The sequence below is a fragment of the Alicyclobacillus sp. SO9 genome (assembly GCF_016406125.1).
In the GTDB taxonomy this organism is placed as follows: Bacteria; Bacillota; Bacilli; order Alicyclobacillales; family Alicyclobacillaceae; genus SO9.
Genome location: NZ_CP066339.1, coordinates 1,903,156 through 1,960,826 on the forward strand (window position 1 = coordinate 1,903,156; position 57,671 = coordinate 1,960,826).

Sequence of the window (57,671 nt, forward strand, 5' to 3'; positions counted from 1 at the left end):
GGTCCTCGGGAAATGGAGTCAGCCACAAGCGTAGAGAAGTTGCTGGGCTGCCCTCTGAATTGGACGCTGTCCTATGCGGCAGGGGTCCGTGAAGGCGGTATGCTGTCGTTGCCCAATGAGTCCATTATGTTAGGCACATTGGCCCATGAAGTGCTGTGTCACCTTTTAAATGAGTCCTCACACTGGCGTAAGGAAGACGCGGAGAGACGTGCGGGTGATTTGTTCGATGATTTGGTGCCCCAGTACGCACGTCCGCTCTTGGAACCGCAAAACGGCGTACTCTTGACGGAAACTCGAATACTGTTACAAAAAGCCTTGGGCAGGTTCTGTCAGTTCCTGAATGAGACGGGCATTCAAATCGACGAGACAGAGTATCCGATAGAGAAGCAGTGGTCAGACAGCATAAAAATGGGAGGACGTCTTGACTTGGTTGGTAAGACAGAGTCGGGGAGCCGTCTTCTCTTCGACGCAAAGTGGTCAAGACGACCGAATAAGTACCGTGAAAAATTGGAGAAGCTGTCGCCTCAGTTGGCCCTGTATCACTGGCTCTTGACAGAGGATGAGGCAGAGGAGATTCCCGTAGCATACTTCATGCTCAGAAGTGGAGATCTATTTGCCCATCCCCACACCGATATCCCGGTGGAACATCACGTCAACGGTCCATCTCTCGTCGAATCTGTGGCACAGCTGCGAAACGGGATGGAGCAAGAGTGGCAGCGACTGAGTGGGGGGACCGTTGTTGCCAGCGCCATCACCATGGACGACAGCGAGACGGATGCGGCGGGTCATCAAGCGGCCGATGCATCAACCATTGTTGCTGTAGCGCCCGTTCCACCTGATGAAAGTGATGGCTTACTGGAGCCGCCCTGTCGCTTTTGTGAATATCAGAACCTGTGTGGTTTGGGAGGTGTGACGGCATGAGTGAAGGCGGAAAGTTGCAGATTATCAGTGCCGGTGCGGGGGCTGGCAAGACGACGGACTTGTCCAACAGAATCGTGGCGGCTGTACAAAGCGGTGTGCCTGCACAATCTATCATGGCCACAACCTTTACCATCAAGGCTGCGGATGAGTTGATTGAGAGAGTGCGCATCAAGTTACTGGAAGCGGGGAACGCAAACGCGGCGACACGAATCTTAGACGGCTATGTAGGGACTATGAACAGCGTGTTTGGCCGTTTGCTGCGGGAATTTGCATTGGAACTAGGTATGTCACCCGTACAAACGGTGCTGCCGGAGAGGGAAGCCACAGCACTGTTTCAATCGGTGGTGGGCACGGTGTTGAACCGCTATTACAGGGACTACCGCAAGGTGTTTCGGCGCTTGCAGATGCAGGACTCCTGGCGCGGCGTGGTTCTGTCCATCATCGAAAAGGCGCGCCAAAACAAGATGTCTGCTGAAGATGTCAGGGCCTGTGCGAATTACTCATGGACCACGTTGTCTGCTTGGCTGCCAGCGGCTGAAGGTGAAAGTAGTGTGTTGAATGACGCGCTGTATCAATCCATGCAAAACGTTCGCAGCATGCTGCCTGGCGGTGACACGACCAAAAGAACTGCGCAAGTCCTGGACACAATTAACGATGCCCTGCGCGAATGGGAGCAGTACGACGACATCACCTGGCAGCGTTGGGCCCAGTTGGCCAAACTCAAACCAGGCGCGCGCAGTCAAGATATTGTACAGGACTTGATACGGGCAGCCCAGGTTCATGATAAGCATCCGGGCCTTCACCAAGATATGCGTCAGGCCATCGAGGTGGTGTTCTACTGTGCAGCAGAAGCCATGCAGGCGTATGCGGAAGAAAAGAGTCAGCGCGGGTTAGTCGACTTTACCGATCAAGAATCGCTCGCACTGGAACTCCTCTTAAACGAGGATTACGGCGACGAACTGCGGCACAGGATTCGTCACGTGTTCGTGGATGAATTTCAGGATTCCAGTCCGCTGCAACTGGCTCTCAACACTCGTTTACGAGGGTTAGCGCAGAGCGCCACTTGGGTAGGGGATGTGAAGCAGGCTATTTTCGGTTTTCGCGGCACAGACCCTTCGTTGATGAATCTGGCTATGGATCAGCTTCAAGAAGTTGATGTGAGTGTTTTGGATACATCATATCGATCGCGTCAACGTCTGGTGGAGTTCGTCAACGCTGTGTTTGTTCCTGCCTTTGGGGTCAGCGGAATGGCCCCAGACCGAGTCGCCTTAAAACCGAATCGCAGCGATGATGGTGAGCAAGGGATGCCCCTTGAAACATGGTTGTTCCCATCCGCTCGAAACCAGACGCAAGACATGCAGTGCTTAGCAAAAGGTGTTGCTGACATGTTGCGTCAACCGGATCATTATCCAATAAAAGATAGAGTGAGTAAGCAACTTCGCAACATCCGGCCGGGTGATATCGCGGTTCTTTGTCGCAGCAACGCCGAGTGTGAAGTGGTGGCAGAAGCGCTGTCAGCGGTGGGTATTGTGGCGACAGTGGGCAAAAACGGGTTGTTTTCCACACCCGAGGCCATCCTGGCTATGGCAGCCTTGCGCTATCTTGTGGATGAGCGCGATACACTGGCCTTGGCAGAATTGTTGCACTTCGCTTCTTCGGACTGGTCGGAAGGGCGCTGGCTGTCAAAGTGGTTGGAATCTGACCAGCCGCGCTCGGCTTTTGAGCACGATGAATACATTGAGGCGTTAAATGAGACACGACAACGCATCGCACACATGAGTCCAGCGGAAGTCCTGGATGTGGCAATCACTGCAGCAAAGATTGATGAGCTCGTACTTCGGTGGGGGCAGGGGAATGACCGACTGGTCAACCTGGATAAACTCCGGTCCCTTGCAACACAGTACGAAGATGTTGCCGAAACCAACGACAGTGCAGCATCGGCCGGCGGGTTGGTCTTGTTCCTGCAGGAGGCCGGCCAACAAGGCAGTGAGATGAATCAAGTGGCGGACACAACCAATGACGCGGCTGTCAACGTAATGACCTATCACAGGGCTAAAGGATTAGAGTGGCCTGTGGTCATTTTGTCTTCTCTGTTTCGTGGATCCGAGCGAAAGATTGCTCCTGTGTTTGACGCCGCCACAGCCGTCAGCACCACAGGATTTGACGTAAACCAGCCTCTGTCTGGCAGGAGACTGTACTTCTGGCCCTGGCCTTACGGGCAGCAGTCGACGAACGTTGGCCTCGATGGACACGTGCAGTCTGCTCCGGAATATATGGAAGCCAAGCAGCGCCTTTTGGAAGAGAATCGTAGATTGCTGTATGTGGGCATGACGAGAGCCAGAGACTACCTCATCCTGGCCACCCGTACAGCAGACAAAGGCTTATGGTTGAAAGAACTGAAAGACGAGAACGATAGGCAGATACTAGAACTTCCGGAAGACCCGGTGAATCAGGTCATAGCAGTCAAAGGCCAGCCTTTTGATTGCAGAGTTCGTGTTCTGTCACCAGCAGATGAAGACATCGCTGTACAAAAGCAGTCCGAGAGCCAAGTATTTGTTGCAGAGCCGAGTCCAGTGACTGCCCCCTTTGTGCCAGCAACTTTCCGGGCCAGTGGACTGACGGATGAAGACGAGGTGGATTCTGTACAGTCTGGTTCGCCTCATGGGCACGATGGAAAGGCGGGTGAGGGTGCCTCTGAGTTGGTGACAATCGGGAATAGATTTCCGCTCACGGGCGATGTGGATATGGCACAATTGGGTGACATGGTCCACGCTTTTCTTGCCGCGGACGATAGGGACGCCGCAGTTTCGAATCGCCTATCGATGGCTTCGGCACTGCAGCAACGGTTTGGCATCCACGCGATACCTGCTGATGCCATGGTCGAGGCATCCGATAGACTGCACCGGTTTATCAAAGACCACTACGGAGATGTCATCAGTAAACACCACGAGTGGCCCATTCACCTGCGGCGTGGTTTGCAGACGGCATCAGGCTGGATTGACTTACTGATTGAGACTCAGAAGGGCTGGGTCATCGTCGACCATAAAAGTTTTCCCGGTAAGATTTCGGCCTGGGTAGCAAAGGCAGAGAGCTACCTGCCGCAACTTCGCGTGTACCGCGATGCAGTCGTTAAGGCCACCGGCAAACCGGTGATTGGAGCCTGGATTCACATGCCGGTGGTCGGCGCGATGGTCGGGTTCAAAATGGATGACGTGTCTGGTGAGGAATCTGCTGGGTAAGATAAGTCCGTGGAACAGCCTAAGCGGTGGAACGAGCGCAACAACCACATACACGAAGCTATGGTTCACAAAAGGATTTTGAGAGGGGTATCTAGTTGAGTCAGAAGAATGATATGTTATGAGACTATATGTGATGATAATTATTGGGATATAGAGCGCGCTTTGATCCGGAGCGCGACACCCGTCTTTGTACTCAATGCTAGAAATGTGCCGCAGTATTTTCACAAAGGGGATAAGACATGGGCCCTCATTACAATCGGGAAGCAGAGTTGAGAGAGCGTTTCAATCGATTCGTTTCTGACAAAATAACTGGAATCGTTGACGATTACTATGCCAGACTGAAAGTTGAGGACTTCGAGGATATTAAGACCACTCTAAGAGACATAAACAATATTATTACATATAAGGCCACAGTCCGCTTGCTAGAGTGGGTGAGAGACCGATTTCCGTACGTTAGGGATAATTACGAATTTCATTTGGATCAGGTTCTAAAGACGAAGCCGAATGATAACGGATACGACCTTACAGTTGTGGGAGATGTCAACATCATAGCCGAAGTAAAATGTAACAGACCGATAAACGATGGTTACAAGTTTGGTTCGCAACAGAAAGCAGGAATTGTAAAGGATATACAGGGGTTACTGAACGGTAAATCTAAAGCAACGTCTGTGGACCCGACCCAAGCGTTTAAATTTGCAGCCATTTATGACTTCGGGGACCGTACTATATCTGCTGTGAACCACCTCATTAGAAATTTGTCCACGGATCTCAAGGAACGGGTAACGATTTACAAGGAGGGTCAATTGTTAACCAAGGACAAAGTTCATATTGTATTTATTAAATAAGTCGGAACCAAGAGGTCATTTCTCCGTGTGTCACATCGGGTACAAGCTGGTTCGATACGCCTCGAATCCTTAGTATTAAAGGAAAGTCGCCTCCACCATACTTGACCAAAACCACGACCTGCAATCGCTTTCGATAGGGTAAACATGACGACATGAATTGGAGGGCACACGGGCACCCTTGAGGGACGAATGAAGGTGTGGAAATGAAGGAGCCAGCGCAGCCGACGAAGCAAGCAGCGAAGGTTCTCCATTCTCTGTTTCCGGACCTGGAGATGCGCCATATCTCAATACTCGGCGAGGGCTGGGACAGCGTTGCATATCTGGTCAACGATAGCATTGTCGTTCGGGTTCCCAAGCGCCCAGCAGTCAGACGACAGATGGCAAGAGAGGTACGCATACTGGAAGCGATTCGACCCTATGTGAACGCCCGAATCCCGCTTGTTGAATGGTTCGGCCAGTGGCAGGAGGATTGGTCAGTTTCTCAGAGACCTCCGTGCTATCCCGACGAGTGTGCTGACCAAATCTGATGCGCCGTGGTTTCGATGGACGGGGGACAGCAGTCCAGAGGGACCACACGGTTGGAAGAGCGGCTTGCAAGCGTTCACACTTCGTATCATGGAAGACGTTGTACCGCTGCTGAACGCCTCGACTGCTGAGAGCGTGAGACAGGAAATTGCGCTATCCCTGGACGAACAGCAACATCCTGTTCTCATTCACGGTGACCTGTCTCCAGAACACATCCTTGTCAACACCGAAACGGGTGAAATCAGCGTAATCGACTTTGGGGACAGCGGTATGGGCGATCCCGCTTACGACGTGATGGATGAGCTTCTGCCTTGGTATGATAATCCAAATCGCAATTCAGCAGTTCAACTAAAGGTCATTGCCTTAAGGCTTACTCCCTTTGTTATGAGGCAGCCATGATGGTGGCATCGAACAACGGGGCCAGCATTCCAATCAACAAAATCGCCACCATTTTCATCACAGCGGGGTCTATCTTGGTCTCGGACGACTTCCCAATTGATTTGTTCATGTGTGTGCACAGTCCTTTCTGGCGTGTAAGATACTAAACGTTTCTTATTTGAGGATATGATACAATAAGACAATAAGAAATGCAACGTATTCTAAAGAAGGGTGATCACATGCGCATGAATAAGGCAGACGAAGGACAGGTCCCGACGCGAAGAAGAGGAGAAGAATTAGAAGCCGCCATTATTCGAGCAGCGTGGGATGAACTGATGGAGGTCGGCTTTCAGAGCCTTACCATAGAAAGGATTGCCGATAGAGCCCGCACCAGTAAGCCGGTGATTTACCGGCGCTGGCCGAATCGTGAAGAGCTGGTCCTGGCGGCCATTCAGAAGAATCTACCGCCGCCGGACGAGCTCCCCAATACCGGTAATCTGCGAGACGATGTCATCAGCCTACTGAGTCGAGCCAATGAAATGCTTCGTCAGATCGGGCCGGAAACAATTCACGGATTAATGTCCGTTTTACCGGGGACTCCATTTTCTGAATTGCTGAATTTTCGAAGAACCAATGCCATGCCAACGGTTCTCAACCGAGCCATCGAGAGAGGAGAAATTCAACGCGGAAAAATTACGCCACGGATTTCACGGTTGCCGGTCGATCTCATTCGGCATGAGATGTTAATTACCTACGAACCGGTGTCACTGGCGACGATTGAGGAGATTGTCGATGAGATTTTCCTTCCTCTGGTAAGGTGATGGCTTTGCGAAATCAGAAGGCTCTCTGGGCCAAGGGAGATTAAAGCCAGATGTGAAGCACCGAAGCATGTAAATCTGAATTTATAGATGATTCGTAGGGGATAAATGTATACTTAATATATAAACTATAACGGGTGGGTTGGTATGATCCCTATTAGTGAGTTTCTCAACAGACTAGAGTGTTCCGCTGAGCAACTTGCGGGGCAGAACCGGATGGACAGTCTAGCAAGAGACGTGGTACTACTCAACCACCAAGACCAAATTTGGCTTACTCGCCAAAAGACGGACGAGTTTGAGAGCGCATTGGTGTTTGTTCAGTCGCGTATGTTTCCGGGCTATCTGTCTGCATTTGATTTGCTCTTGCGTTTTCTCAAACAAGCCGGGGCAGTGGGGGTCCTTTTCCAAGGCGGTAACCGATCCGACTTTTCCAAGGCAACCGTTATGCTTGCAGAAAATTTGGAACTTCCGTTAATTTGGGTTCCAAATCCTGTGAAATACTCTACCATGGCCCGACACTTTTACAGTTCGTTAATTGCTCAACAACGGCGGCAGCAGGCTAAAGTCGCCGGAGTACGAAGGGACATGGAGTCTCGCTTGTTTGAGTCGTTTACACTTCATGCTTGGTTGAAAGACCTAGCGGAGACCCTTGATTCGACGACAAGATTACGCCTATCCAAGTTAGACGCTTCGAAACCGGTGTGGCAGAACTATCGCTCTTCAAGTGACACTGGGCGTGATACACTCGTTGTGCCTATTAAGATCCTAGAGAAGCGTTATGAGCTTTGCGTCTCTCCTTCGGCCGCATGTCCTCTATACGATCCCGATATCCAGCAAGTGTGGATAGACGAGTTAGCCGGTCTCTTGGCTGCGCAAGTTTCCTATCTATTGTTGCTGGAAACACCAGGTATTCTCATGGAGCATAATTGGGTAACATCGTTTGAGAGTCTCGTATACTCAAGCATGAGAAGCATGCCAATGTTCACGATGCCAAACGCATCTAATCAAGGTGAAAACAGGCATTCTGATGTATTTGTGCCAGACGTGGTTGAGCCCGTATCTATGCTACGTCGCCTCGACCTGCTCTCTCTTTCTCCGGTCCCGTCTATTTCAGTGCTATGGATGACTTCTACAAGTGTAACGAGTCATCAGGGATCTAGCGATCACGCGGAAACCGGTGTTGATGAAGGTGCAACTTCTCTAACCAGACCCTATGCTTATCGGTTATTTCGGGATGACATGCTTGTCTTGCGCGGCCATGCTCTTAATCTTCTTCGCCACGCGCGCTTTTCTACTGGGATGCAGTATGACTTGCTCTCTTGTGTTCCGTGGCGAACTTGGAAGTCGAATGAAGGGATTGTAGTCATTTGGGTTCCGTTTGCAAAAACTGCTACCTATCCATCAGAGCGCATGATCCGCGACTTTGTCAGTCAGTTGTCGGCACGAGTTCAGGTTCCACTTCGCGCATTCTTTCATCGAGAGGACTTGCTTGAGGACGTTACAGAGGCTCAAGACCTGTTGACGCAGGTGGTTAATGTCTTGGAAACGTCCTATCCAGAGTTCTTAAGTCAGCCAAGCGGGTCACAGAGCCTGCAATTCTCCGAAACTGGCCGAGATATGGCAAATGTCATTCTTCAAGGGACGAGTCCAGAAACCTCATACCAACATGCGTTGGGACTGCTAAAACCAATCCTTGGCGATAAAAACCACTTGTCACTGATAGAAGCACTTGAGGGGTATTTGGAGTGTGGTGGTAAAATCCAACTTGCTGCAAACCGATTACATCTTCATCGCAACACCATGCGCTATCGGTTGAACCGTTTGGAAGAACTGCTGGGTGTTTCTCTCGCAGACGCGGAAGTGCGTTTTACTTATCAAGTCGCCGTACGCACATGGAGACTTAACAATGGTGATGCGGGGGGAGCCTTGTCTCCCTAAGTGTAACCACTGTAACTATTGGTAAGATCCGATTGTGCAAAGCGCACAAATAGGTTTTTTTTTCGTTCAAGATATCCATATATTTTGAATTGATTATAAATTAAGATAAGTGTACAGCTTATGCTGAAACCTTGGGGGGAGGAAACAAATGTGAGAAAGCCGGAGAACGAAGTTCACAAGCTCGACGACTACTCGCTGTCCAGGGTTCCTGAGCACGATAGGCGTCACTGGTTTGGGATTGCAACGATGCGCTTTGGCCAGATGTCCGCATTGTCACAGTTCCTGCTTGGTGCGACGTTAGGGTTCGGGATGCGTTTCTGGACGGCATTCTGGGCGCTGACCTTGGGTGCAGTGATTCTAGAAATCGTCTCAATCTTCGTTGGTATTGCTGGTATGAAAGAGGGCCTCAGCACGACTATGTTGGTTCGCTGGGGTGGATTCGGTCGATTGGGATCAGTTCTCGTCAGTGTCGTCATCGCCATCTCCTTGATTGGTTGGTTTGGCGTACAGAACCAGGTATTTGCCGACGGGTTGAATCAACTGCTTGGCGGGCCGGTGTGGCTGTGGTCGATTGTTACTGGACTGTTAGTTACCGTTATCGTTGTATATGGTTTTCTCTCCATGGGGTACACCGCCTATATTGCTGTACCGCTGTTTATGGTTGTGGCGTTCATCTCTATTGGGAAGGCACTCAGCCATCAATCCTTGGGTCATTTGATTGCGATGGGGGCACCAGGTCATGTACTTTCGCTCGCAGCAGGGGCCAGTATAGTGGCAGGTGGATTCATCATTGGAGCGATTATCTCACCGGATATGACTCGGTATAACCGGTCGGTTACTGATGTAGTCAAACAGACGGTGCTCGGTATCACGTTGGGTGAATATCTAATTGGTCTGATTGGCGTGTTGTTGGCCCATGCTGTGAAATCGGGCAACGTTATAACGATAGTCATGTCTACAAGTGGCGTTATCGGTACCGTTGTTTTGGTCACAGCGACGATTAAGATCAATGACTGGAACCTGTACTCATCGTCACTCGGTATCGTGAATCTGTTTGATGTAGTATTCCACAAGAAAATCCATCGGGCAAGCGTCACTATCCTCTTTGGTGTACTTGGGACCTTATTGTCTGTCTTTGGAATTTTAAATCACTTCATCGGCTTTCTGACACTCTTGGGGGTTGCAGTACCTCCAATCGGTGGAATCCTGGTGGTCGAATACTTCTTCATCCGTCGGTACAAAAGCGATTTAGACAGTTCGCGCTTAAGCGGTGCGCTGCCCTCAGCCTATGAATCTTGGAATCCAGTCACCCTTATTGCTTGGGTCGCCGCATTCCTTATCGGTGAATTTGTACACTGGGGTATTCCATCACTCAACTCTTTAGTTGTTTCTGCAGTGGTGTATTTCATCGTAAGCAAAGCTGTAAACCGCAGGCAGATTGTCACATATGGGCAAGTCGAAACGCGAGAATGGCAAGCAGAGGTTCGCGAATCGCTATAGTACTTTTCGCTGCTCTCATCTGAGGTTCACTCTTACGTGAAGACGGGGTGACCCGTCTTCATCGCTTCAATATAAGATTTTACACTACAGGTGGTGGGAAAATGAAAAGACTGATTCATGCGGAAGACATCGAGTACCTCGCATTGGGTGCAACCGTACTGGGCACTGGCGGGGGTGGCGATCCATACATCGGTGCATTAATGGCTGTGCAGGCCATCGAAAATCATGGGCCAATAGAACTGGTGTCCATCGATGAATTAGACGACGACGCACTCGTGATTCCATCTGCGATGATGGGCGCTCCGACCGTCATGATTGAGAAGATGCCAAGCGGAGATGAACCCATTCAGGCTTTTCAGCAACTCGAAAAGTTCTTGGGTCGTAAAGCCGCAGCAACAGTAACGATTGAGGCCGGTGGACTGAATTCTACGATTCCCTTCGTCGTTGCTGCGGAACTTGGGATCCCAGTTGTCGACGCTGATGGAATGGGGAGAGCTTTTCCTGAGATCCCCATGACGACATTGCATGTCGGCGGTATTTTAGCCACTCCGATGATGGTCGTTGATGAGAAAGGGAACTCCGTCCTGCTGTCGACAAAAGACAATGCATGGACTGAGGCGCTGTCCCGAAATGCGACTATCACAATGGGCGGATCGTCTATGTTAGCTCTTTACTCGGCAGAGGCGAAACGCATGCGTAACAACTTAGTGCACGGTACTATCTCCAAGGCAATTCAAATTGGCAAGCTCCTTGCGAAGCATGAAGACACGTCGGTCCGGCTCGCAAACCTGCTGAAATTCGTAGGTGGAGAGGAACTTTTTAGAGGGAAGATAACAGATGTCATGCGTCGTACGGTGGGGGGCTTTGCGCGAGGAACTGTGAGCGCGGAAGGTCTAAGTAAGGACGAAGGAGCGGTCTGTCGGCTAGAGTTCCAAAACGAAAACCTGATTGCCATACGCAATGGGACACCAATTGCAACTGTGCCTGATCTCATAACAGTGCTAGATCAGGAAACTATCCGTCCAATTACCACGGAGGAGCTTCGATATGGGCAACGGGTCGTTGTCATTGGTATTCCTTGCGCAGATGTGTGGCGCCGTCCGGAGTGTTTGGAACTGGTGGGACCCCGGTATTTTGGATACGACATAAATTTCACACCACTCGACGTTCCTGTATCACTATGAATGGACGTGTGAGTTAATGGACCGCTTTGTCGTCTTTTATGGACTATCAGCAAAGGAGTAGATACAATGTCGCATCGCTTGGGAATCGATGTCGGGGGAACCAATACTGACGTAGTGTTGCTAAACAGTGACAACGAGGTCGTTGCCAAAACAAAGGTTGCTGTCACTACTGATATTGTTACCGGAATCCGGACTGCAGTGGCACAGGTTCTTGATTCAAGCGGGATCAATCCTGCTCAAATCACTCACGCCATGCTGGGCACCACGCAGGTTACAAATGCCATCATTGAACGCAGTGAGCTTAATGATGTCGCAATTATACGTTTGGGTGCGCCCGCGACGAGGGCAGTGAAACCCTTAGCAGGCTGGCCAGAAGACCTGCGCGAACGTTACGCAAAGTATTCGTGGATTGTTGGAGGCGGTCACGAGTTTGACGGGAGAGAGATTGCCCCCCTTGATGAAGAAGAGTTGCAGTCTATTGCACATTGTGTGAAGGGCAATGTTGGTGCAGTTGCAGTGACTGGTGTCTTCTCACCTGTAAATACGTCCCATGAAGAACGTGCGGCACGAATCTTTCGCGAAGTGCTTGGCGAGGATATCCCTATTTCGTTATCCTATCAACTCGGCAGCGTAGGGTTGCTGGAACGCGAAAACGCGACGGTCTTGAATGCGGCGGTCTCAAATGTTGCCAAGCGGGCAACGCTGTCATTCCAGCAAGCACTAGTCGATCTCGATGTCTACGCAGACTTGTACTTGGCGCAAAACGACGGAACCTTGATGTCGGTGGACTACGCGTTGCTATATCCTATTCTGACGATCGCCTGTGGCCCAACCAACAGTATGCGCGGTGCGGCACATTTGACAGGCATGGCAAATGCCGTTGTCGTAGACGTCGGCGGCACCTCAACGGATGTTGGTGTGCTGGTCAATGGGTTTCCACGGGAGTCGTTTGTTGCCGTTGACGTTGGTGGCGTTCGAACAAACTTTCGCATGCCCGATTTGTACTCGCTTGGTCTTGGGGGAGGCAGCCTCGTGATAGAGAAAGGTGACGATGTTACCGTCGGGCCCAAGAGTGTCGGATACCGGATCGTCCAAGAAGGACGTGCATTCGGTGGAAGTACAACGACATTTACAGATGTTGTCGTTGCTTTAAACAAAGCCAAAGTTGGAACACATGAAGTTGATGTGCCGCACGAACTAGCAGACACGGCGTACAAAATGGCAATACAGAAAGTGGCTGAAGCAGTCGATCGCATGAAAACCAGCGCCAAACCTGTCCCACTAGTGCTTGTTGGTGGTGGAAGCGTACTGTTGCCAAACGAGTTTGAGGGTGTTTCTGAGGTCCATCGCCCAGAGAACTTTGATGTTGCCAATGCGATTGGTGCTGCGATTGCGCAGGTTAGTGGACGAGTCGATCGGATTTTTGCCATGGATAAAAAATCACGCGATGAGGTCCTGGAAGAGGCAAAGTCGATTGCCTTTGCCGAAGCGATTCGAGCTGGTGCAGACGCTTCCACGATGGAAGTCGTGGAAGTGGAAGAGGTTCCAATTGCGTACTTACCGGGGAATGCCGTGCGCATCAAGGTAACCGTCGCCGGAACACTCGCTTCATACCATGCAGAGAGCAGGGTCAATTCACCAGATGTGAGAGCAGACGCCAATGCGGATTACTGAACAAGACTTAGAGGAATTGTCTATTGGAGCAGCTATTCTTGGCACAGGCGGTGGTGGCGATCCGCTGATTGGGAAACTGATGGCCCAGCAAGCGATTGCTGAGTACGGCCCGGTCGAACTGATATCAGTGGACGATTTGAAAGAAGATGACGTTGTGTTTCCAGTGGCCATGATGGGCGCGCCGACGGTGTTCTTGGAGAAGGTCCCAGCTGGTCAGGAAGGGTATGCAGCGGTGAAGAGGATGGAACGCCACCTTGGTAAAAAGGTGACAGCGTTGTGTCCCATTGAGTGTGGTGGGATGAATAGCATGATCCCGTTTGTTGTTGCGGCCCGCATGGGCGTGCCCGTGGTGGACGCTGATGGTATGGGGCGCGCGTTCCCGGAACTGCAAATGGAGACTTTCGGTGTGCTTGGTGTACCTGGGACACCGGCATGCATCGCGGATGAGTGGGGCGATGTGGTGCTGTTTGAGACAATCGATAATATGCGGCTTGAATCATACGCAAGGGCAGTCACGATTCAGATGGGGGGTTACTCACATCTTGTTGACTACCCGATGAATGGGAAGCAGGTGCGGGACACCTCGGTACGCGGAACAATCTCGATGGGCATCGAGATTGGCAGGGCTGTGCTAGCGGCACAGCGTGATCTTCGCGATCCCGTTCAAGCCGTCCTCGAAGCTACTCGACATAGCATCTATGGCCACGGAATTCAGGTGTTCGCAGGTAAGGTGATTGACGTCTCCCGCCGAACCACTGATGGATTTGCCGTAGGACGGGCGCAACTACAGGGGCTCGACGAATATAGTGGGCAAACCATGGTCATCGACTTCCAAAACGAGAACCTTATCGCTGTGGTGGATGGGCACGTAGTGGCTAGTGTACCAGACCTCATCACGCTGATGGACCCTGAAACGGGCATTGCGGTAACGAACGAGCGTGTACGTTATGGGCAGCGTATGGTGGTGATTGGAATTCCAACGCCGGAAATTATGCGTAGTAAGGCGATGCTGAATGTGTGGGGGCCACAGCAGTTCAACCTCGACATTCCGTTTATCCCGCTTGAGGAGGCGTACCCGGCCTTTTACCAGCACGTGGGTGTACCGCCGGAAAAGGAGTTTCGGCTATCTGCAGCTCGTGCCAGGTAAAGGAGGGAGAGGTCCGCTGTGACACTGAGGCAGACCTTGGATATTTATGATCTGCTCGACGACCCACAGGTAACTGGCCTACGTGTGATGGGGTCCCCTGTCGACATGTTGACGAAAAATGAGCACGAGGTATCTCCAAAGAGGGATGCTATCTTGTCTATCGATACAACAAAAGGTAACCGTGTCTTTAATCACCACGGTATTGCTGACTTTTGCTGTCAGAAGGAACAAGGCATCACCGATTTTTCCGAGGTGGCGCCAGGACGACAACCGTTTCACGCACTATAATGCAGATTGCGATATGTTTCAAGGTTAGTTTTTAATCAGGACCGGTCCTGAAAGAAAGGATTGACTTTACATTCGACGGGTTTTCAAGGAGGAGTAGCATTTGAATCTGAGACTTGGAATTGACGTTGGTGGCACCAATACAGATGCGGTAATCCTCAATCCTTCCGGCGAACTCCTCGCTAAAGCAAAGCGCCCCACAACCAGTGATGTAACAAACGGCATTCGTAATGTACTGCGGGCTGTGCTCGAAAGTGAAGCAGGGAAACGCATAGAGAGGAAAGCTATTGTACAGGCGATGTTGGGAACTACACACTGCACCAATGCCATCGTAGAACGAAAGGGACTCTCCAGGGTGGCTGTTCTTCGCATTGCCGCTCCAGCTTCCTTGGCCATACCTCCGCTGTCCGATTGGCCGGAAGATTTCGTTGAAAAGCTAAACGCTCAAGTGGAGATTGTCGAAGGGGGACACGAGTATAACGGACAAGAAATTGTCCCGCTCAACGAGGGGGCTATTCAGCATTTCGCACACCGGGTGCGCGGCGTCCGAGCCGTGGCCGTGACAGGTATCTTTGCACCTGTGTCGGATGCACATGAGCGGCGTGCCGAGCGAATATTGCGAGAGATTCTTGGAGATGAGGTATCTATCACTCTCTCGTCGCAAATAGGAAGTGTGGGACTTCTCGAGCGGGAGAATGCGACCATCTTGAATGCTGCACTAACGGATGTAGCCATTCAGGCCACGTCTGCGTTTAACGAAGCCTTGTCAGCAGAATGTATTGAAGCTGACAAGTACTTCTCCCAAAACGACGGCACCTTGATGCGCTTCGAGTATGCACTCAGGCATCCGATTTTGACTGTCGCCTCTGGGCCAACCAACAGTCTGCGTGGCGCCGCCTATCTGACTGGTCGAACTGATGCGGTCGTTATCGATGTTGGTGGTACTACTTCCGACATTGGGGTACTCGCGAACGGTTTTCCACGTGAATCCGCAGTCGCCGTTGAAATTGGTGGCGTGCGCACGAACTTCCGAATGCCAGACCTCATCTCAAAAGGCTTAGGTGGTGGTACGAAAGTCATTATCGGAGGAAACACGAACCATTCCTGGTATCCCGGCACGACCGTACAGACGGGTGCCACTGGGCACGCGCACAAGAGCGAGACTGTGGCAGAGTACGCGAGACAGAACGGATATGAGGGTCAAGCACCCGTACAAGTTGGACCCGAAAGCGTTGGCTACAGATTGGCACAGGAGGCCCAAGTCTTCGGTGGTGGCACGCTGACCATGACTGACATTGCTACGCGCACTGGAGCGGTTCAAATTGGTGATCCGGAGCTTGTCTCAGAAGTCCCTCTAGGCGCCGTACGTGATTCCCTCATCATAGCACGGGAAATGCTTGCAGACGGTCTTGATCGAATGAAGACCTCCGCGGCAGCGGTACCTCTGATTGCAGTTGGGGGTGGCAGTTTCTTGGTTCCCAATGACCTTGAAGGCGCAAGTGAAGTCCTCCGACCCGAGAACAGTGACGTCGCCAATGCCATAGGTGCGGCTATTGCACAGGTCAGCGGTGAGGTTGACCAAATCTTTATGTTGGGTGAAGCGGGTCGCAGCGCAGCACTCGCGGGAGCGAAGGCGAAAGCCATTGAACTCGCGATTAAAGCAGGTGCTGACAAAGACCAAGTTCAAGTGATTGAAGTGGAAGAGGTTCCACTAGGGTACATTCCGGGAAACGCCTCCCGAATCCGTGTGAAGGCTGCAGGCCCGCTCGTCAGGCTTGCAACAATTGGTACAAAGGAGGATCGTGGATGAGAGAATTGACGGAAGAGAATCTACGGAATATCGCTATGGGTGCAGCTGTGCTCGGAACGGGCGGTGGTGGCAACGCACATATGGGACTGCTTACTGCCTTACAAGTGATGAAGCAGGGATACAAGTTTGAGCTCACCGAACCCGAAGAGCTGGAGGAGGACTTGGTGGCGGTCGCGATGTTTGGTATTGGTGCGCCAACCGTAGGGGTGGAGAAAATCCGGAACGGATCGGAAAGTATACGTGCTATGAAGACGCTTGAACGTTACTTGGGCAAGAAGTTCCAGGCCATTGCACCGATTGAGGTCGGGGGTGTGAACTCGATGCTGCCGCTCGCACTCGGTGCCATGACAGGCCTTCCCGTGATGAATCTCGACGGGATGGGCCGCGCCTTCCCCGAAGTTCAAATGGTAACCTACTCTGTGTACGGAATTGAGGCATCGCCCATGGCTGTCGCAGATGAACGCGGAAACGTAAATTTGATTGACGCTTACAGTGATGTATGGACAGAACGGATCGCACGCGCAACTTGCGTCGTTGAGGGTGGACACGCTGACGCTCTCGGCTACGTCAGTACAGTTGGTGAATTCATCCGAACCAGTGTCCCCAGCACATACACGTTGGCTGAACGTATTGGTAACGTCATTCGGTACAGTCGCGACGTATGGAATGAAGTACTGGACACTGTTGATGGGCACATATTGTTTGAAGGAAAGTGTTCAGACATCGAACGGAAGATGGTCGCGGGGTTTGCACGTGGGTCGGCAAGCATTGAAGGAATGGGCCCCTACAAAGGCTCTGAGATGACCATTTCGTTCCAGAACGAGAATCTTGTTGCATTACTTGACGGGAAACCCGTTGCCACAGTCCCCGATTTGATTACGGTAATGGACTACGAGAACGCGAAACCGCTCACCACTGAGGTCCTGCGCTACGGGGTACGGGTCAAGGTACTAGCGATACCTTGCCATGAAAAGTGGCGGACGCCAGAGGCTCTGCGTGTAGCCGGACCCAAAGCCTTCGGCTATGACTTCGAGTATATCTCTTGTGAGCGAATCCGCGCGGAGAACGGAGCCCTTCTCTGATCCCAGTCGAAGACCTGTCTGGCTGGTATGGGTCGGCCAGACAGGTTACATTTCTCGAGTCGATATTCAAACAAACAGCACTATAGTAGAACTCGCCTATACTCTTCTGCTTCAATTCAACCAGGAGTCTAATTCTTCGCCGTATAACATTCATGACCTTTACTTAAGCAAATGCTTTAACCAACATTTTCCGCAATATCTCCGCATGTTCTTCCACCTTTTATCCATGTCGATAATTAACTAAAGTGAAAAGGAAGCTAATTAACTACACAATCAAGTGACCTATTTCGTAAGTAAGTTGGATTTTCCCTTGTAAATACAGTGAAAATGTCATAAGATTTAAACATAGTATCGTCATGATGTTTGTTGTGAGAGAGCTGAAATTTCTGAAATAATTGTTTTGGAGGTGAGTATTTGAGGCCTTGGATGGAGCGGTTCGAAAGATTGAAGAGTTCAAATCCAGACCTTTCTTTGCGGCATGTTCACGAATCCTCGTTCGCTACATATGGACGGGTTCTTAAGGACTATGATGTCTCTCAATTACGTGTGTTGATGGAGAGAACCACAATTCCCGAGTTTGGAAACCGTTATGAAGCGTCAATTCACGAATTAGAGGAGACGCACCTAAAAGGATTACTTGAATCCAGTGTGTATGGTGGGTTAGAAATTCAGATTGGATACTGCAATGGTATGAATTCTTTCCTGAATGGACTCGAGTATCATAAAGTTTCTGAAGTGAACGTTGCAATAACTGATTTCATTCTTTTGCTTGGAAAAGTCCAAGACATTAGATGTAACACGTATTCCGTGGAACAAGTAGAGGCATTTTATGTACCTCAAGACACTGCGTTGGAACTTTACGGTACCACATTGCACTATGCCCCATGCAAAGTGAGTTCGTCGGGGTTTAAGTGTGTTGTGGTACTTCCGAAAGGAGTGAATTTCCCCTTACAGTATGGTCCCCGAGAATTTACACTAGAAGACAAACTACTCTTTATGCGCAGTAAGTGGTTACTGGTTCACCCAAGTCGACAAAAGCTCATTCAGGAGGGTGCTTGTGCCGGTATCAAAGGAGAAAATTTAGAAGTCGTGGGCGTAGCAGATGATTAGTAAGGACGGGCATGAGAGATAACGGATGGCACGCTAAAGAGAGGAGTTATCCACTGATGGAACGCGGCAAAGAGATTCGTAGTAATTTTTTCATGGGGCATCATGTGACTCAATATTTAAGCGATTCTGATAAGTATTTGTATGCCCCCACTGAGCTTAGATACAAGTTCAATGTAATCGGTTTCGGAATGATGGGGTTAGAACACGCCCTTGTCACCATGCTTGAGGGTCAGGCGAAAATAAAAGGCGTATTTGATAGTAATCAAAGGAGCATCGAGGCTAACCTTAATATCTTCAAAAGTTACGTCCCCGACCAAGAATTGGTGGTATATGACACTTTGAAAGAAGCATGTAGCGATCCTGAAGTCGATGCGCTAATCATATGTTCGCCAAACTACACCCATCTTAGCATTGTTAGAGAAGCGGTAAAGTCAGGGAAGCACATCTTACTTGAAAAGCCGATGGCGACGACGGTAGATGACGCAGTTGCCATCACTAAACTAGCTGCAAACTATACCGGTGTATTTCAAATTGGCCTCCAATATCGTTTCAAGGCTATCTATAGTGAGGCAATCCATGAAACGTTATCACGCAAATCGATAGGAGATCTTAAACTTATTAACATTGTTGAACATCGGGTTCCTTTCCTTGACAAGGTGAACCAGTGGAACAAATTCTCACAGTATTCAGGCGGAACGTTGGTGGAAAAGTGTTGCCATTACTTTGATTTGATGAATCTATTTGCAGGTTCTAAGCCGGAGTCAGTATACGCTTCTGGGGATATGGCTGTAAATTTCAAATCATTTAAGTATAACGCGGAAACTTCCGATATCCTGGATAATGCTCTTGTAACTGTGATTTATGAGAATGGAGTCAAGGCCTCGTTTAACCTGTGTATGTTTGCTCCAATGTTCTATGAGGAGCTAGTACTTTGTGGCGATGAGGGTCGTCTTAAGGCCTATGAAAACCGTGACTTTTTGCCTGATGCCAGACCGGAAACACATTTAGAGGTATTGTCAGGTGAAAATCGTGCCTCCAAAATTTCAACGCCATGTTATCCAACTGCTATTCAACATAGTGGCCACAACGGAGCTACTTACTATGAGCATAAGCATTTTATTGACAACATAGACGGAAAAGAAACTAACACGGCTAGTGTTGATGACGGATTGTGGTCTATTATCGTTGCTGCAGCAGCAGACAAGTCCATTAGCACAGGTCGTGTAGTGTCGATCAAGGAGTTCTTAGATAACTTCTCATTTTAAGGCATGAGGTAGTTTAGGACAGCAACAAAGCAATGACGCGGTATCTTGTGTGTTGAGCCTAATGAACTTATTTTCTCCAATTTGCTTATTACATACTTGAAAACGCATACATCATGATGTTACTATGTTTTATATTAGTAGGCTAAATATTCAGATGCTTTAGATTGTAGGACGTATCCATATAAGAGAACAACACCATTTGGGGGTGGTGATAGCACTGGAATGTGATGTGGGGCTGCGCGGGTTTTCGAGACTTAATTAGGGGGGCGTGTTGTTATGAAAAAACTGTTAACTTGGTCTAGTGTAGCGGTGGCACTGTCGTTTGGCGTAGTCGGTTGCGGTAATAGTACGACTTCCGGTAGTGGTAATGGAGCAACTCAGTCCGGTGGAAATTCCTCAGCAAATGCTAAAACAGTTACGTTACAGTTTGAACATTGGCGCGGTGAAGACGTTCCAACTTTTAAGAAGATTATCAAACAGTTTGAAGCCAAATACCCTAACATAAAAGTGCAGATGACGGTCCTCCCGTCGAGCAAATACGCAGCTCAGATTCAAACTACACTTTCCGGAAGTCATGGGGCTGACATCTTTGCGACGTTCCCGGGCGCTGAATTTAACACCTTATATAAAATGGGTGTATATGAGGACCTTAGCGGTCAGTCTTGGTTGAGTCGGTTTTCACCAAGTCTCATCAAGGCCGGTCAAATGAATGGCAAGCAATATGCTGTACCTTGGCAGCTAGTGTATAACGATCCTTTGTATAATGTTAAAATGTTCAAAAAATATAATATTAAGGTTCCGAAGACTTGGAGTCAGTTCTTGAGTGCTTGTCAGACCTTAAAGTCACATGGCATTATCCCAATGGCTTGGGTGGGACAAATCAGTAATACTCAGTTCATCAACCCAATGCTAATGAACAATATGCCAAGCGTTAATATTTTTGACAAAGTGGACTCCGGTGCGGCTAAGCTGACTGGTTCTTGGTACACGAAGACCTTAACTCAGATAAAGCAATTGTATGACAAAGGATACTTCCAGAAGGATCCGACAGGAACTAGCAAGCAGGGTGCTATTGCTTTGTTTGCTTCTGGAAAGGCAGCTATGTTTGATATGGGTAGCTATGATATGGTCAACGCACAAAAATTGAATCCTAAATTACAGGTTGGAATGCTTGCCCCTAACACCACAACCAATAGCAGTCCCAAATATGGTGGCATTTATACGTCTACGTTCATGCTTGGGATAAACAAGAATAGCAAGCACATTAAGCAGGCTGAAGAGTTTTTGAACTTTCTAACGAAGCCGAAGATGGCTTCTCTGTATGCTAACGGAACGGGGCAATTTCTTACGGAAAAAGGAATATCGTACACATCAAAGGATCTGCAATATCTGTCCAAGACGTGGTTACCTAAGCAGAATCTCATGTTTCAACCACGTTATACAATTAAGAATCCTGGTGTGCAGAAGGCTGTTGAAACTTCCGTATCCAACATTATGAGCGGAATGTCTGTTACAAAGGCTGCGCAAACAGCTCAAAAGCAAGTTCAGCAAGCTATTAAGCAGGGCTCTTAATGTGTACTCCTATTGAGTTTTGGGGCGTACCGACGTTGGTACGCCCTGCCTACGGCAGGGTTAGTAAGGAGGCATGTATATCGCATGGGAAAGCGACTTTCAATTCTCACCTTTGTACTACCAGGCTTTCTTCTGTACGGCATTTTCTTTCTTGTCCCGACTGTTTCCTCACTGGCTCTTAGTATGACTAACTGGGGTGCTACTTCAAAACACATTGTGTTTGTAGGTCTAAAAAACTTCATTGAAATGATTGGGTCAGATACGATATTTCGAAGTGCTGTCGTGGATAGTCTAGAGTTCTCGATTACGGTTGTTGTGTTTCAAACCGCGCTGGCGCTGGCGTTTGCTTTACTATTAGTTCGCAATACCAGATTAAATATTATGTACCGATCAATCTATTTCTTCCCTACCATTATTGCATCTGTTTCCGTGGCATTTATTTGGCAATACATGTTTGACCCTACGGTGGGCTGGGTAAATCACTTTTTAAACATCATAGGCCTTTCAAACCTTACACAGAATTGGCTGGGTGGTCAGCATATCGCGATCTTCAGTTTGGCGTTCATTCAATTTTGGATGCATACTGGCCAAGTCATGCTATTGTATATTGTTGGTCTGCAAGCAATTCCGCGTGATTTATATGAGGTTGGTGAAATTGAGGGAGCCGGTCCTTGGCAGAGATTCAGACATATTACTTGGCCATTGTTGGCTCCGTCAGCCATTATTGCTGTCGTGTATACAACCATTCAGTCGTTTAAGGTTTTTGACCTGGTAATCGCAACAACAAATGGAGGACCAGGTGACGCGACTGAAGTATTTCCTGTGTATATTTATCAGGAAGCCTTTACAAATTATCAATATGGATATGCTGAAGCTGGCGCAGTTCTGTTTCTTATTATGATGATACTGGTTACTGTTATACAGTTCCTGATTATCGGACGAAGGGATGTGAGCGTATGAGGCGTCCATCTGGTATCGTGCAAATTTTGAGACAGTTCCCGTTACTGGCTTTTGCAGTGCTTATACTCTTTCCGTTTGTTATGATTTTCTTTGCTGCCTTTAAGACGGACGCGGCAGTCTATATGGCTCCGTATAACGCTCCGCATCCATGGAGTTTGGCGGCATTTAGAACTTTGTTTCATGGAGGACAGATGTTTCTCTACTTCAGAAACAGTACAATTGTGACGAGCAGTGCCATTGTTCTTTCCATTGTTCTGGGTTCGATGATGGCCTACGGATTATATCGTATGGGCCGTTTTTGGGGGAATCTGCTTTGGGCTGTTGTGTCATTCGGTATAATGGTTCCAACGCAGGTAAACATGGTTTCATTATACATTGAGTTTGATAAACTAAACTTATTAAATTCCTTGTTTGGCCTAGTCATTGTAGATTGCACATTTCTACTGCCCGTTACAGTTTTTATCGTCGGGGGATACCTAAAGACATTGCCCTATGGCCTGTTGGAGGCAGCTCAGATAGATGGCGCAAGTGAATGGATGTTGTTTTTACGTATTGTAACTCCGTTGAGCGGTGCTGCAATTGCGACAGTAGCTATCTTCTCTCTGGTAATGTCGTGGAACGACTTGCTCTATCCTCTGTTGTTTATTCAATCGAAGGGCTTACAAACGTTACCGCTAGCACTGTTGCATTTCCAAGGACAGTACTTAACCAATTACCCTGCACTGTTTGCTGGAGTTTTAATATCAGCAATTCCCATAGTTATTCTCTATGTGATATTTCAGAGGTTCTTTATGGAGGGGCTTACGGCAGGCTCAATTAAAGGCTAAGCAGTTTGGTACGTGGATCGTTCTATTTCATATTATCAGGGGGTGAACTCATTTGGCAGATTTCGTTGCGAGCATTAATCCCGACCTCCCACTGCCTTTGTACCATCAGCTGAAAAATCTTATTATGCAGCATATAGAGACTGGGGAGTGGCGTCCTAATCAAGCCATTCCTACGGAAATTGAGTTGATGAATCGATACGGTGTTAGCCGGACTACCGTTAGAGAAGCGGTTTCTAGTCTGGTGCAAGAAGGGTATCTTGTTAAAAAACAAGGAAAGGGAACGTTTGTCCGTGAGCCTCGCGTACAAGAGCGACTAGGCAAGCTAACCGGATTCGCAGAAGAAATGACGCAAAATGGATATGATCCTTCAGCAAGGCTAATCGGCGTATTTACAGACCTTTCCGAAGATGAAGACTTTGCAAATTTGGAATTGCCTGAAGGAGACGCGTGGGTCAAGATTGAACGGCTACGATTAGCTAGTGGAGAACCTATTGCGGTGGAACGCTCGTACTGGCCAAAGGGAATTGCAGACATACTTGTTCAGCAGGATCTAGAAACTGTTGCCTATTATAGCGTGCTAGAGGAGAAGGGTATATATCTCCGATATGCGGAAGAGGACATTTCAGCTGTAAACGCAGATACTACCGATGCCATGGCACTCAAAATTAAACTGGGCTCGTCCTTGATTGAAATGACTCGGTTTACCTATGATAATTCTGAAAGACTGATTGAATACACATGTACCCGTTATCGGGGCGATAGGTACAAGTACCATGTTCACCTTGAAAGATGAATGAGGGTACTTAGGAATCATCAAGGTTAAAATTCTATTCTTCCATATTCCTTGACGTTAGGACCACTGTGGTATGATAATTCATCATGATGTCATGATGAAGTGACGAGGAAAAATTCTGCCTGAGAGGAGTGGATATTTCATGACAGCGTTAAATGATTTAGATAGCCTTCGAGTGGGTTATGTCTCCTTTGGTCGGGCGACTTTTGACATGACCCAGGCAAAAGCCATGACTCATTCATCTATTGAAGCGTTAGAAAATGAAAATGGGGTATGGAGTTTTGTCGAAGAAACCATAACAACAGTCAGCGATGCGGAGGAAACTGCGAAGAGACTCAACGGAACCATTGACGTACTGTTAGCTCAGTTCACGACATTTGTAGATGCTAGGTTCATTGTGTCTATGGCTAAGGAACTCCAAGTACCGATAATTGTTTGGGCAATTCGTGAACCCAATCAAAAACCAGGACAGCGTTTATCCTTGAATTCACTTACAGGCGCTAATATGGCAGGGCGAGAACTTCATAGACTTGGTATGCCTTTTCAATTTCTCTACGGGAGTGTTGAAGACGACACCTTCTCGGGGCGACTGGAGGCTGCATTCAGATTCTGGTCAGCATGGCGCAAACTGCGACGTTTTAAGGTAATAACTCTTGGCGACGCGCCTGATGGATTTTTCTTTTCGACTCCAGGACAAAAGGCGATTGATCAATTAGGCCTAAGGATTGAAAGTCTTGATTTAAATGAGGCTTTTCAGCGTGCATCAGAGATGAACGATACCGACGTTGAGAAGGAGATCGAACGCGTTAAGACATCTGTTAAAGGCATTGACAAATTACCAAAGGACAATATCACCAAATTTGCAAAAATGATAACAGTGCTGAAAAAAGATTTGGCTGCATTGAACGCCGATGCAGTAGCCGTTCGGTGTTGGCCGGAGTTTTTTACCAATTTTGGCGCCGCTGCTTGCAGTACACTATCGGCACTCTCTGATTCTGGAATTATGGGCGCATGCGAAGCTGATGTGTTAGGTTCTCTCTCGATGGATATCGTACATCAGCTTACAGGTTCGGCTTCATACCTTGGTGATCTTGTTGAAGTTAATGAAGAAAAGCAGGCAATAACTTTCTGGCACTGTGGTGCGGGGGCATTTTCACTAGCAAATAAAGGTACTGGAGCGGTAGCGGGTCAGCACCCAAATCGGAACGTCGGCTTTACCCTAGAATTTGGGTTGAAACCAGGACTTGTAACGATTCTCCGAATTGGGGAGGATCTTGACGGTAATTTGAGAGCTCTCATAGGCAGGGGGGAGATGCTGGATGTACCGCAGCGATTTAAGGGAACTTCAGGAACCGTACGTCTGCTGGATGGTGAGAAAAATGATGACGCCATTAAGCGCGTGACAAGGGTTATTGAGGCGGGATTTGAACCCCATTACGCGTTAGCCTACGGTGATGTCGTGGATGAACTAGCTCGTCTATTTAAATATTCAGGGATCCCTGTTACTAGATTTTAAGGAGGTATGAGAATGAAAGTAGCCATTGGACAGTTTGGAGCTCCTACGACAGTTCTCAATGCCTCCCTCTATGGAGTTTTAGAAACTCTTAGAAACAGGTCTGCAGAGATCTTAGGAATCATTGGCGGAGTGGAGGGACTTCTTTCGGGGTCGTTTGTAGACCTCTCTGATTCATCATCTTTAAGTTGGTTGCAAAGTACTCCAGGAGCTGCCCTCCGTGCAGGCAGATACGCGGGTCAGAATGAAGTTGGTCGTCGTGCAGTGAGCATTCTGGCAGAGCGCAAGATTAACGGTCTCATCATGATGGGCGGTAACGGGACAATGGGATTGGCCGATGAAATTCAAAAGGCGGCAGAAATGCAGAGTTATGATCTCTCTATCATTGGGGTACCTAAGACAATAGATAATGACATTGTGGGTATCGATTTTTCCCCTGGATTCCCCAGCGCGGCGCACTTTGTGATTCGTGCAGTGCGTGATTTGCAGATCGATCTCGAAGCAATGGTTGGGTTTGAGCAAGTAAGGGTTGTCGAAGTGATGGGAAGGCGTTGCGGATGGCTTGCTGCTGCAACAGCTCTTTTACCACATTTAGAGGTGAGCAAGAAGGAACCTATGACCGAGAGTAGCAGTACGCAGACACCTATAATTTGTCTTCCGGAACAGGAATTTGATTTGAACTCTTTGCTTAAGAATATTGAACAACGTGTTAAAGACGACGGACAGGTACTAGTAGTTGTAAGTGAAGGGGTACGCGATGTTAGCGGGCAAATGGTTTTACAAGCGGGTGAAGGTAATAACTCAGCCAAATATATGTTGGGCGGTATCGGCGCTTTGATTGCAGAAAAGGTACGTGAGTCGTTCGGGTACGGAGTACGATATGAAAATCTCGGGCTTTTGCAACGATGCTGGAATGATTCCAGCTTAGAATCAGACAGACGTCACGCTGTGCAACTCGGCGAATTGGGAGCAAGAGCACTGCTTGAAGGACGGACCGGTCTTATGGCAGGTTTGTTGCGGGCTGACGATGGGTCAAACGGATTTGTTGAGACTCTTTTACCTCTTAAGGATGTGGCCGGTAAGGATCGGCTTATGACTAATGAAGAATTATCTCTGGAGGAGCAGTTTGTAGAGTGGCTTCTGCCCCTAGTTGAGATAGATAAGATTGAACAACACCCTCGTCTAAGGATGGGAAAATAAATCGGAGGTGATTTTGTATGACTCTTGCGACAGGATTTATTCTGCAGGATGCATACAAAGCAGGCTACGCTGTCCCTGCTTTTAGTGTGCATTCGACTGATATGGTTGACGCAGTACTTGATGAGGCCGAAGTTGAAAAGATGCCGGTTCTGCTGCAGATTGGGCAAAGAGCAATTAGAAATGGACAAATGGAAACACTTACGAATCATATTCGTTTGGTTGCATCTCAATACAAAATACCAATTGCAATCCATCTCGATCACTGCAGAGATACGTCGCAGGCTGTTAAGGCACTTCGCTCAGGAATGACCTCATTTATGATGGATGCGTCAGCGCAGACTTTCAGCGACAACGTACGTTTAACCGGGGAAGTCGTGCAGATGTGTCACGCCATTAATATGCCCGTGGAAGGTGAACTTGGAGCAATTGGTGGGGTAGAAGACGATATTAGCGTTGATGATAAAGATGTCGTTTACACCTCTGTCGAAGCTGCCGTCGAATTTATAGAGAGTACAGCGGTTGACTCGTTGGCTGTGGCGATTGGTTCCGCTCACGGGATGTATAAGCGAGAACCCAAACTAGATTTGGTCCGCCTCGAAGACATCTATCACAACACCAGTGTGCCATTGGTGTTGCATGGGGGTAGCGGAATATCCCAGACACAGATAAGGAAAGCTATAAAATTCGGAATCGCAAAGATTAACTTTGATACAGAATTGAGACTTGCTTACGTAAAAGGACTAGGAAGTGCAGTAGGAAAATTCCCGGACGACCCATTTAGTCTTGGGGAGCATGCCAAACAAGCTTTACGTACCGTTGTTAAAGAGAAGATTGACTACTGTAGGCCCTGACAGTTGGGTGGCTGGCTCAGTAGATAAGTCAGTCCATACTAAATTAATGGCCAATTCTCGATGGTTAGTGAAAGGGAGATTGTTATGCTGACAAAGAACTATCGGAATAGTTTACTCATAAACGGAGAATGGAGAAGCCCTGCGAGTAACAATGCAATTGAGGTAGTAAACCCTGCGACAGATGAAGTCATTGCGGAGCTGGGATACGGGAGTGAAGGCGAAGCCCTGGAGGCCGTAGATGCAGCCAAACATGCCTTTCAAAAATGGAGAAAAACAACACCTCGGGAAAGAGCCGATTTGCTGCTCAAGGCTGCGGAGCTACTTCGAGAAAGAGAAGAGAGCATAGGACTTCTTTTGGCCAACGAGTCAGGCAAGCGATTGGTGGAAGCGATTGGAGAGGTACGCTTTTCTGCAGAATACTTTCGGTGGTTTGCAGAGGAGGCTCGGAGACCGGAAGGACAGTGGATTCCTCAGGAAGCGAGTCACAAACGCCATTGGACGAGATCTCAGCCCGCTGGGGTTGCTCTGACACTGACACCATGGAACTTTCCAGTTTCGATTCAAGCACGTAAGTTGGCGCCCGCTCTGGCTGCAGGATGTACTGTCGTTGGTCGTGCTTCTCAGAAGACTCCGCTTTCTGTAATTGAATTATTTCAGTGTCTTCAGGATGCCGGCTTTCCGCCAGGAGTTGCCAATCTTATATACGGCCCAGCATCTGAAACGACACAAGCCATGATGAAACATCCAGCAACGAGGGTAGTGAGCTTCACGGGTTCTACACCTGTGGGCCAATCTCTCATGAGGACTGCGGCTGAAAGGGTTCAGCGACTGGCGCTTGAGCTTGGTGGAGATGCGCCATTCATAGTGTTTGACGATGCGGATGTGGAGAAAGCTGTAGGAGGTGCAATGATTGCTAAATTTAGAAATAATGGACAGTCTTGTATTGCAGCAAATCGATTCTATGTACATGCCAAAGTTTATGATGAATTTGTTAGCAAGTTTGTCGAGCGTATAAATAACATGAAAATTAGTGATCCTGTTTCAGACCAGTACAGCAGTCTTGGACCTGTTATAGACAATCGGGCTAAAGCGCAACTTGAGCTACTTGCTCAATCTGCTTTAGAGCGCGGTGCCCACCAACTAACCAAAGCCATAGAGGTTCCGGATGTAGGAAGCTATTTCTCACCTGTACTTTTGGAGAATGTTCCGTCGGATACCGCATTCTCATGCCAGGAGCTATTTGGTCCTGCTGCGCCTGTCTTTAAATTTACGGATGAAGATGAAGTTGTTCGACGGGCAAATAGTACAGATATGGGGTTGGCTGCCTATGTTTATACAACTCTCTTTGACCGCTCTACAAGAGTCACGGAAGGTTTGGAATACGGCATCGTGGGTCTGAACAGTGCACTGCCTTCGGTTGCTTACGCCCCGATGGGAGGTTGGAAACATAGCGGGCTGGGCAGGGAAGGTGCCCGTGTGGGAATGGAGGAGTTTATGGAGTTGAAGTACATCGCAGCAGAAATATAATGCAGGAATAGAAGGGGAGATAAGTGTATGTCTATTGTTATCTCTGAGGATCTGTGGCAGGCGATTCCATCTTGGTTTGGCGAAGGGGAATCCGTTGAATATGATCCATACCTGATTTTAGATAGAGCAGCACTGCTTCAGAAGGCTCAAAAAGCGGATGCTCTTATTGTTCGAAATAAAACAAAAGTTGACCTTGAATTACTAGATGCCGCACCGAATTTGAAAGTCGTTGGAAGACTTGGTGTAGGACTCGATAACATTGCTGTTTCTGCTTGCAAAAACCGAGGTATCCAAGTTGTTGCAGCGCGAGGATGTAATGCTTTGTCAGTAGCAGAGTATGTAATGGCGTGTTTGCTAGACCATAGTCGCTTTTTGGCAAAATGCAACTACAGCGTAAGAGAAGGGAATTGGAATCGGAGTTTTGGGACCGGTACAGAGTTATATAGCAAGACCATAGGACTTGTGGGCGTTGGCGATATTGGACAGCGTGTTGCCAGTCGAGCTAAGGCCTTTGGAATGAGAGTTGTGGCATTCGATCCGTTCGTTTTGCCGACAAGTTCTCTTGTCCAAGACTTGGGAGTTGAATTAGTGGACTTGGAGACTCTATTAAGTCTATCTCATTTTGTATCCGTACATGTTCCTCTAACTCCCCAAACTCAATACTTAATTGCTGAACAAGAGTTAAGCCTCATGCGGGATGATAGCGTTTTGATTAACACTGCGAGAGGAGGTGTAATTAAAGAGACAGCGTTATACGCGACATTACATGAAAAATCCGCTCGAGCCGCCTATCTTGATGTGCGAGAACAGGAACCGCCATCGCCAGATGACACTTTAGGTAAACTTGATAACATTCACTTCTCACCGCATATTGCAGGGATTACAGCGGAATCATCTGAAAGAGTAGCCAATTTTATATTGACTCAAGTGCAAAATGCTTTGTCTGGCCAGACTGTTCACGGTTTGGTTTGAATCTAGCTGAGACATAGTAGTATTAATTTTTCTAACTCTGTAATGTAGCTCGCGTGCGTAAAACTCATAAATGTAGATGAAATATGTCGGCAAAGAGTATTGATAAATATTCTGAACGTTAATATAATATGGTATGTGGTCATACCACATACCATATTAAAAATTCTGGGAAGGGAAGTAGACACATGCACAAGTTCCTTATCCACAAACATGGCGACTACGTGGGCGTAGCAACCCAGGCAATCGATGCAGGAGAAGAGGTAACCGGTATCTATATGGACGACAACTCGACGGTTAAGGTTATCTCTCGAGGAGAAGTTCCGTTGGGACACAAAATTGCACTGGTGGGTCTTAAACAGAACGAAGAGGTAATTGAGTACGGACAAGTGATTGGCCTTACAAAAGAGGCATGGACAACCGGAGACTATGTTCATACACATAACTTGAAAAGTAAGAGGTGGCAGTAATGACAACACAATTGATGGGTTATCGCCGTCCCGACGGAAGTGTAGGAATTCGTAACTACGTAGTAATCATTCCTGTTGATGACATCTCCAATGCTGCGTGTGAAGCTGTTGCAAGTAAAATTCAAGGGACTATAGCCCTACCACACCCGTATGGAAGACTACAATATGGTGAGGACCTAGAACTTCATTTTAGGACGCTCATTGGTACTGGTAGGAACGCAAATGTGGCAGCGGCGATTGTTATAGGAATCGAAAACAACTGGACCAAACGAATTGTTGACGGCATTGCGGAAACAGGTAAGCCTGTAGCTATGTTTAGTATTGAAGGACAAGGTGAAATAGAGACAATTCGACAAGCGACATGGAAGGCTCAAGAGTTCGTTCAATACGCCACAGAGATTCCCAGAGAGCCCGTTGAGCTTTCCGAAATGATTGTGAGTATCAAATGTGGTGAATCGGATACAACGACTGGCCTTGCCTCATGTCCAACAGTGGGTAGAGTGGTCGACAAGCTTATTGACGCCGGCGGTACGGTACTTTTCGGTGAGACGTCCGAGCTAACCGGTGGTGAACATTTGATTGCAGAAAGATGTGCGACTCCCGAGATCAGAGAACAATTTTTAAATACTTTTAACGAATATGTAAATTTCATAGAATCACAGGCTGCTGATTTGCTTGGCTCTCAGCCAACTGAAGGGAATATAGCAGGCGGCCTTAGCACCATTGAGGAAAAGGCTATGGGGAATATTGAAAAAACAGGGACCAAGCAGGTGGTGGGTGTGCTTAAGCCCGCAGAAGCCCCAACTGCAAAGGGATTAAATTTTATGGATACTTCGTCGGCGGCGGCAGAGTGCGTCACGCTCATGTGCGCAGGCGGGGCAGTCTTGCATTTCTTCCCCACTGGTCAAGGTAACATCGTGGGTAATCCCGTCGAACCGGTTGTGAAGCTTACGGGTAATCCTAATACAGCGGATGTTATGAAAGAGCACATCGACGTGGACGTAAGTGGACTGCTGTCCTACGATATTCAACTTACCGAGGCTGCAGACATGTTAGAGAACATGATGGTTAAAACCATGAACGGAAGGATGACAGCTGCAGAAACATTGGGTCATAAAGAGTTTGTTTTAACGAAGTTGTATCCCAGTGCCTAATTCTGGATAAGCGAGGTGCCATGTGGTGACTAAATTAAAATTTATGTTAGAGGAACTAAAGCGATTTGGAGAACAGTGTCTCGTGAGTACAGGAGTACCTAAGCAAGATGCGGTCTGGACCACAGAGGTCCTGATGAAAGCGGAGCTACAAGGTCGTTCATCGCATGGCATCTCACGTTTGTCTGCTTATGTTGAGGGGATTCAACGCGGGAAGATTAATCCTGTTCCTGATATCCAAGTGAGTCGCATTACGGACGCTTCAGTCAATGTCAATGGAGATGACGGATTAGGTCCTGTAATTGCAAAAATAGGGATAGATTCTGCTGTTGAAAGTGCCAGTAAAGTGGGCGTCGGAGCAGTATCTGTAAGTCATGGAAATCACGCAGGAGCGCTTGGCATCTATGCCTCTCGAGCTGCAGATCAGGGATTGATAGGTCTTGCCGTAACTAATGCTCAACCGGCAATTCCACCGTGGGGGGGCAGACAGGCTTTCTTTGGTACAAACCCCATTGCCATGTCGGCGGGTACAGGTGACAACCAAATTATCATCGACTTGGCTACAAGCATAGTTGCCCGCGGTAACATTATATTGGCCGCCAAGTCCGGGATGTCAATACCCGAGGGCTGGGCTTTGGATCGGGAAGGGAATCCTACAACCAATGCTCAGGAAGCTCTGCTGGGCTCTGTGTTACCAGTAGGCGGCGCCAAAGGGTACAGTCTGGCTCTTATGGTTGAAGTCTTATCTGGTGTACTATCTGGTGCGGCAATAGGAAATGAGGTCGGATCGATATATAATAGTGAACCAGGGGCACCTAATACGGGCATGTTTTTCTTGGCTATTAATCCTGAAATGTATATTGGGGAGAAGGCATTTGCCGAACGCCTAAAGTATATGGAGGACCTCATTCATTCTATTCCTACGGCGCCCGATACAGACGTCGTCTACCTACCTGGGGAACGAAGAAGATATTTGGAAAAGGTGAACAGAGAGTCTGGAGTTAGCTTATCCTCTCAAACGGGGGACGAGCTGATAACGTTAGCCGAGAACTTACATGTCGAACCTCCTCAAAGACTTAGAACAGAATAACTCCACTTTCAGTGGAGTGATGGTGAATTGGGAGGGAGTTTCCATGTTTGAACCCATTTCTGATAGAATGGCTTTCAGTCAAAAAATCATTGCTCAAATTACAGACAAAATTATCACAGGTGAACTTGAACCTGGTGACAGAATCCCTCCTGAACGTGAATTGGCGGAGATTTTCGGCGTTAGTCGTTCGGTAATTCGTGATGCCATCAAAGTCCTATCTGGCCGTGGTGTTTTGGATGTCAAACACGGGATTGGGATTTTTGTTGCTAAGTCAAGAGACGAAACCAGACAATTGGTTTTTACCGGGGAAAAGATAAGAGATTTGTTTGAAATACGTCAGACTTTGGAGACCCAAGCTTCAGCATGGGCTGCGGAGAGAGCGAACACAGAGTATGTTGAGCGCTTGAAGAAGACTGTAGATGAAGCATTAAAAGACACCTCCGATTTAAAACTTCTGGCACAAAAGGATGCTCAATTTCATGTGGCTATCGCTGAGTCATCACAAAATTTATTGCTGGTGAAAATCATGTGGATGTTACTCGACGCATTGGGCGAGAGTCGCCAAAAGGCGCTGGAAATATCTGGACGACCCATCGATTCTTTACAAGAACACGCTGCAATAATAGAAGCAATTGAACTGAAGGACAAAGAGCAAGCACGTCTTCTAATGCACAGACACTTAACTAGTGTGGAACGTTCTATTACATCAGCGGACAGTCAAGATATAAGGAAATAAGGTTGAAGAAGTGTCCTTGGCAGTGGTTATGCGCTCTTCTTTAGTGGAAGCCTTTACTGCAAATGTCGGGCTTCAAAAACCACAATCCGGCGGCTAATCTTGGGCTGTTTGTCCGCATTTGGGACATTTAATGTGGTACTTTCCTTTTCTACTCCACGTAACTGTGCGCACATTCCACGATAACAAAATCCCTTCCCAATCAGCCTGAAAGTCGGAAACATAGTGTTTATATGGGAGTACTCGATGCCTCCTGACAGAATTGAGTTCATTTGGTCACTACTTTACCATTTGTGGTCGTGTCTGGGGCAAAGCCAAATCCTGAGCTGATGCTTTGTTCGCCGGTTGAAATAGTTGGGGAGCATGTAGTTTTTAAGGCATGCCATCTTGTATTTCCACATTCATACATATTCAAATGTGGAATTGTCCTTTAGTGAAGTTTCTATAAATTTGTACCAACGACTCTCTGCGTTATCAAATATCTGAACATTAAAATTGTAATTGTAAATGATTCCTCAACTTCGTTACCCCGATGCCCTTCCAAAATAAGCCGATAGGTATTGTTATTGCCCTTACACCTGCTCTTTTTGAAACAATGTGGTTGTATACCTAGTCTGCAGAGCGCTAATCTTTTGCTAATCACCCCCTTAAAACTCTTAGTGACTACCTGGGATTAAAAGGCCTGAAAAGCTTGGAGTGACGGGATTTTTAATGTTTTTAGGTGCTATCAGTGACTCTTTAAAATACCGTTTTCGACTCTTGAAAACCGCCGAGTTCGCAGGGGCTCCGTGGGTTCGAATCCCACCCTCTCCGCCATACATAGCAAGGGATTTCGGCACCTTCAGGGCTGCCGATTTTTGGTGCTTTGGGGGCTGCTGCTCATCTACGTATTTTCACATCACTTTGCCACGTCACTAAAGAGCTCATGTTCTATGTCTTCAGCAACTTGTTCCTGGAGACCAGGCACAACATGTGAGTAAAGATCGAGGGTGATACTTACCTGTGAATGTCATAATCTCTCACTGACAATTTTAAGATGCATCCTAAATTCAGGAGAAATACTCGTGTGTGTGAGGAAGGTCGTGGAAGCAGCTCCTCGGGACGCCAGCGACGCCAGGGCAATTAAACCAATGCTGGCCTGCAAACCAGGATGCACGGCTCCTCCTTTGATCTCTGTAAACAGTAGCCCATGGTCTTTGTGAAGTCCCCCAGTCTGAACTTGTATTCGCTTTGGTGAGTCTTGAATCTGCGAAGAACAGGCATGACCGTCGGTGGCAGGATAACTGTTCGTCGGCTCTCTGTGGTCCTAGGCCCAGTGAAAAATACTTCTCCAACTGGTCTGCTCGTACCGTGCATCAGCCATTTTGAATATAGTCAGCCAGTTATTAAACTCCCTCCGGCAGAAGAACTGAGTCGTGACATTTGCAGTTTTTGAGTAGGGCTGTAGTATTGTTATTGGAAAGACGTTTCAAAAGGGGCGAATGTGAGATGAGTGGACCGTTACTGTCTCCATTGCATAGATATAGGTTTAACCGTTATACCAATACTAAGGACGACGCTTTTATCATATTGTTAAAAATCGGAGAGAGTGGGTGTGCTCATTATGAACGAAGTTTGGCTTCGCTGCATTGAAGAATCTGACCTCCCATATGTTCAAGAATACGTTTCAACAAGAGAAGTTTCTGCAACGACAAATATCCCTTACCCGTATCCCGAGGATGGTGCAAGCCAGTAGTATACACTCATCTCTCAAAAAAGAGAAAAAGGGGTTCTGTACGTTTTCGCTATTTTGTTTGGTGGTGAGTTTGCGGGGAGTATATCGGTCAGGCGAAGAGAAGAAGATGGCATGGGTGCCGTAGATTATTGGGTGGCACCACCATTCTGGAATAAGGGAATTGGAACAAAAGCGGTTAAGGCCGCCGTTGAATATGGATTCAATGACCTGAACATAAAGACGTTTGAGACCTTTTGCCTTGCTGATAATGTTGGGTCTTCAATGGTCTTGGAACATAATGGGTTTGAGTTAGTTAACAAATTTACAATTGGTTCAGGGTTTAAACATGAGGGTCAACTTGCAAAGTTATATCGATTGGACAGGCAATCAAGTGCTATAGCACAGGATAAATGAACGCTCTCAATTCGAGAGAAACTCAGTTTGCGAGTAACAAAGTGGGTTCAGGCACATAGCCTCTCCAAGATTTTGACAAAATATTTATTGACCTATAGGGGCATCTTAAGAACTGCATAAATACACAACTCAGCAAATCTGAACGCTGCGCTTTTCTGCATTTTTAAGTTGTGGAAAACACCAAAGTACCATCTGACAGGTCAATGGCTTTCAACCCGTCACATGCCCCCATTGTTACATTTTAGGTTTGGGGGGACTGAGTTCCGCTGCGAGGCGCTCCGTAGCAGAATCCAGGTCCATGGAGCACCACTCTATCTCCCCCATGTGTAATCGAACCGTTGGCAATAGGCCCTTTGTGGCAGGTAAGAAGTCACGTAAGGTATCGTACCAAGCTCGTTGTTCGTCTCGATACGCAGGGTCATTATCCTTTGCGGAAATCACACTGCATAGGCATTTCCATTTTTCTTGGTCAAAACCTAAGAGTAAGTCAGACGGGTAGTAGGTAAGCGTAAGTCGACGGGCGTCAGTAAAATGCTGCACCTCATCAAAATTCCAGCACGAATCCAGGGTTGGGTAGGTAAATGTCACAAGGGGAGAGATTGTCTTGCTTAACAAATACTTGGTGACCTCTAAATTGCTGCAACCCTTGATAGATTTTGGCTAGTTGAGGGTAGTACGGGCTGTCTTCATAGGCAGTCAACTTTGATGAAACGTTGGCATTATAAGTAGATATCACTTCTCCATACAGATGCTTTAGGGATTGGATGACCACATCCTTGCACTTGGCGCAATGAGAATTGTGGTGGGTCTTAGATGAGTGAACGTCATGCTTCTTTGGATTGCCAGTCGGAGAAGTCTGTGTACGTGTAACGATTTGAAAACCACGTGAGGCAAGGAATGTGTTGGTCTCTGTTCCGCCATTAAACGCTGACGAAGGGAGTTCCATGGCGTTTGCGAATTGATTGGCGACTGAAACAACATACTTTGGGGAGTAACCCTTTCCTTCATACCATAGATCATAAACGGCAGAAATACGACGCTTCGGTATCCCGTTAGCATCTATGTCAGCAAGAGCTTTCAGGACATGATTTCGGGAAATGTTTTCAGGTATCAATGAGCCTAGCCCCTCCAACTATGAAACTCGTTATATTAGCAAAACCCTCATTGGCTGCAGTGACTCTTTCCAACTCTTTCGGTTGTTCCAAATTCAATCGTGCATCTCGTCCAAACAGTCGAGTCTGTTCCTCTGCAGAAAGCATTTTGAAAACTTTCAATATAGGTACAACGGGTTCTCCTTGAACCTGCCAATCCGCATAGGGTGCGACCATCTCCGGCATATCTTCATCGAATTTGATTGTAAGAGGAGGGACCCGTGTTGCGGTCTGCCACTCAGGCTCCCGGTTAGACCCAAACACACGCCGGACCTTGTATTTCCACCACGGACATGTGGCGGCATGATAAAAGTAAATGTCCACGAGTTCTTTCCTAGAGAGCGCACTGGAATCTATCAGTTGAATAGTCTCGGGATGTCGTGATGAAGTAAGTTTTAGGAGTTCCAGGGCCTTATCAAATCCTTCATTCGCCGGATAAAGCGGTGAAAATGCGGTCGCGTCATACCAAAGGGTCACTCTGTTGACATGAAAGGTGTCAAGCGGTTTGTCCATAAGTTATCACCTTTGCAAATTATACCCCAGTCAGTGTCATTGGATGTCCAGATACCTCCGCATAAACCCCTGCTCATCCTCTTTGCTTACGGACAGAATCAGAACTATGACAAACAGATCTTAAGTATGAGGATGTTCGAGAGCCGTTAAGACACCTTCTGGTTGAGTTTGGACCACCTATAAAATTAATTTACCTGGAGCAACCGTTCGCAAGATTGGTTCGTGATGGCATATGGAGACTAAATGTGTCACTGGAATTCAAAAAAGGCTCTTTTCATATAGATTGTTGCTTTCGGAACAAATATGTATAATGTTGGGAAATAGACGGTCAGACGCGCCGGCAAATACCGTCCCCGCCAGAGATATTTTTGAAAAACTGTATAAAGACGTTCAAAGACCTCACAGGAAGCCCACTCACGGGTACTCGTTATTCAAATGGCTAAAATTCATGTGGAGTACGTTAGAGTGGCTTGAATGTTTATATTAAATTGTTTTGGACAAATTTGTTTACATTTATAAACTAGATAATAGGGGTGATAAGTATGTGGCGTGTACAAGTATGGAACGAAGAACACATTGTCGAAGCGTTTCTGCTCGATAAAGAGGAAGATGCAAGAATGAAGGAGGAGGAGTTGCGAGAAACCTATTTCCAACCCGAATACACAATTAAGTCGGAGCAAACGCCATCTTTAGACATGAAATTCACAAGGAAAGGAAAAATCGTCAAGGGTATGGGAGACCTACTACAAGCAATCGTCGATCTCATGCCACCAGGCGGTTTTTGAATAAGGGACTATAATTGTCCTATGGGATCTCTCGCAAAAAACTTTAGTACGACTCTGAAGTGTTAACCGGGTTTCAAGGTGAGGCGAAGCCTCATTCAGGGCGACCTTCTTGAGATTTTCACCGCATTTCAACTTCCTGTTCCTTGAGCAACAATGTCTGCGAAAACAGCCTTAAAGTTGTTTCATCGGGGTGTATTTACAATCTCACAAAACTTGGACATGCTTGTATGGGAAGAAACTCATGGGTCAATTGCCTTTAAGGACTGACTTATGCTTGAAACCTATATTCCAGATAATATAGAGAGACTAAAATGAAAAGTCATGTAGAGGAGGGTGTCACGAATGCGCCAAATCATCGCTATGGGTGGTGGTGGATTTTCGATGCAACCAGACAACCCGCTGCTTGACGAATACGTTTTGAGTCAGGTACCGAAGCATCGGCCAAAGGTCTGTTTTGTCCCGACGGCCAGCGGGGACTCTGAATCCTATGTTGAGCGATTCTATGCTGCGTTTCGGAATTTAGATTGTGAACCATCGCATCTCTCGTTGTTCCGCCTTCCAACGACTGACTTAGAGTCTTTCGTACTGGAAAAAGACATCCTATACGTGGGTGGCGGGAATACAAAGAACCTGCTTGCTTTGTGGCGAGACTGGGGACTCGATAGCATCATGAAGCTTGCGTGGGAGAACGGGATTGTGCTGGCCGGTGTAAGCGCTGGTTCTATCTGCTGGTTTGAGGAAGGACTTACGGATTCATTCGGTGTGACGCTCGATGGGCTGTCCTGCCTGGGATTCTTGCCTGGGTCCAATTGCCCCCATTATGACGGTGAATCAGAACGGCGTCCAACGTTTCATCGTTTGCTTCAACATCGGCGGATTGGACCTGGCCTGGCTGCGGAAGATGGTGTGGCATTCCATTTTATTGGTACTGAATTGAAGGCGACCGTCAGTTCTCGACCGAATGCTCGAGGATATCGATTGTCGATGGGGGAGAACGGGGTGCGGGAAGAGGAAATTGTGCCAGAGTACCTCGGAGAGATGCCATCAAGGAACCCCGACACATACGGAGGTTCGATATGACAGACATCCGTGTCTTGACAGTACTGGATGCTGCCGCATATCGGGATGTTCGAATTCAAGCCCTCAGAACGAATCCCGAGGCGTTTGCAACGACATACGAGGATTACCAATTGAGGTCCATCGAGCAGGTGGCCGCTCAGCTAGATCCGGATGCGGACCATTTCACACTCGGTGCATTCATGGAAGGCAGTGAAAAGCTTGTTGGGACCGCAGCCCTTGTGCGGGAGCACGCACCCAAGATGCGCCACATTGCCAACGTTTTCGCCATGTATGTGACGCCTGATGCCCGCCGGAAGGGTGTCGGTCGGAATTTGCTAACCGAGATTGTTCGTAGAGCCAGGCAGATTGACGGGGTCGAGCAACTGAGACTGAGTGTCATCCGAGACAATGACGCAGCGATTTCCCTGTATCAGTCGATGGGATTTCAGACCTTTGGAATCGAGCCGAATGCACGCAAAACAGCAGAGAGGTCATGGGATGAGGTGCATATGGTGTTGCCACTGAAAGCAGAGCGGTATTTGCCCGACGCGACGAGAGGCTTCAGCCACGTGACCATCAACGTGTCAAATTTGGAACAATCTCTTTCGTTTTATACCGGGACGCTTGGCATGAAGCTTGCTCATCAAGGTCGATGGGATGCCTACCTGGAGTGGGGCACGGCATGGGTCTGCCTGCAGGAGCAGTCGGGGCTTGCTCCACAGCAATCCCACATCGGCGTCGATCATGTGGCTCTCTACATTACTGAAGACAGGTTTCATGCGATGGTAGAAGTCCTTCGGGCAAGCAATACCCCGATTGTGCGAGGTCCCGTTGAACGGGGAGGTGGCTGGACCGTCAATTTTCTCGATGGCGATGGTACGCAGCTCGAGTTTCACACGGGCACCCTGGCGGGACGAATGAAGGTGTGGAAATGAAGGAGCGTAATCGACTTTGGGGACAGCGGTATAGGCGATCCCGCTTACGACGTGATGGATGAGCTTCTGCCTTGGTACGATAATCCAATGGACAGCTCATTCCGTGCTAGACAAAGATTCTACCGTCGGTTGGTGCCGTTCCACAGCGTGCTGTACGGACTGGAGACCGGGGATGAGGTGCTGGTTTCGCATGGACTGCGAGAGGTGGCAGCGAAATTTGGGGGTTGAGATGTCCCTCTGCTCATGGTTCGAGCGTCTACATGCCATCTTGTCTACATTCCGAAAAATTCGTGCTGAAGGTGGCCATGGGCCCTAATGAATAACAGATAGGTAATACCAGTGGCGGAATGGCATTACCGCAGCTAACAGTCAGCGAAGGCTTCTGACGTGAAGGGGATGGTTCTGTGAACCGAATCGCAATTATTGGCTCACCCGGAGCAGGTAAGTCTACCTTCGCTCGCCTCCTTGGTGACCTGACAGGTATTGAAGTCTTCCACTTAGACGGCCTCTTTTGGAACCCCGGTTGGGTCGAAACGCCGAGAGCAGCGTGGATACAGCTGCAAGAGAAACTTGTACAGCGTCCATCGTGGATTATCGACGGGAACTATGGATCTACCATGGACATTCGTATTCAAGCTGCAGACACGGTCATTTTTCTGGATTTTCCTCGTTACATCTGTCTGTGGAGAGCAATCAAGCGAGCTGTGCAGTTTCGAGGCAAAACTCGCCCCGACATGGGAGAGGGGTGTGCCGAGAAGATTGACCTGGAGTTTATCCAATACATATGGGGATTCAGAAGGCGAGAGGACGATAAGATCAATCGAAGACTCAATGATGCAATCGAAGAAGGCAAACAGGTCATCCGCTTGAGGACCAATGCTGAGGTGGATGCATATTTGACGTCCTTGCCACCTCATGGATGAGACGTTGAGGACGATGGCAGCCAGTAATTAGCCATCAGCCTAAGCGATACCTGATAATTCTGCAGCTTGTTGAGGGGTTTCACTGAAGAACGAAATGAGTGCAAGCGCTAAACTAACTATGATTCAATCACTTATCAAGTACCTCTCCAATCCACATACCAAACTTTTCATGTTCATGCCTCACTTCGCACGAGCGGTGGTGCTCCAATTAGACTATAAAACCGGATACTTATGGATGATACTCAATAGTGAATAATGGTCTTAAGAATAGAGAATTTTATCTCTACACTTGTTATAATTAGAATTTGGGTTTGAGGCCCCGGCGGAGTTCTATTGTTGGAAAGTTATGCCGGATAACCTGGAGGAATTCGAATGAAGGTTTTACTCGCACATGATGGCACGCATGCTTCTGTTGAAGCCTTAAAGTGGGTTGGGGATTTTGCTGAGCAAAACTTAGATGCTGAAATAGTTATCGTCCATGTTACGTCTGACAATGACCTCCCTTATGGCATGCTCGTTCCGGACGATCAGCTTACAAAGGTTTCATCACTGGCTCGGGAAGTGGAGGAATCAGCTAAAGATTTCTCAATGGAGCATTGGCACAACAAGGTGCGCTTTGAGCACTACATTGGCTCTCCAGTGAATGTGATTTTGGAAACAGCAAAGCTGGAAGATGTAGATTTAGTAGTAATGGGTTCGGGGCCACAAAGACGCTTCTTATGGTGGCTCTCTTCGAATGTAAGTCATCGTGTTTCCAAAAAAATAGAGGTACCAGTTGTGATTGTAAAAATCAACAAAGAAATACCAATCACATCACTGAAGCGCGTGACTGCTCCTTAAAGTTTTCTCAAGGGTTTTGTACAATTTGAAGTATATCTACGACCCAGCAGTTTTTTCAACGCAAGTTCCCCGGGCAATTATTTTCCGTCACTAACGAACAAATATTTTGACAAAACAGAATATATCAAATATACTTTGTCATAATATCAAATATCAAAAATCAAATTAGAGTGAAATGACTGTTGAACTGTAGGTTCGAAGGTTATTTCATGAAAATTTGCTCGGCTAGGAGTGGTGAGTAGAGTCATGGATCTCCAACGTCTGGGGATAAGTGCCATTACTACGAATCGCTGGACTCTGGAGGAAGATGTCTTGAGATACGCAAGACATGGAATTCCACACATAGGCATCTGGTCCCATAAATGTGAGGATAGTTTATACGGGGATGTTTATAAGTTAGTGACACAACACGGTATGCGTGTGTCGAATCTATGCTTCAGCGGGATGTTCACGGGAACGTCTAAGACAGAGCGCCAAGAGGCAGTAGCCAACGCAAAAAGATTTGTAGATTATACAAAAGAATTGCAGGCTGGTTGTCTGCTGATAGTCAGTGGTCCCATTCAATCTCATAGCTTACGGCAAGCCTTAGCCTATGTGAAGGACGGACTCTGTCAAGTAACCGAATACGCAGAGAAGCAAGGGGTTGATCTCGGCTTAGAAGCCCTTCATCCTTTGGAGTTAACGAGCTTTTCTGTTCTCAATAAATTATCTGCAGCCATTGAATTGGTTCACGATATTAACTCAGAGCGGCTTGGCTTCTTTCTAGATACATACAATAATGGTTGGGACCCTGATTTTCTAGAGGAAATCAACTATTGTAAAGGCAAAATTAAGGGTGTTCATCTAGCCGATTGGAGGAACCCAGCAAGAACCTTGATGGACCGTGTACTTCCGTCTCATGGTGTACTTCCCATTACAGATATTATGGCGGTGATTGAACACACTGGGTATACAGGTCCATACGAACTTGAGATTTTCTCCGAAGAATTGTGGGCGCTTGATTACGATAAGTTAATTGAAGATTTTAAAAAATGGTTTGTCCAGTTAGAAGTGGGGGGGTGTGAGAGGGGTGTTTGATACAGACATTATTGTCATAGGGTCTGGACATAATGGTCTGGCGGCAGCATTGATCCTTGCAAAAGCTGGGCTTAAGGTGACCGTCCTCGAGCAATCCAATGTTCCTGGGGGAGCCGCAAAAACTGCAGAACTAACGTTACCAGGGTTAAAGCACGATTTATATGCAACAAATATCGGGCTCTTCTTGGGCTCCCAAGTTTACAGTGAATTTGGTACAGAACTTCATCAACACGGGTTGGAAATTGCAGCTTCTGACAAACCGTTTGCGAGCGTATTTCCTGATAACGACGCGGTTCGAGTTTCGACCGATTCGGCACATACCCGAGCCGAATTTGCAAGACAGTCAGAAGGGGATGCAGAGTCCTGGGAGGAACTTTTAAATTACTTCAAGGATGTGTCCTCCTATTTACTTCCTATTTTACAGTTGCCGATGCCGTCTGTAGCTTTGGCAAGACACCTATATCGTACATACAGGTATCTCGGGCGTGAACGGGCACTGGACTTAATTCAACTCATTCTCAAATCACCTCGTCAATTCGCTGAACAGTGGTTTACTTCGGAAAAGATTCGTTCCCTATTTATTCCCTGGGGCTTCCATTTAGACTATGGACCGGATGTTGCAGGAGGAGCGCTCTTCCCATTTATTGAGGTTCCAATGGACTTTATGAATGGCATGGCGCTCGCAAAAGGTGGGGTAGGGAATCTTATCTCTGCAATGGTGCAACTTTTGGAATCAATGGGCGGACAACTCGTCCTAAACACAGAAGTAAAAGAGATTATCATTCGGCAAAATAAAGCTGTCGGTGTAAGGACAACCAACGGAAATAATATCGTGGCCAAACGTGGTGTGCTCGCCAATGTGACCCCAAGTCAATTGATTAAAAGACTGATTCCACCTGAGGCCTTGCCGTCTCAATATGTGAAAAAGATGCAGAAATTCAGATACGGTCCAGGAACAATGATGATCCATTTGGCAATGGACGGCCCCCTGCAATGGAACGCTGGTTCAGACCTGCAAGATTACTGTTACGTTCATATCGGCCCCTATATTGCCGACGTTGCTAGGACGTATACGGAGTGTCTAAATGGTACGCTGCCTGGAAGTCCAATGCTCGTTGTAGGACAGCAGTCTATGGTCGACGCCTCGAGAAGCGCGAACGGTAAGCATACCTTGTGGATACAAGTTCGTGCCGTACCTTCTTCTGTAAAAAATGATGCCTTTCAGGAGATTAAACCCAGCACATGGAGTGAAATGAAGGAACCGTTCGCCGACCGAGTGTTACAAAAGGTTACGCAGTATGCTCCCAACTTGAAAGACATTGTCCTTGATAAAAGAGTGTTGTCACCGTGGGATCTACAAGTGGATAACCCAAATTTGGAGGGAGGAGATAGCGTTTCTGGCAGTCATCATTTGGACCAGAACTATATTTTTCGCCCATTTCCGGGTTGGTCTAAGCATGTGACACCGATTCGCAGCCTTTATCTATGTGGCGCTTCCACGTGGCCGGGCGGTGGACTTAATGCCGCGTCGGGATACTTAGCTGCACAACAAATACTGAAGAGGAGGTGAGGCGCAGGTCGAATATATGTCAGTCTGGTTCATGATTTATCAAATATCAAATATTTTGTTTCAATGAACAACACACAACTCCTTAGAACTCGCTTGATAAAAGTTTACGAGTGGGGGGTATTAGCAGTGAATGAAGCCGTAGTTAGAGACAAATCAATGGCAGAGATGATTGAGGACCATGCACTCAATCGTGTGCCGTCCAATGAAAGAAAGTCTGGATGGTGGCTGTCATGGTTGACGATGGGAATTACCAGTACACTTGTGCAACTGTTGATTGGCAGTGTGGTTACTGCCATGGCCGGTGTAGGGTACGGAATTTTGGCTGGAATTTGTGTATGGCTGTTTGGCGGCACACTGGGGTGGTTGGTTGGACGTATTTCTTTTATGGAGGGCGTCTCCAGCACGGTTGCTTCGCGTTTTTACGGACTGGGGGCACGAGGCTCTATCATCGCGTCAGCAATATACGGGTTTATGATCCTCGGCTTTCTGGCCTTGGAAAATGCACTATTGTACTACGGGACACTGTTTGCCTTAGGTTGGAAAGATACAACGGCTCATAGACTTTTGCTGTATGGGATTCTGACGGTTTTATGGATTGTGCTGACCACCTTCGGAGTGAAGTTGGTTATGAGGGTGTCCTCCATTTTGACCATTATATTTCTTGCACTCCTGCTCTTTATGGTGTGGAAGGCGGGTTTCACCAGTGGAGTATCAATTGGCACAATTCTAAGCCATGGAGCACTGATTCCCAACATGGGTGGAACGGGATCGCGTTTTATGCAGGCACTGGTCACTTTAGCCGGCTCCGCCGGTGGATTAGCCATGGTAGACGCTGACTACGCGCGTTATGCTAAATCCAGCCGTGACGTTGCTGTCATGGCATTTGCAGGGCTGTTCATTATGGACATCCTCGTCGTCGTGTGCGGCACGATTATCATGGTAGGCGGCGCAGGACCGGCCGCTAAATATATTGTTGCTCACCACATGGCTGCCCCGGGCCAGGCGAAAACGACTGTAAGCCAACTTGCTCAGAACAACACAGGCGCATTCTTTATTATACTGTCTGCGGTCGTTGGTTTTATTCTGATGTATGCTGCTCAGATTAAAGCGCAGGTGTTAAATACGTATTCTGGCTCATTAGCGTTGACAAACTTCTTTGATGTGCTGTTCAAATGGCGACCAGGGCGGTTTTTAATGGTGATTTTAGGTAACTTAATCGGTATGGGTATGGTGTTTGCCGGCATTCTTGGAACTATCAATGCTTGGTTAGGGATGCTTGGTATTTTAACGATGTCTTTCAGCGGCGTAATGATTTCCGATTACTATTGGGTTCGGAAGCGTGAGTTAGCACACCACAGCGAAGTCGAGTCGGTCAACCTTGCGGGGGTTGTCAGTGTAATCGGTGCGAGTGTAATCAGTTATTGGCTTCAACAGTCACACATTTTCCCACTTGGGTTTCTGGCATCCCTGATATTAACAATGGTATTGTACTATGGATTGAGGGTGGCTGTTTTAAAGCCTGGGATGGGCACTTCATTAGTGCAGGTAGACATGTCAGTTCGCGAAGAAGCTACTGAATGATAGGTTGGGATTGACCTTTAACTGCTGAGATGCGGGGAGGATACGTTTTTCTGGGTTCCTCGGCCCTCTCATTCTTGGCAAGAAATCGACTAAAGGGGAAGTATGTTCGATGTCTTTGGAATCAATCTGGAATGAAAATCGAGGGGGCAGGGCTCCCACCTTGGCTCACGTAGCAGCCCTTGAACTCCGTGAGGAAATCTTGAGCGGGAAATTGGACCCTGGCCAACCGCTGCCACTAGTGGACACAGCTGAACGGCTTGGCATGAGTATCATGCCTGTCCGAGAAGCCGTGCGGCGGTTGGAATTTGAAGGACTTGTCGAGCAATTGCCGCAAAAAGGTGCGAGAGTCAGTCCTCTGAATATTGCCGATTTGGAAGACGTATACCATACTCGCATCTCTATGGAAAGCCGAGCCGTTTATAGAGCGGTTCCGAAGCTGACTCAAGAAACGTATCGGTCCTTGTCGAAGATATTGGACGATTACCGAGAAGCTTATCTTTCGGGTGACGAGGACGCAGGGCGGACTGCTCATGAAAAATTCCATTTTGGTCTGTACACGTTGTCAGGCTCCGTCTGGATGGTTAGAATGATCCGTTTACTCTGGGATACCTCCGAAAGGTTTCGCAGACTTTCTATCCATCATCGCGGGAGCATTGAAGACCGAATGCAGGAGCATATGGAAATTTTGGAGACTTGTAAGCGACAGGAAGCTGAAAGAGCATCAGACCTGATGGGAGAGCATCTACACCGAACGATGGAGATAGTCAAGGCGGATATGAAACAGAGACTAGGTTCTGACAATACCACTTGAGGGAGGAGACTCGACGTGCTGTTAAAGGAAGTAGAGTATGTTAAGCCCCAATCGATAGAAGAAGCTATCGCGTTTCTCTCGGAGAGTGCCAACGGGAGATGTTTAGCCGGTGGTCAGTCTTTGGTGAACGTGATGAAGCTCAGGATAGCCTCACCTAATCGGCTTGTGGACCTGAATGGCTTACATGAACTCAAGGGGATTTCCAAGGATGGCAACTATATTCGAATTGGTGCAATGACTGCGTATCGAACGATTGGGGAAAGTTCGCTGGTGCAGGAGTTGGTTCCAGAAATAGCTCATGTCGCAAACCACATTGGTGATCGGCAAGTGAGAAATAGAGGAACCATCGGCGGAAATTGCTGCTTTAACGACCCTACTTCAAACTTTCCTCCTCTCCTAAGTGTGTTAGAGGCTAAGTTTGAAGTCTTAGGCAGGAATGGAGCTAAACGAGTTGTGGAGGCTTCAAAATTCTTCGTGGGGCCCTACCAGACAGACGTTCAACGGGGAGAAATTTTAGGCGCAGTTCTTCTACCTCAGTGCAACGACAAATCCGGAGCTGCTTTTTTGTCACTGCGTGTTGGAAATGATGGTCCTGCCATTCTTCATGCCGCAGCTTATATCCAGCTTACCGAATCTGCAATTTCAACTTGCCGCATTGCTATAGGCTGTGTCTATAACGCTCCGTACAGGCTGAAGAATGCCGAGCAGGCCATTTTAAAATTGGGGCCGGATTCTCAACAAATCCGCCAAACGTTAAAAACAGTTTCGCTCGGAGTTGAAGGGATTTCTGATTCTCATGGGACTTCGTCCTACCGTGAAAAAATGGCAACGGTTTATGCAACTCGGGCTGTGGAAGCTGCCATAAAAAGAGCGAAAGGGGAGCGACCTGCGTGAGGACACCGGCTACGTCACAAACAGTAAAGGTATGTGTTAATGGTACGTGGTATGAACGTTTGATCGACGCACGGACCTTGCTTGTCAGGCTGATCCGTGAGGACTTGAACTTGACTGGCACTCACATAGGGTGTGATACCGGAAATTGCGGGGCATGTACGGTTCTATGTGATGGTCAATTAATTAAGTCATGTATGATGCTGGCTGTGCAGGCAAATGGAGCAGATATTCGTACTGTTGAAGGACTTGCAGAGGAGAGTGGGCCGCTGTCTCAATTGCAGCAGAGTTTCAAGGAGAAGCACGCAGTTCAATGCGGGTATTGTACGCCAGGAGTTTTGATGAACTCATATGACATGCTGCAAGAGTCGTTAGACTTAACGGATGCTGAAATTCGGCGAGGACTAAAAGGAAATGTCTGCAGATGCACGGGGTACATGAATATCATTTCTGCGATTCAGGATGCAGCTCGAAAAACAAAAGAAGAACAAACTCTTGTCGAAAAAATCTGAATATACAAATGACTAAATTTTCAATAAAAGGAGTTGAGTAGAGTTGGCTACGACGACTGATACCGCTGAGGCAAAACCGGTCGCCAAGCAGACTGCTGCACAGTGGCAAGGCAAGGATGTCCTGCGTAAAGAGGACGACCGATTGTTGCGTGGGTACGGAAGTTTTGCTGATGACGTAAAGCGTCATGGAACAGGGTACGTTCATCTCGTGCGCTCACCCTATGCGCACGCGTATATCAAGAGCATCAACCTTGAGACTGCCCAACAGATGCCGGGCGTATACGCGACGCTGACAGGGGCTGAAGTTGAAAAGCTGCAGCAGCCTTATATCCAACTGTCTCCGCCACCAGGCGGTCAGCTAAAAGACTACTGTATGGCAGTAAATAAGGTTACTTATGTCGGGGAACCAGTAGTGGCAATTGTTGCTGAGTCATCCGAGTTAGCACGTGATGCGGGGGATACGGTGATTGTGGACTACGAGGAGTTGCCAGCAGTCATTGACAGCGTTTATGCTGCGAGTCCTGAAAGTCCTACCCTTCATGAAGAGATGGAAGGAAATATCGCATGGCACGGTGTCTATGAATATGGAGAAATAGACAAAGCGTTGGAAGAGGCCGATTATGTTCTAGAAATAGATAAGCTTCATTTTCATCGTTTTACGAGTACACCTATTGAAGGCAACGCTGCCGTAGTTGAATACGACAGGGGCACCGGTGAATTTACATTCTATTGCAATAACCAGATGCCCCAGTTTGCAGCGATGTATATGTCTCCGGCATTGGGGGTGCCAATTGATAGACTGCACTTTGTCACCAAGGATATTGGTGGTGCATTTGGAAATAAGATAACCACGTATACCTATTTAACACTACTTGCATTGTTGGCGAAGCGAACGGGTCGTCCCGTAAAGTGGACCGAATGGCGCAGTGAGCACATTGCTGCTGGCGCTCATGGGAACGAACGGACATTTTTAGATGTTAAGGTTCCCGTAATGAAGGATGGACGTATTCTCGGATTCAAAGTGAAAGCGATTGACGATGCTGGCGCGTATACACGGTACGAACCGTTGGGTGCGGTTATTTGGTCTCAGGTGCTAACGGGTTGCTATGCGTTCAAACACGCATATGTGGATTTCATGCAGGTTGTGAGCAACAAATGTCCGCTTGGCCCTAACCGCGGTTATTCTCGCTTGCAACATCAGTGGTTAGTGGAACGGATTGTCGATATCACTGCTTCTCAACTTCAGTTAGACCCCGTTGAAGTTCGAAAAAAGAACTACATTAAGTCGGACCAGATGCCCTATGAAACACTGAACGGGTGTGTTTATGATTCTGGTGACTATGAACGTTGTCTTCAGTTAGCGTTGGACGGAATTCACTATGAAGAATGGTTGGCAAGAAAGAAGGAGTATGCACAAGACGGACAGCTCATTGGCGTCGGGATTGGTTCCACTCTGGATTCTGGCACCAACAATTTTGGTCAGGCGCGAATCATTAATCCCTATCTTCCTTTTTCAGGAAATGGGGAAACCTCAAACGTGAAACTTGATTTATATGGAGAGGTTGTTTGCGCGATTGGCTCTGTGCCGCAAGGTCAGGGGCATGAAACAACGGCCGCACAGGTTGTGGCGGATTTTCTTGGAATCAGTCCGGACGATGTATCAGTCAAGGTGGGTCATGACACCCGTCGAAATGTATATTCTGGATTTTCAGGCACTTACGCCAGTCAATACGCTGTCACTGGTCTCGGTGCCGTGCAAGGAGCGGCTGAGCGCTTGCGCGCTGAGATTTTGGAGTTAGCCGCACTGCGCTTGCATGTAACTGTGCATGACCTGGAGATTGCAGGTGGTAGTGTGTGGGTTGCTGCCAATCCAGAGCAAAAGCTTACATTTAACGATTTAGCGAATCTGGTCTATACCAATAATGGAGAACTCCCCAATGAAACCAATTTTACCTTGAACATTACGCACACCTACAAACCCGAATTCACACCTCCAGATACAGATAAGAAGTTTGGGAATCTGACCCTAACGTACGCGACGCAGATTCACGCCTGCGTTGTTTCCGTTGATATTGAAACAGGCCAGCCCACAATTTTAGACTATGTGGCCGTAGACGATTGCGGGAAGCGTATCAACCCCATGATTGTGGAGGGCCAGGTACACGGTGCTGCAGCACATGGAATTGGTGCCGTGTTGTATGAAAGCCTCACCTATGACAACGATGGACAGCTTCTGAATACAACATTCTACGACTACAACCCGATTACGGCGTTAGACTGTCCAGTCATTAAAACTGATTACATTGAATCCCCGTCCCCCTTTAGTCCCAACGGGGCAAAAGGTATGGGCGAGGGTGGCGGTGCACCCTTACATGCAGTCTGCAGTGCTTTACAAGACGCTCTCTCCGAAGTCAGTGACGGGATTGTCAGGGACTCTCATAATTCTCCTGAGGCCGTGTACGACTTACTAAACATGCACGACAAAAGTGCAAATGGGATTCGCGTGCTAAAGAACCACGAGAGCAGCAATGAATTGGGGGAGTAAAAATGGTAACGGGTCAATGGACACTCAGGGCGCCGAAACACAGTGTTTGGAAGCTGATAGTGAATCCGGAGCATCTCGTACAGAATATTCCAAATGTCGTTAGCAGCGACTTCGAATCTGACCGGATTTTTAGGTTTGTTGTGGACGTAGATACGGGACTTGGTTTTGCGCAGTATCGATTTAATACTGTTCTTGATGTCATTGAGCCTAGTGAGTCCCTTGTTGTGAGAGCCCGAGGATTTAGTTCACAAAATGTCGTGGAAATTGAAGCTAAGGTTACATTGACAGCCGTAGAAGAACAAGAAACCACAGTAGAATATGTGATTGCGACGAAAGCCCGAGGAGGATTGGCAAGCGTAGCACAGCGCACGGTGAGCGAGGTTGCCGTTCGACATGTGACTGCATGGTTGAAAGGTGCGCTAGAGGTCAGTTCTGGGTCACCCGTGTAGAGCTGGACACTGAAGTCCTGTCAATCAGTATAACGGAGGGATAAGGCATGACCGAAAAGCCGGACGTAGATTTAGATAACTTGGCACCAATAGGGTCAAAAATCTTGTTTGAAAATGATTTGGTTCGGATTTGGGAGGTTTATTTGGAACCTGGTGAACATCAGGGATTTCATCATCATACGAATCCGTATGTCGTAGTCGCTGTGGATGGCGGAGACAACAAGATTACATCTATCGATGGAACCGAGAGACTGACAGAGGAACCGCCGGGACACATAGTTTATCAGGATAGGGGACAGATTCACAACCTGCAGAACATCGGGGAAACACACTACCGTAACAGGCTTATCGAGATTAAAGTACCTACATCCAAAGGAGTTGAAGGTAATGGGAAAGGAGATTGATGAAGTACTAATCCACAGCGATGAAATGGGCTGGCGCGAAAAATCGATTCCAGGTCTATCCGAAAAAATGTTATGGAGGGATGAGGACACAGGAGCATCAATTGCCCTCATTAGATTTAAGAAGGGCGTTGGTATTCCTTCAAAACACGTTCACGCGTCAAACCAGTTTATGTATTTGTTATCGGGAGCCTACGCCTACACTGAAAGCGGAATTCTGTTGCAGCCAAACTCATTTTATTGGAATCCGAAGGGCAATGTGCATGGCCCCACTGAGGCTGTTGAAGACACGATATTCCTTGAAATATTTGACGGCCCGCATTATCCTCAGCGTCCCGATTTTTATACAGACGACAAGGACGCACGCTAAACGATAAATCTGAATCTGTAGGAGGATGAAGAATGGAAAAACGAGAGTTGGTAAGTGATCAACTAAATGCTCCACTAGGTGTGTTTTGTCAAGCCATTGAAGTTTCAAATGCACAAAAATTGGTCTTTGTTTCTGGATTAACGTCCAGAGCTCCTGATGGCTCCGTGATTGGTGAAGGTGATATCAAGTTACAGACTGAAACAATCCTGAAAAACATGCAAGCTGTGTTAGCTGAATCAGGAGGCACATTAAAGAACGTTGTGAAAGTAACTGCCTATATCCGAGATATGGAGATGTTTAAAGAAATTCATGAAGTTCGAGCACAGTATTTTGAGAAACCATATCCAGCTTCAACAATGGTGGAGGTGTCACGTCTAGTCGACCCCCGTCACGTCATTGAGATTGAAGCCATCGCCGTCATTGGTTGATATGAAAACAGCAACGGACAGGTTACAGTCTTCGTGGAACACATGGGATATGCATGCCCATGTGATTCCTGAAGAAGTTTTGGCCAGCACAGCCTTGCGCGAATTTAAGATGTCTATCGACGGCCAGGTTTTAAGCCTTCCGGGAGACCGGGTCATATATTCCAATCTATTGGATGGTAAATGGATAAGTTATCAGCGCGAGGGGCTAGCAGATAGACTTGTTGTATCCCTTCCCCCTGCGTTGCTGCGCTATGACCTACAGGGAGACATGGCGCGGCAGTGGACAGAACTTGTGAACGCTGGTGTTGAAAGAATTGCTCAGATATACAATGGATATTTAGCGCTCGCATATCTTCCAATGCATGAAGTTGAGTTAACGCTCTCGGAGATCGATAAACGCAGTCAGAGCCCTTGGGCAGGGTTCGTTATCGGAACTACAATCGGTGACAAGCACCTTGATGACTCAAAACTGGATGTTATTTTTGAAGCTTTGAACGAGAGACATTCTTTTCTATTTGTACATCCGTTGAAGAGCCAGGACAGGAGACTGGATAGATATTATCTACAAAATCTCTTGGGAAATCCCTATGAAACCGGGCTTTCTATGGCTTCTCTCATTTTATCCGGCAAGGTTAGCCGCTATCCGCAGATTCGATTTTGCTTTTCCCATGCCGGCGGCGTAACACCACAAATTTTGGGGCGTTGGCAGCAAGGATATGAAACCAGGAGACCGGGACTAGAGCGGTTGAGTGAGTCCCCGCAGCAAGCGGCAAAACGTCTGTACGTTGATACTGTGGCTCACAACGAACGCGCATTAGAGTTGGCTATTGAAGTCTTTGGTGAAGACCATATTCTCCCTGGGACAGACAGTCCATTTCCTATGGGGGAATCATTAGTGAAATCTTTACATGGACTCCCGGAACAGCAACGAGATACCATTCTGCTCAATAATTTCCCAAATTTATTGGTCTAGGTGCCAATGTGAACGATGGAGTGATGCGTTGTGAGATTCGTCTCTTATCAAAACGACTTAGGTGTACGTGTAGGCCTTGTAAGTAATGAGCAAGTACTTGATATAACTGATGATGTTGGCTCAATAATGGACCTTATCGAACAGCCGAAGTTGCTGCCCCAACTAAATGACCTTAAAGAGAACAGCTCTGATGCTGTTTGGGAATCGTTGAATGGATTAAAACTATTATGTCCAATTCATGAACCGCGGCGAAATATCTTTTGTGTCGGATGGAACTATATGGAGCATTACAACGAAGGTGTAGGCAAGAGGAAGGAGTTAGAAAGAGAACTCCCGACAGTTCCAACTTTTTTTACGAAAGCTACCTGTGCGGCGATAGGTCCTTATAGTGAAATTCCCTATGACCCTCGGATCAGCGATAACTATGATTACGAAGGTGAATTAGCAGTAGTGATAGGGAAAAGAGGAAGAAACATCGAGGAATCAGAGGCGATGACGTATGTATTTGGATACATGGTTGCGAATGACATATCTGCACGTGATCTGCAACGGTTGCATGGCGGACAGTGGTTTAAGGGAAAGGCTCTAGACTATACCGCACCTATGGGACCTGGGCTTATTACCGCTGACGAAATTCCAAACCCGCAACAGCTAGATATTCAACTGTATTTAAATGGGGAGTTAATGCAGTCTTCCAATACCCGGTACATGATTTTTTCAATACCTCGTCTGATTGCCGAGTTGTCCCGTGGGTTAACACTATTGCCGGGAGACATTCTTCTAACAGGTACCCCGGAAGGTGTGGGGTGGACGAGAACGCCACCAGTCTTCCTGAGAGACGGGGATGAAGTCAAGGTTACTGTTCAGAATGTTGGTACGATTATAAATAAAATGACCGTAGTCTCCGGTAGATAGGAGGTGACTCTTCGTGAATGTGAATTATGATTTATCAGATGAAGTATTGGTGATTACGGGAGGAGCAAGCGGTATAGGTGCAGGGCTCGCGCAGGCCTACGCCAAAGTCGGCGGAACTGCTGTGGTCTTGGATGTCAACAAGGACCTGCTTCGAGCCATTGGGCAGGTTGATACCGGTAGCGGAAGTATCCAGCCGATTTATTGCGACGTTGGGAATTCTGCGGAGGTCACCGATGTCTTTGCTTCTATCAAGACACAATATGGCCGCGTTGACGGTCTGGTGCTAAGTGCCGCGATTCAACCGCGATCAGAAGTGGAACATATGTCGGATGAGGAATGGCACCGTGTAATTGAAGTAAATCTAAATAGTGCTATGTATTGCAGCCGAGCAGTAGTCCCCGTAATGAAAGAACAAAGAAGCGGGTCCATCGTAACTTTCTCGTCAGGGTTAGCTTCACAAGGTTGGGCGACAGCCTCTGCATATGCCACTACGAAAGCTGGGCTCATTACATTTGCCCGCTCCTTGGCCCGTGAACTCCTGTCCCACAGGATTCGAGTAAATGCTTTAGCACCGGGGGTAACGGATAGTCCTCTGTTCACAGGCCCAAACACAGAGGAAGAACAAAGCTTTTTTCGTCAGAAAGTAGGTTCTGTAGGTACGGTAGAAGATGTAGTGAAGCTCCTTTTGTTTTTGGTGTCTGATGCATCTTCAAGTTTGACGGGTTCCTTAATTAATAGGGAATTCATATTTCCTGACAGTTAGGGAAAGGTGGAACAATGGCATGACAAACCGCAGACCGGTGATTATTGTTGGAGCTGGGCCAGTTGGCCTCACCACAGCCTTAGAATTTGCCAAGCTCAATATACCTTTTGTTGTGGTAGAAGAAGACGCAACGGTCTCGACGCTACCTAAGGCGGGAACGCTCATGCCGAGAACACTTGAGATATTCGACAATATTGGCGTGGTTACTCCTGTGTTGGAGGCGGGACTGCGTTTTGACGAAATTCATTTTGTTGAGAGAAGTTCAGATAAGGTACTGGTCCATGTAGATATGCATTTATTGCGAGACATTACCGCATTTCCGTTTGTTTTGAATCTACCGCAGCATGAGTTAGAGCCAATTCTTTTAGATGCGGTTTTAAAGTCTGGAATGGGTACGGTTTTATTCAATCATAAATTGGTTGATTTCTCACAAGATGCCTCAGGGTGTTACGTAACCGTTGAAACGGAGCACGGACAAAAAACGCTCGAAGGAGAGTATACAATTGGGTGCGATGGTAGTCACAGCGCCTTGAGAAAACTATTGGGTGTCAAAATGGAGGGGAAGACCTATCCTGAGCGTTTTATGGTCATAGACACTCAAGTTCCACTTGATCAAAGAGAAGGAAGGAAACTCACGTATTTATCGTATGTATTCGATCCGAACGAGTGGATCATCGCTGTTCGACAGCCAAAGTTTTGGAGATTTCTATTTCCGGTACAGGAGGGTGATCCAGACCCCAGCCAAGAAGAAATGGAACGAAAAATTAGAATTGCCGTCGGCAATTTACCAGTGGAATTAGTTGCATCTTCTGTCTATAAAGTGCACCATCGCTGTGCTAACCGTTTTCGGGTAGGAAGAGCGTTTTTAGTTGGGGATGCAGCCCATCTAATTACACCAGTTGGGGGTCTCGGATTAAATACCGGTATCTGTGATGCCGATAATCTCCCTTGGAAAATCAACATGGTCATGACAGGCTTGGCGTCATCAGACCTCTTAGATACGTATGAAGCTGAACGACAGCCCATAGCTCAGTTTAATGCCCAAAATTTAGCGGATCGGAATCGCCGCTATATCATGATGAAAAATCCTGTGAAGCGTTTGATTAGAAATGTCGCCCTACGCTATGTGGAGGGGTCGGAAAAACTGAAATGGCAGACCGCCGCCCAGGGCAGTCTTTTGGCTACAAGTTATAATCCTGTCAAACGAAAGCCAGGCGGTAAGATTTTGGAAGGCGACCGAATTCCTGACGGGCCTCTACTGGACCATAGCGGTGAGTACGTACGCTTATACAACTTAATTGAGAAGGATTTCATCGCATTGACTTTTGCTGATGCGCGTAACCGACCAGTACTGGACAATGACGTCGATGGATTTCGCGCATACCTCATCACTTCCCAAGATGCCACTCATGATACAGAACTGCGGAAAAGGTCTTTTCTGGACCTAGGGGGACGACTGAGGCAACGTCTCGGTGCCCAACCGGGAGAAGTGTATCTCGTTCGCCCGGACGGGTACGTTGCCAAAGTATTTGCGGGAAATCAAAAGACTGCGTTAGAGGTATTCTATGAAGTGCTAGGAGAGCCTGACGGCTGGCTAAAGCCAAACGTGAATTGGACGAAACCCGCCGATGAGAGGGACTTTGGTTAGATTATAGGTTGATGATAGGTGGTTTGATTAGGCATGAGCTGATTCCCTTAGCTTTCCAGTGAACAGCTCGAGACAAGGATTGACTTCCTTTCAGTAGTGAATATTGCGGCTTATAGTAAGGTATTTGGTGGCGACAGACACCAGCAGGGTGCCTGTCGCTCTAGACAAAGCCAGGGATGAAATTCTTTCTGTATATGGAGAAACAATGATCTGAAGGTAACCTGACGAAATGGTTGCCGGTTAAAGTTTTGTCCACTCCAAGACGGCGTCTAAGGCAGAATCGATGTCTGCTTCTTTTGAATAAAAGTGGGGTGCCAGTCGAATTACATCACCCCGAGCAGATGCAATAATGTTCTTGCGCATTAAAAACGTTTCCACATCATGTGAATCTGACACGCGAATAGCAGTACTTGCTCCTTTATGAGGAATCGTCTCAGGACTGGCCAGATTTAGTCCCCGCGCTTTTACACCGGCAACAGTGTGGGCGGATAATTCATCAATACGCTGTTCAATGCGCTTTAGACCGACTTCATAAATCAAGTCCATACCGCCGCGGGCGGCGAAGGCTGCTAGTACCGGTGGAGTACCTGTATTGAAGCGACGAGCACCTTCTCCATAGTCGAAATGGGTGCTGTCGAAGTAGAAGGGGTTCACCCGAGCAAACCAACCGGTCATCGTTGGTTCAAGCTGTTCTGCCACGCTTTTACGGACATAAATGAACGCTATGCCCGGAATTCCAAGCAAGTATTTTAGATTCCCTGTGACGAGAATATCAATATCTAGTTCCTTTACATTGATGTCACACGTGCCCATGGATTGGTACGCATCGACAAAAAGCAGCGAGTCATGGGCATGTGCAAACTTTGCAAGCTCCTTTAAGTTTTGTTTGGCGCCGTTGTAGTATGCTACATGATGTACCGATAGTAATGCAGTCGTGGGGCGCATTACAGATTCGAACAGAGCAGGAGTATAGAATCCATCATCACTGTTAACAAAGTCCAGGGCAATACGGTTTCGGTGTTGATG

54 protein-coding genes and 3 pseudogenes (2 of these 57 only partly in view) are annotated in these 57,671 nt (G+C 47.6%); 53 read left to right on the forward strand and 4 right to left on the reverse strand.

What is annotated here, in order from left to right; all coding sequences use genetic code 11:
• The 5 genes from GI364_RS08565 to GI364_RS08585 form a co-directional block, all read left to right on the forward strand.
• Window positions 1-921 carry the final stretch of a PD-(D/E)XK nuclease family protein gene (locus GI364_RS08565; RefSeq protein ID WP_198853198.1) on the forward strand. The gene continues 1,869 nt to the left of window position 1, outside the view, so the window shows 921 of its 2,790 coding nt (coding positions 1,870-2,790); its start codon lies off the left edge, out of view; the stop codon is at window positions 919-921.
• Window positions 918-4,160 (forward strand): UvrD-helicase domain-containing protein, encoded by a 3,243-nt coding sequence (locus tag GI364_RS08570; protein ID WP_198853199.1) that lies wholly within the window; start codon window positions 918-920, stop codon window positions 4,158-4,160. Before GI364_RS08565 ends, GI364_RS08570 begins: the two co-directional genes overlap by 4 nt.
• Before the next feature lie 239 nt (window positions 4,161-4,399).
• Complete coding sequence (locus GI364_RS08575; RefSeq protein WP_198853200.1) at window positions 4,400-5,005, forward strand: hypothetical protein; 606 nt, start codon at window positions 4,400-4,402, stop codon at window positions 5,003-5,005.
• A gap of 203 nt (window positions 5,006-5,208) precedes the next feature.
• Window positions 5,209-5,532, forward strand: coding sequence for a phosphotransferase family protein (locus GI364_RS08580; RefSeq protein WP_198853201.1), 324 nt, complete (start codon window positions 5,209-5,211; stop codon window positions 5,530-5,532).
• Window positions 5,516-5,929, forward strand: a complete 414-nt coding sequence (locus GI364_RS08585; protein WP_233096069.1) for an aminoglycoside phosphotransferase family protein — start codon at window positions 5,516-5,518, stop codon at window positions 5,927-5,929. The genes GI364_RS08580 and GI364_RS08585 overlap by 17 nt, the downstream gene beginning before the upstream one ends.
• Here GI364_RS08585 and GI364_RS25115 read toward each other — a convergent pair.
• On the reverse strand, window positions 5,913-6,038 hold the full coding sequence (locus GI364_RS25115) for a hypothetical protein (protein ID WP_255524618.1): 126 nt from the start codon (window positions 6,036-6,038) through the stop codon (window positions 5,913-5,915). The two genes, GI364_RS08585 and GI364_RS25115, sit on opposite strands and share 17 nt — an antisense overlap.
• Window positions 6,039-6,147: 109 nt before the next feature.
• On the opposite strand from GI364_RS25115, the gene GI364_RS08590 reads away from it, so the two are divergent.
• The 25 genes and pseudogenes from GI364_RS08590 (at window position 6,148) to GI364_RS08710 (ending at window position 35,505) form a co-directional block, all read left to right on the forward strand.
• On the forward strand, window positions 6,148-6,729 hold the full coding sequence (locus GI364_RS08590) for a TetR/AcrR family transcriptional regulator (protein ID WP_198853203.1): 582 nt from the start codon (window positions 6,148-6,150) through the stop codon (window positions 6,727-6,729).
• A 144-nt stretch (window positions 6,730-6,873) separates the two neighbouring features.
• A complete protein-coding gene (locus GI364_RS08595; protein WP_198853204.1) occupies window positions 6,874-8,664 on the forward strand; it encodes a PucR family transcriptional regulator in 1,791 nt (596 codons plus the stop codon).
• A gap of 150 nt (window positions 8,665-8,814) precedes the next feature.
• On the forward strand, window positions 8,815-10,164 hold the full coding sequence (locus tag GI364_RS08600; protein ID WP_233096070.1) for a purine-cytosine permease family protein: 1,350 nt from the start codon (window positions 8,815-8,817) through the stop codon (window positions 10,162-10,164).
• Window positions 10,165-10,265: 101 nt separating this feature from the next.
• Complete coding sequence (locus GI364_RS08605) at window positions 10,266-11,348, forward strand: S-methyl thiohydantoin desulfurase family protein (RefSeq protein ID WP_198853206.1); 1,083 nt, start codon at window positions 10,266-10,268, stop codon at window positions 11,346-11,348.
• Between the two features lie 66 nt (window positions 11,349-11,414).
• Window positions 11,415-13,022: a hydantoinase/oxoprolinase N-terminal domain-containing protein gene (locus tag GI364_RS08610; protein WP_198853207.1), complete on the forward strand. Its 1,608-nt coding sequence runs from the start codon at window positions 11,415-11,417 to the stop codon at window positions 13,020-13,022.
• Window positions 13,009-14,169, forward strand: a complete 1,161-nt coding sequence (locus GI364_RS08615) for an S-methyl thiohydantoin desulfurase family protein (RefSeq protein ID WP_198853208.1) — start codon at window positions 13,009-13,011, stop codon at window positions 14,167-14,169. Before GI364_RS08610 ends, GI364_RS08615 begins: the two co-directional genes overlap by 14 nt.
• 87 nt (window positions 14,170-14,256) lie before the next feature.
• A pseudogene (locus tag GI364_RS24905) lies at window positions 14,257-14,376 on the forward strand (DUF1177 family protein); the annotation flags it as partial.
• Window positions 14,377-14,557: 181 nt separating this feature from the next.
• Window positions 14,558-16,264, forward strand: a complete 1,707-nt coding sequence (locus tag GI364_RS08625; RefSeq protein WP_198853209.1) for a hydantoinase/oxoprolinase family protein — start codon at window positions 14,558-14,560, stop codon at window positions 16,262-16,264.
• Window positions 16,261-17,346: an S-methyl thiohydantoin desulfurase family protein gene (locus tag GI364_RS08630; RefSeq protein ID WP_198853210.1), complete on the forward strand. Its 1,086-nt coding sequence runs from the start codon at window positions 16,261-16,263 to the stop codon at window positions 17,344-17,346. The genes GI364_RS08625 and GI364_RS08630 overlap by 4 nt, the downstream gene beginning before the upstream one ends.
• Window positions 17,347-17,760: 414 nt before the next feature.
• Complete coding sequence (locus tag GI364_RS08635) at window positions 17,761-18,456, forward strand: DUF4867 family protein (protein ID WP_233096071.1); 696 nt, start codon at window positions 17,761-17,763, stop codon at window positions 18,454-18,456.
• 56 nt (window positions 18,457-18,512) lie between these two features.
• Complete coding sequence (locus GI364_RS08640; RefSeq protein WP_233096072.1) at window positions 18,513-19,721, forward strand: Gfo/Idh/MocA family protein; 1,209 nt, start codon at window positions 18,513-18,515, stop codon at window positions 19,719-19,721.
• Window positions 19,722-19,997: 276 nt separating this feature from the next.
• A complete protein-coding gene (locus GI364_RS08645; RefSeq protein WP_198853211.1) occupies window positions 19,998-21,293 on the forward strand; it encodes an ABC transporter substrate-binding protein in 1,296 nt (431 codons plus the stop codon).
• Window positions 21,294-21,377: 84 nt separating this feature from the next.
• Complete coding sequence (locus GI364_RS08650) at window positions 21,378-22,253, forward strand: carbohydrate ABC transporter permease (protein ID WP_198853212.1); 876 nt, start codon at window positions 21,378-21,380, stop codon at window positions 22,251-22,253.
• Window positions 22,250-23,080, forward strand: coding sequence for a carbohydrate ABC transporter permease (locus tag GI364_RS08655; RefSeq protein WP_198853213.1), 831 nt, complete (start codon window positions 22,250-22,252; stop codon window positions 23,078-23,080). Before GI364_RS08650 ends, GI364_RS08655 begins: the two co-directional genes overlap by 4 nt.
• Before the next feature lie 52 nt (window positions 23,081-23,132).
• Entirely contained in the window at window positions 23,133-23,873 is a 741-nt protein-coding gene (locus GI364_RS08660; RefSeq protein WP_198853214.1) for a GntR family transcriptional regulator, read from the forward strand.
• Between the two features lie 142 nt (window positions 23,874-24,015).
• On the forward strand, window positions 24,016-25,389 hold the full coding sequence (locus GI364_RS08665; RefSeq protein WP_198853215.1) for an L-fucose/L-arabinose isomerase family protein: 1,374 nt from the start codon (window positions 24,016-24,018) through the stop codon (window positions 25,387-25,389).
• Window positions 25,390-25,401: 12 nt separating this feature from the next.
• Window positions 25,402-26,586: a diphosphate--fructose-6-phosphate 1-phosphotransferase gene (locus tag GI364_RS08670; protein ID WP_198853216.1), complete on the forward strand. Its 1,185-nt coding sequence runs from the start codon at window positions 25,402-25,404 to the stop codon at window positions 26,584-26,586.
• A gap of 17 nt (window positions 26,587-26,603) precedes the next feature.
• Window positions 26,604-27,437, forward strand: coding sequence for a class II fructose-bisphosphate aldolase (locus tag GI364_RS08675; RefSeq protein WP_198853217.1), 834 nt, complete (start codon window positions 26,604-26,606; stop codon window positions 27,435-27,437).
• Window positions 27,438-27,521: 84 nt separating this feature from the next.
• Entirely contained in the window at window positions 27,522-28,964 is a 1,443-nt protein-coding gene (locus tag GI364_RS08680) for an NAD-dependent succinate-semialdehyde dehydrogenase (RefSeq protein WP_198853218.1), read from the forward strand.
• Between the two features lie 27 nt (window positions 28,965-28,991).
• Window positions 28,992-29,936, forward strand: coding sequence for a hydroxyacid dehydrogenase (locus tag GI364_RS08685; protein ID WP_198853219.1), 945 nt, complete (start codon window positions 28,992-28,994; stop codon window positions 29,934-29,936).
• Between the two features lie 185 nt (window positions 29,937-30,121).
• Entirely contained in the window at window positions 30,122-30,403 is a 282-nt protein-coding gene (locus GI364_RS08690) for a UxaA family hydrolase (protein ID WP_233096073.1), read from the forward strand.
• Window positions 30,403-31,557 (forward strand): UxaA family hydrolase, encoded by a 1,155-nt coding sequence (locus GI364_RS08695; protein WP_198853221.1) that lies wholly within the window; start codon window positions 30,403-30,405, stop codon window positions 31,555-31,557. Before GI364_RS08690 ends, GI364_RS08695 begins: the two co-directional genes overlap by 1 nt.
• Window positions 31,558-31,582: 25 nt before the next feature.
• Entirely contained in the window at window positions 31,583-32,644 is a 1,062-nt protein-coding gene (locus tag GI364_RS08700; RefSeq protein WP_198853222.1) for an Ldh family oxidoreductase, read from the forward strand.
• 43 nt (window positions 32,645-32,687) lie between these two features.
• Window positions 32,688-33,380, forward strand: coding sequence for a FadR/GntR family transcriptional regulator (locus GI364_RS08705; RefSeq protein WP_198853223.1), 693 nt, complete (start codon window positions 32,688-32,690; stop codon window positions 33,378-33,380).
• A gap of 1,741 nt (window positions 33,381-35,121) precedes the next feature.
• Entirely contained in the window at window positions 35,122-35,505 is a 384-nt protein-coding gene (locus GI364_RS08710; RefSeq protein WP_255524680.1) for a GNAT family N-acetyltransferase, read from the forward strand.
• Window positions 35,506-36,049: 544 nt separating this feature from the next.
• On the opposite strand, the gene GI364_RS08715 is transcribed toward GI364_RS08710, so the two are convergent.
• Window positions 36,050-36,619 (reverse strand): ScoMcrA-related endonuclease, encoded by a 570-nt coding sequence (locus tag GI364_RS08715; RefSeq protein ID WP_198853225.1) that lies wholly within the window; start codon window positions 36,617-36,619, stop codon window positions 36,050-36,052.
• A complete protein-coding gene (locus GI364_RS08720; protein ID WP_198853226.1) occupies window positions 36,609-37,169 on the reverse strand; it encodes a hypothetical protein in 561 nt (186 codons plus the stop codon). The genes GI364_RS08715 and GI364_RS08720 overlap by 11 nt, the downstream gene beginning before the upstream one ends.
• A 324-nt stretch (window positions 37,170-37,493) precedes the next feature.
• Here GI364_RS08720 and GI364_RS24910 point away from each other — a divergent pair.
• The 23 genes and pseudogenes from GI364_RS24910 to GI364_RS08825 form a co-directional block, all read left to right on the forward strand.
• A pseudogene (locus tag GI364_RS24910) lies at window positions 37,494-37,600 on the forward strand (IS1595 family transposase); the annotation flags it as partial.
• Between the two features lie 111 nt (window positions 37,601-37,711).
• On the forward strand, window positions 37,712-37,954 hold the full coding sequence (locus tag GI364_RS08725) for a hypothetical protein (protein ID WP_198853227.1): 243 nt from the start codon (window positions 37,712-37,714) through the stop codon (window positions 37,952-37,954).
• 342 nt (window positions 37,955-38,296) lie between these two features.
• Window positions 38,297-39,034, forward strand: coding sequence for a Type 1 glutamine amidotransferase-like domain-containing protein (locus tag GI364_RS08730; RefSeq protein ID WP_198853228.1), 738 nt, complete (start codon window positions 38,297-38,299; stop codon window positions 39,032-39,034).
• Window positions 39,031-39,507, forward strand: a pseudogene (locus GI364_RS08735) (N-acetyltransferase family protein); the annotation flags it as partial. The gene GI364_RS08730 and the pseudogene GI364_RS08735, both read left to right, overlap by 4 nt.
• 15 nt (window positions 39,508-39,522) lie before the next feature.
• On the forward strand, window positions 39,523-39,948 hold the full coding sequence (locus GI364_RS08740; RefSeq protein WP_198853918.1) for a VOC family protein: 426 nt from the start codon (window positions 39,523-39,525) through the stop codon (window positions 39,946-39,948).
• A 9-nt stretch (window positions 39,949-39,957) separates the two neighbouring features.
• Window positions 39,958-40,176, forward strand: coding sequence for a vWA domain-containing protein (locus GI364_RS25380; RefSeq protein ID WP_370541855.1), 219 nt, complete (start codon window positions 39,958-39,960; stop codon window positions 40,174-40,176).
• 176 nt (window positions 40,177-40,352) lie between these two features.
• A complete protein-coding gene (locus GI364_RS08745) occupies window positions 40,353-40,871 on the forward strand; it encodes a DNA topology modulation protein (protein ID WP_198853229.1) in 519 nt (172 codons plus the stop codon).
• Window positions 40,872-41,243: 372 nt separating this feature from the next.
• Window positions 41,244-41,711, forward strand: a complete 468-nt coding sequence (locus GI364_RS08750; protein WP_198853230.1) for a universal stress protein — start codon at window positions 41,244-41,246, stop codon at window positions 41,709-41,711.
• A gap of 246 nt (window positions 41,712-41,957) precedes the next feature.
• Window positions 41,958-42,788 carry a sugar phosphate isomerase/epimerase family protein gene (locus tag GI364_RS08755; RefSeq protein WP_198853231.1) on the forward strand — a complete coding sequence of 277 codons (831 nt, stop codon included), beginning with the start codon at window positions 41,958-41,960 and terminating at the stop codon, window positions 42,786-42,788.
• Window positions 42,781-44,358, forward strand: coding sequence for a phytoene desaturase family protein (locus tag GI364_RS08760; protein WP_198853232.1), 1,578 nt, complete (start codon window positions 42,781-42,783; stop codon window positions 44,356-44,358). The genes GI364_RS08755 and GI364_RS08760 overlap by 8 nt, the downstream gene beginning before the upstream one ends.
• Before the next feature lie 126 nt (window positions 44,359-44,484).
• Window positions 44,485-45,939: a purine-cytosine permease family protein gene (locus GI364_RS08765; RefSeq protein WP_233096074.1), complete on the forward strand. Its 1,455-nt coding sequence runs from the start codon at window positions 44,485-44,487 to the stop codon at window positions 45,937-45,939.
• Between the two features lie 109 nt (window positions 45,940-46,048).
• A complete protein-coding gene (locus GI364_RS08770; protein ID WP_198853233.1) occupies window positions 46,049-46,750 on the forward strand; it encodes a GntR family transcriptional regulator in 702 nt (233 codons plus the stop codon).
• Window positions 46,751-46,765: 15 nt separating this feature from the next.
• The gene (locus GI364_RS08775; protein WP_198853234.1) at window positions 46,766-47,644 is read left to right on the forward strand and encodes an FAD binding domain-containing protein; all 879 of its coding nucleotides are present in this window, start codon (window positions 46,766-46,768) and stop codon (window positions 47,642-47,644) included.
• A complete protein-coding gene (locus tag GI364_RS08780; protein ID WP_198853235.1) occupies window positions 47,641-48,153 on the forward strand; it encodes a (2Fe-2S)-binding protein in 513 nt (170 codons plus the stop codon). Before GI364_RS08775 ends, GI364_RS08780 begins: the two co-directional genes overlap by 4 nt.
• Before the next feature lie 43 nt (window positions 48,154-48,196).
• A complete protein-coding gene (locus GI364_RS08785; RefSeq protein ID WP_198853236.1) occupies window positions 48,197-50,698 on the forward strand; it encodes a xanthine dehydrogenase family protein molybdopterin-binding subunit in 2,502 nt (833 codons plus the stop codon).
• Window positions 50,699-50,700: 2 nt separating this feature from the next.
• Entirely contained in the window at window positions 50,701-51,147 is a 447-nt protein-coding gene (locus GI364_RS08790; RefSeq protein WP_198853237.1) for an SRPBCC domain-containing protein, read from the forward strand.
• Between the two features lie 47 nt (window positions 51,148-51,194).
• A complete protein-coding gene (locus GI364_RS08795) occupies window positions 51,195-51,551 on the forward strand; it encodes a cupin domain-containing protein (protein WP_198853238.1) in 357 nt (118 codons plus the stop codon).
• Window positions 51,535-51,918, forward strand: coding sequence for a cupin domain-containing protein (locus tag GI364_RS08800; RefSeq protein ID WP_198853239.1), 384 nt, complete (start codon window positions 51,535-51,537; stop codon window positions 51,916-51,918). Before GI364_RS08795 ends, GI364_RS08800 begins: the two co-directional genes overlap by 17 nt.
• A gap of 32 nt (window positions 51,919-51,950) precedes the next feature.
• Window positions 51,951-52,346: a RidA family protein gene (locus GI364_RS08805; RefSeq protein WP_198853240.1), complete on the forward strand. Its 396-nt coding sequence runs from the start codon at window positions 51,951-51,953 to the stop codon at window positions 52,344-52,346.
• 1 nt (window position 52,347) lies between these two features.
• Window positions 52,348-53,319: an amidohydrolase family protein gene (locus GI364_RS08810; RefSeq protein WP_198853241.1), complete on the forward strand. Its 972-nt coding sequence runs from the start codon at window positions 52,348-52,350 to the stop codon at window positions 53,317-53,319.
• A 30-nt stretch (window positions 53,320-53,349) separates the two neighbouring features.
• Window positions 53,350-54,234: a fumarylacetoacetate hydrolase family protein gene (locus GI364_RS08815; protein WP_198853242.1), complete on the forward strand. Its 885-nt coding sequence runs from the start codon at window positions 53,350-53,352 to the stop codon at window positions 54,232-54,234.
• A gap of 13 nt (window positions 54,235-54,247) precedes the next feature.
• Window positions 54,248-54,997 carry an SDR family NAD(P)-dependent oxidoreductase gene (locus GI364_RS08820; protein ID WP_198853243.1) on the forward strand — a complete coding sequence of 250 codons (750 nt, stop codon included), beginning with the start codon at window positions 54,248-54,250 and terminating at the stop codon, window positions 54,995-54,997.
• 19 nt (window positions 54,998-55,016) lie between these two features.
• Window positions 55,017-56,645, forward strand: a complete 1,629-nt coding sequence (locus GI364_RS08825) for an FAD-dependent monooxygenase (RefSeq protein WP_198853244.1) — start codon at window positions 55,017-55,019, stop codon at window positions 56,643-56,645.
• 240 nt (window positions 56,646-56,885) lie between these two features.
• On the opposite strand, the gene GI364_RS08830 is transcribed toward GI364_RS08825, so the two are convergent.
• Window positions 56,886-57,671, reverse strand: partial view of an aminotransferase class V-fold PLP-dependent enzyme gene (locus tag GI364_RS08830; protein WP_198853245.1) — the 3' portion only. 345 nt of this gene lie beyond the right edge of the window; only the last 786 of its 1,131 coding nucleotides appear in the window; its start codon lies off the right edge, out of view; it ends in the stop codon at window positions 56,886-56,888.

Excerpts from the sequence above, each read along its gene's own strand:
- GI364_RS08570 (WP_198853199.1), top strand. The coding sequence starts at position 918 with ATGAGTGAAGGCGGAAAGTTGCAGATTATCAGTGCCGGTGCGGGGGCT.
- GI364_RS08575 (WP_198853200.1), top strand. The coding sequence starts at position 4,400 with ATGGGCCCTCATTACAATCGGGAAGCAGAGTTGAGAGAGCGTTTCAAT.
- GI364_RS08580 (WP_198853201.1), top strand. The coding sequence starts at position 5,209 with ATGAAGGAGCCAGCGCAGCCGACGAAGCAAGCAGCGAAGGTTCTCCAT.
- GI364_RS25115 (WP_255524618.1), bottom strand. The coding sequence starts at position 6,038 with ATGAACAAATCAATTGGGAAGTCGTCCGAGACCAAGATAGACCCCGCT.
- GI364_RS08590 (WP_198853203.1), top strand. The coding sequence starts at position 6,148 with ATGCGCATGAATAAGGCAGACGAAGGACAGGTCCCGACGCGAAGAAGA.
- GI364_RS08595 (WP_198853204.1), top strand. The coding sequence starts at position 6,874 with ATGATCCCTATTAGTGAGTTTCTCAACAGACTAGAGTGTTCCGCTGAG.
- GI364_RS08605 (WP_198853206.1), top strand. The coding sequence starts at position 10,266 with ATGAAAAGACTGATTCATGCGGAAGACATCGAGTACCTCGCATTGGGT.
- GI364_RS08610 (WP_198853207.1), top strand. The coding sequence starts at position 11,415 with ATGTCGCATCGCTTGGGAATCGATGTCGGGGGAACCAATACTGACGTA.
- GI364_RS08615 (WP_198853208.1), top strand. The coding sequence starts at position 13,009 with ATGCGGATTACTGAACAAGACTTAGAGGAATTGTCTATTGGAGCAGCT.
- GI364_RS08630 (WP_198853210.1), top strand. The coding sequence starts at position 16,261 with ATGAGAGAATTGACGGAAGAGAATCTACGGAATATCGCTATGGGTGCA.
- GI364_RS08640 (WP_233096072.1), top strand. The coding sequence starts at position 18,513 with ATGGAACGCGGCAAAGAGATTCGTAGTAATTTTTTCATGGGGCATCAT.
- GI364_RS08645 (WP_198853211.1), top strand. The coding sequence starts at position 19,998 with ATGAAAAAACTGTTAACTTGGTCTAGTGTAGCGGTGGCACTGTCGTTT.
- GI364_RS08650 (WP_198853212.1), top strand. The coding sequence starts at position 21,378 with ATGGGAAAGCGACTTTCAATTCTCACCTTTGTACTACCAGGCTTTCTT.
- GI364_RS08655 (WP_198853213.1), top strand. The coding sequence starts at position 22,250 with ATGAGGCGTCCATCTGGTATCGTGCAAATTTTGAGACAGTTCCCGTTA.
- GI364_RS08665 (WP_198853215.1), top strand. The coding sequence starts at position 24,016 with ATGACAGCGTTAAATGATTTAGATAGCCTTCGAGTGGGTTATGTCTCC.
- GI364_RS08670 (WP_198853216.1), top strand. The coding sequence starts at position 25,402 with ATGAAAGTAGCCATTGGACAGTTTGGAGCTCCTACGACAGTTCTCAAT.
- GI364_RS08675 (WP_198853217.1), top strand. The coding sequence starts at position 26,604 with ATGACTCTTGCGACAGGATTTATTCTGCAGGATGCATACAAAGCAGGC.
- GI364_RS08680 (WP_198853218.1), top strand. The coding sequence starts at position 27,522 with ATGCTGACAAAGAACTATCGGAATAGTTTACTCATAAACGGAGAATGG.
- GI364_RS08685 (WP_198853219.1), top strand. The coding sequence starts at position 28,992 with ATGTCTATTGTTATCTCTGAGGATCTGTGGCAGGCGATTCCATCTTGG.
- GI364_RS08690 (WP_233096073.1), top strand. The coding sequence starts at position 30,122 with ATGCACAAGTTCCTTATCCACAAACATGGCGACTACGTGGGCGTAGCA.
- GI364_RS08695 (WP_198853221.1), top strand. The coding sequence starts at position 30,403 with ATGACAACACAATTGATGGGTTATCGCCGTCCCGACGGAAGTGTAGGA.
- GI364_RS08705 (WP_198853223.1), top strand. The coding sequence starts at position 32,688 with ATGTTTGAACCCATTTCTGATAGAATGGCTTTCAGTCAAAAAATCATT.
- GI364_RS08720 (WP_198853226.1), bottom strand. The coding sequence starts at position 37,169 with ATGGACAAACCGCTTGACACCTTTCATGTCAACAGAGTGACCCTTTGG.
- GI364_RS08725 (WP_198853227.1), top strand. The coding sequence starts at position 37,712 with ATGTGGCGTGTACAAGTATGGAACGAAGAACACATTGTCGAAGCGTTT.
- GI364_RS08730 (WP_198853228.1), top strand. The coding sequence starts at position 38,297 with ATGCGCCAAATCATCGCTATGGGTGGTGGTGGATTTTCGATGCAACCA.
- GI364_RS08740 (WP_198853918.1), top strand. The coding sequence starts at position 39,523 with ATGGTGTTGCCACTGAAAGCAGAGCGGTATTTGCCCGACGCGACGAGA.
- GI364_RS08750 (WP_198853230.1), top strand. The coding sequence starts at position 41,244 with ATGAAGGTTTTACTCGCACATGATGGCACGCATGCTTCTGTTGAAGCC.
- GI364_RS08755 (WP_198853231.1), top strand. The coding sequence starts at position 41,958 with ATGGATCTCCAACGTCTGGGGATAAGTGCCATTACTACGAATCGCTGG.
- GI364_RS08770 (WP_198853233.1), top strand. The coding sequence starts at position 46,049 with ATGTCTTTGGAATCAATCTGGAATGAAAATCGAGGGGGCAGGGCTCCC.
- GI364_RS08790 (WP_198853237.1), top strand. The coding sequence starts at position 50,701 with ATGGTAACGGGTCAATGGACACTCAGGGCGCCGAAACACAGTGTTTGG.
- GI364_RS08795 (WP_198853238.1), top strand. The coding sequence starts at position 51,195 with ATGACCGAAAAGCCGGACGTAGATTTAGATAACTTGGCACCAATAGGG.
- GI364_RS08800 (WP_198853239.1), top strand. The coding sequence starts at position 51,535 with ATGGGAAAGGAGATTGATGAAGTACTAATCCACAGCGATGAAATGGGC.
- GI364_RS08805 (WP_198853240.1), top strand. The coding sequence starts at position 51,951 with ATGGAAAAACGAGAGTTGGTAAGTGATCAACTAAATGCTCCACTAGGT.
- GI364_RS08810 (WP_198853241.1), top strand. The coding sequence starts at position 52,348 with ATGAAAACAGCAACGGACAGGTTACAGTCTTCGTGGAACACATGGGAT.
- GI364_RS08825 (WP_198853244.1), top strand. The coding sequence starts at position 55,017 with ATGACAAACCGCAGACCGGTGATTATTGTTGGAGCTGGGCCAGTTGGC.